39 protein-coding genes and 1 pseudogene (2 of these 40 cut by a window edge) are annotated in these 57,671 nt (G+C 71.4%); 12 read left to right on the top strand and 28 right to left on the bottom strand.

All coding sequences use genetic code 11. From position 1 onward, the window contains the following. The 4 genes from EHO50_RS11710 to EHO50_RS11695 form a co-directional block, all read right to left on the bottom strand. A protein-coding gene (locus tag EHO50_RS11710; RefSeq protein ID WP_128429836.1) for a scabin-related ADP-ribosyltransferase crosses the window boundary here: on the bottom strand, nt 1–10,258 show its beginning. The gene continues 21,899 nt to the left of window position 1, outside the view; only the first 10,258 of its 32,157 coding nucleotides appear in the window; the start codon lies at nt 10,256–10,258; its stop codon lies beyond the left edge, outside the window. Between the two features lie 34 nt (nt 10,259–10,292). After that, complete coding sequence (locus tag EHO50_RS11705; RefSeq protein ID WP_128429835.1) at nt 10,293–10,691, bottom strand: WXG100 family type VII secretion target; 399 nt, start codon at nt 10,689–10,691, stop codon at nt 10,293–10,295. A gap of 81 nt (nt 10,692–10,772) precedes the next feature. Then, nucleotides 10,773–11,231: a YbaB/EbfC family nucleoid-associated protein gene (locus tag EHO50_RS11700; protein WP_128429834.1), complete on the bottom strand. Its 459-nt coding sequence runs from the start codon at nt 11,229–11,231 to the stop codon at nt 10,773–10,775. A gap of 227 nt (nt 11,232–11,458) precedes the next feature. Then, nucleotides 11,459–12,802: a hypothetical protein gene (locus EHO50_RS11695; RefSeq protein ID WP_128429833.1), complete on the bottom strand. Its 1,344-nt coding sequence runs from the start codon at nt 12,800–12,802 to the stop codon at nt 11,459–11,461. 2,518 nt (nt 12,803–15,320) lie between these two features. Between EHO50_RS11695 and EHO50_RS11690 the strand changes: the two genes are divergently transcribed. Together EHO50_RS11690 and EHO50_RS11685 are read left to right on the top strand one after the other, a co-directional pair. After that, nucleotides 15,321–16,394: a hypothetical protein gene (locus tag EHO50_RS11690; RefSeq protein ID WP_128429832.1), complete on the top strand. Its 1,074-nt coding sequence runs from the start codon at nt 15,321–15,323 to the stop codon at nt 16,392–16,394. A gap of 57 nt (nt 16,395–16,451) precedes the next feature. After that, on the top strand, nt 16,452–16,838 hold the full coding sequence (locus EHO50_RS11685; RefSeq protein WP_128429831.1) for a hypothetical protein: 387 nt from the start codon (nt 16,452–16,454) through the stop codon (nt 16,836–16,838). 309 nt (nt 16,839–17,147) lie between these two features. Here the strand turns inward: EHO50_RS11685 and EHO50_RS11680 are convergent, their stop codons facing one another. The 9 genes from EHO50_RS11680 to EHO50_RS11640 form a co-directional block, all read right to left on the bottom strand. Beyond that, entirely contained in the window at nt 17,148–17,681 is a 534-nt protein-coding gene (locus EHO50_RS11680; RefSeq protein WP_128429830.1) for a hypothetical protein, read from the bottom strand. Then, nucleotides 17,681–17,971: a WXG100 family type VII secretion target gene (locus EHO50_RS11675; protein ID WP_128429829.1), complete on the bottom strand. Its 291-nt coding sequence runs from the start codon at nt 17,969–17,971 to the stop codon at nt 17,681–17,683. The genes EHO50_RS11680 and EHO50_RS11675 overlap by 1 nt, the downstream gene beginning before the upstream one ends. 67 nt (nt 17,972–18,038) lie before the next feature. Then, nucleotides 18,039–18,374: a WXG100 family type VII secretion target gene (locus EHO50_RS11670; RefSeq protein WP_164904817.1), complete on the bottom strand. Its 336-nt coding sequence runs from the start codon at nt 18,372–18,374 to the stop codon at nt 18,039–18,041. Between the two features lie 133 nt (nt 18,375–18,507). Further along, nucleotides 18,508–21,858 (bottom strand): right-handed parallel beta-helix repeat-containing protein, encoded by a 3,351-nt coding sequence (locus tag EHO50_RS11665; RefSeq protein WP_128429827.1) that lies wholly within the window; start codon nt 21,856–21,858, stop codon nt 18,508–18,510. Beyond that, a complete protein-coding gene (locus EHO50_RS11660) occupies nt 21,855–25,340 on the bottom strand; it encodes a hypothetical protein (protein ID WP_128429826.1) in 3,486 nt (1,161 codons plus the stop codon). The genes EHO50_RS11665 and EHO50_RS11660 overlap by 4 nt, the downstream gene beginning before the upstream one ends. A gap of 10 nt (nt 25,341–25,350) precedes the next feature. Beyond that, the gene (eccB, locus tag EHO50_RS11655) at nt 25,351–26,685 is read right to left on the bottom strand and encodes a type VII secretion protein EccB (protein WP_128429825.1); all 1,335 of its coding nucleotides are present in this window, start codon (nt 26,683–26,685) and stop codon (nt 25,351–25,353) included. Nucleotides 26,686–26,695: 10 nt separating this feature from the next. After that, nucleotides 26,696–28,102, bottom strand: a complete 1,407-nt coding sequence (gene eccD / locus EHO50_RS11650) for a type VII secretion integral membrane protein EccD (protein ID WP_128429824.1) — start codon at nt 28,100–28,102, stop codon at nt 26,696–26,698. Nucleotides 28,103–28,235: 133 nt separating this feature from the next. Beyond that, complete coding sequence (gene eccCa, locus EHO50_RS11645) at nt 28,236–32,213, bottom strand: type VII secretion protein EccCa (protein WP_128429823.1); 3,978 nt, start codon at nt 32,211–32,213, stop codon at nt 28,236–28,238. A gap of 46 nt (nt 32,214–32,259) precedes the next feature. Beyond that, entirely contained in the window at nt 32,260–32,934 is a 675-nt protein-coding gene (locus EHO50_RS11640; RefSeq protein WP_128429822.1) for a response regulator transcription factor, read from the bottom strand. A 693-nt stretch (nt 32,935–33,627) separates the two neighbouring features. Between EHO50_RS11640 and EHO50_RS11635 the strand changes: the two genes are divergently transcribed. From EHO50_RS11635 to EHO50_RS11625, 3 genes are all read left to right on the top strand, one after another. Beyond that, nucleotides 33,628–33,837 carry a hypothetical protein gene (locus EHO50_RS11635; RefSeq protein ID WP_128429821.1) on the top strand — a complete coding sequence of 70 codons (210 nt, stop codon included), beginning with the start codon at nt 33,628–33,630 and terminating at the stop codon, nt 33,835–33,837. Between the two features lie 408 nt (nt 33,838–34,245). Further along, nucleotides 34,246–36,588, top strand: a complete 2,343-nt coding sequence (locus EHO50_RS11630; protein ID WP_128429820.1) for a molybdopterin cofactor-binding domain-containing protein — start codon at nt 34,246–34,248, stop codon at nt 36,586–36,588. Between the two features lie 8 nt (nt 36,589–36,596). Next, on the top strand, nt 36,597–37,073 hold the full coding sequence (locus tag EHO50_RS11625; protein WP_128429819.1) for a (2Fe-2S)-binding protein: 477 nt from the start codon (nt 36,597–36,599) through the stop codon (nt 37,071–37,073). A gap of 351 nt (nt 37,074–37,424) precedes the next feature. Here EHO50_RS11625 and EHO50_RS11620 read toward each other — a convergent pair whose 3' ends face one another. After that, a complete protein-coding gene (locus EHO50_RS11620; RefSeq protein ID WP_128429818.1) occupies nt 37,425–38,396 on the bottom strand; it encodes a LysR family transcriptional regulator in 972 nt (323 codons plus the stop codon). Between the two features lie 83 nt (nt 38,397–38,479). Here EHO50_RS11620 and EHO50_RS11615 point away from each other — a divergent pair, with 83 nt between their 5' ends. The 4 genes and pseudogenes from EHO50_RS11615 to EHO50_RS11600 form a co-directional block, all read left to right on the top strand. Continuing rightward, complete coding sequence (locus EHO50_RS11615) at nt 38,480–39,175, top strand: type 1 glutamine amidotransferase domain-containing protein (protein WP_128429817.1); 696 nt, start codon at nt 38,480–38,482, stop codon at nt 39,173–39,175. A gap of 80 nt (nt 39,176–39,255) precedes the next feature. After that, nucleotides 39,256–40,758: a purine-cytosine permease family protein gene (locus EHO50_RS11610; RefSeq protein WP_128429816.1), complete on the top strand. Its 1,503-nt coding sequence runs from the start codon at nt 39,256–39,258 to the stop codon at nt 40,756–40,758. Beyond that, nucleotides 40,755–41,303 (top strand): cysteine hydrolase family protein, encoded by a 549-nt coding sequence (locus tag EHO50_RS11605; protein WP_128429815.1) that lies wholly within the window; start codon nt 40,755–40,757, stop codon nt 41,301–41,303. Before EHO50_RS11610 ends, EHO50_RS11605 begins: the two co-directional genes overlap by 4 nt. Then, a pseudogene (locus EHO50_RS11600) lies at nt 41,300–42,001 on the top strand (Type 1 glutamine amidotransferase-like domain-containing protein); the annotation flags it as partial. The gene EHO50_RS11605 and the pseudogene EHO50_RS11600, both read left to right, overlap by 4 nt. 35 nt (nt 42,002–42,036) lie before the next feature. Here the strand turns inward: EHO50_RS11600 and EHO50_RS11595 are convergent. Together EHO50_RS11595 and EHO50_RS11590 are read right to left on the bottom strand one after the other, a co-directional pair. Then, a complete protein-coding gene (locus tag EHO50_RS11595; protein ID WP_128429814.1) occupies nt 42,037–42,951 on the bottom strand; it encodes a peptidoglycan-binding domain-containing protein in 915 nt (304 codons plus the stop codon). Between the two features lie 116 nt (nt 42,952–43,067). Beyond that, nucleotides 43,068–44,390 carry a phosphoribosyltransferase family protein gene (locus EHO50_RS11590; protein WP_128429813.1) on the bottom strand — a complete coding sequence of 441 codons (1,323 nt, stop codon included), beginning with the start codon at nt 44,388–44,390 and terminating at the stop codon, nt 43,068–43,070. Between the two features lie 184 nt (nt 44,391–44,574). On the opposite strand from EHO50_RS11590, the gene EHO50_RS11585 reads away from it, so the two are divergent. Both EHO50_RS11585 and EHO50_RS11580 read left to right on the top strand, forming a co-directional pair. Then, nucleotides 44,575–45,816, top strand: a complete 1,242-nt coding sequence (locus tag EHO50_RS11585; protein WP_128429812.1) for an acyl-CoA dehydrogenase family protein — start codon at nt 44,575–44,577, stop codon at nt 45,814–45,816. 110 nt (nt 45,817–45,926) lie between these two features. Further along, entirely contained in the window at nt 45,927–46,325 is a 399-nt protein-coding gene (locus EHO50_RS11580; protein WP_128429811.1) for an SseB family protein, read from the top strand. An 88-nt stretch (nt 46,326–46,413) separates the two neighbouring features. On the opposite strand, the gene EHO50_RS11575 is transcribed toward EHO50_RS11580, so the two are convergent. The 9 genes from EHO50_RS11575 to EHO50_RS11535 are packed head-to-tail and all read right to left on the bottom strand — an operon-like array spanning nt 46,414 to nt 55,243. Then, a complete protein-coding gene (locus tag EHO50_RS11575) occupies nt 46,414–47,790 on the bottom strand; it encodes an FAD-binding oxidoreductase (protein ID WP_128429810.1) in 1,377 nt (458 codons plus the stop codon). After that, on the bottom strand, nt 47,787–48,893 hold the full coding sequence (locus tag EHO50_RS11570; protein WP_128429809.1) for an acyl-CoA dehydrogenase family protein: 1,107 nt from the start codon (nt 48,891–48,893) through the stop codon (nt 47,787–47,789). The genes EHO50_RS11575 and EHO50_RS11570 overlap by 4 nt, the downstream gene beginning before the upstream one ends. After that, nucleotides 48,890–49,912, bottom strand: a complete 1,023-nt coding sequence (locus EHO50_RS11565; RefSeq protein WP_128429808.1) for an ABC transporter substrate-binding protein — start codon at nt 49,910–49,912, stop codon at nt 48,890–48,892. The genes EHO50_RS11570 and EHO50_RS11565 overlap by 4 nt, the downstream gene beginning before the upstream one ends. A 10-nt stretch (nt 49,913–49,922) precedes the next feature. Then, nucleotides 49,923–51,020: an LLM class flavin-dependent oxidoreductase gene (locus tag EHO50_RS11560; RefSeq protein WP_128429807.1), complete on the bottom strand. Its 1,098-nt coding sequence runs from the start codon at nt 51,018–51,020 to the stop codon at nt 49,923–49,925. A gap of 26 nt (nt 51,021–51,046) precedes the next feature. Next, nucleotides 51,047–52,018, bottom strand: a complete 972-nt coding sequence (locus tag EHO50_RS11555) for an ABC transporter substrate-binding protein (RefSeq protein WP_128429806.1) — start codon at nt 52,016–52,018, stop codon at nt 51,047–51,049. Then, the gene (locus tag EHO50_RS11550; RefSeq protein WP_128429805.1) at nt 52,015–52,785 is read right to left on the bottom strand and encodes an ABC transporter ATP-binding protein; all 771 of its coding nucleotides are present in this window, start codon (nt 52,783–52,785) and stop codon (nt 52,015–52,017) included. The genes EHO50_RS11555 and EHO50_RS11550 overlap by 4 nt, the downstream gene beginning before the upstream one ends. A 2-nt stretch (nt 52,786–52,787) precedes the next feature. Beyond that, the gene (locus tag EHO50_RS11545; RefSeq protein WP_128429804.1) at nt 52,788–53,666 is read right to left on the bottom strand and encodes an ABC transporter permease; all 879 of its coding nucleotides are present in this window, start codon (nt 53,664–53,666) and stop codon (nt 52,788–52,790) included. A 33-nt stretch (nt 53,667–53,699) separates the two neighbouring features. After that, complete coding sequence (locus tag EHO50_RS11540) at nt 53,700–54,542, bottom strand: sulfurtransferase (RefSeq protein ID WP_128429803.1); 843 nt, start codon at nt 54,540–54,542, stop codon at nt 53,700–53,702. Further along, on the bottom strand, nt 54,539–55,243 hold the full coding sequence (locus EHO50_RS11535; RefSeq protein ID WP_128429802.1) for an alpha/beta hydrolase: 705 nt from the start codon (nt 55,241–55,243) through the stop codon (nt 54,539–54,541). The genes EHO50_RS11540 and EHO50_RS11535 overlap by 4 nt, the downstream gene beginning before the upstream one ends. 353 nt (nt 55,244–55,596) lie before the next feature. On the opposite strand from EHO50_RS11535, the gene EHO50_RS11530 reads away from it, so the two are divergent. Next, nucleotides 55,597–56,451 (top strand): LysR family transcriptional regulator, encoded by an 855-nt coding sequence (locus EHO50_RS11530; protein ID WP_128429801.1) that lies wholly within the window; start codon nt 55,597–55,599, stop codon nt 56,449–56,451. Between the two features lie 136 nt (nt 56,452–56,587). Here the strand turns inward: EHO50_RS11530 and EHO50_RS11525 are convergent, their stop codons facing one another. The 3 genes from EHO50_RS11525 to EHO50_RS11515 form a co-directional block, all read right to left on the bottom strand. Further along, the gene (locus EHO50_RS11525; RefSeq protein WP_128429800.1) at nt 56,588–56,977 is read right to left on the bottom strand and encodes a MarR family winged helix-turn-helix transcriptional regulator; all 390 of its coding nucleotides are present in this window, start codon (nt 56,975–56,977) and stop codon (nt 56,588–56,590) included. Nucleotides 56,978–57,060: 83 nt separating this feature from the next. Beyond that, on the bottom strand, nt 57,061–57,411 hold the full coding sequence (locus EHO50_RS11520) for a VOC family protein (protein WP_128429799.1): 351 nt from the start codon (nt 57,409–57,411) through the stop codon (nt 57,061–57,063). 163 nt (nt 57,412–57,574) lie between these two features. After that, nucleotides 57,575–57,671 carry the 3' portion of a LacI family DNA-binding transcriptional regulator gene (locus EHO50_RS11515; protein WP_128429798.1) on the bottom strand. Its footprint extends 935 nt past the window's final position, so 97 of the gene's 1,032 nt are visible here — the last part of the coding sequence; its start codon lies beyond the right edge, outside the window; it ends in the stop codon at nt 57,575–57,577.

The following is a 57,671-nucleotide window of genomic DNA, read 5'->3' as shown; positions in this document are numbered from 1 at the left end:
GCGGGTCGGCCGGGCGGCTTGCCGAGGTGGAGGCGACCGCGGGTGTGGGGGCGAGCACCTCCTCGGACGCGGGCGCCTGCTGCGCCGTGTCGGTCTCCTCGGGCTCGCGGTCTGGGACTTGCTCCGTGATGTGGGTTCGTTTGGGCCCGCGGGTGTCGTCCGGGGCGAGGTCTTCGTCCGTGCGGCCGCGCTTGCGCGCAGGGGCCTCGACCGGGGCGACGGACTCCGCCGTGCCGGCCGGCTGCGGCGTTGCCCTCTCCTCGGGCTCGCGGTCCGGGATTTCCTCCGTGGTGTGGGTTCGTTTGGGCCGGCGGGTGTCGCCCGGGGCGAGGCCCTCGTCCGTGCGGGCGCGCTTGCGGGCACCGACCCCGCCCGGTGCGAGGGGCTCCGCCGTCGTATCGCCCTCGGTACGCACGTCCTGCGCATCGCGTACGTCCCCCGGTGTGCGCGTCGCCTCGGTCGCGCTCGGCTCTTCCGCGGCCCGGACCTGCTCCGCGGCGGCGGAAGGGTGCCCGGAGTCGCGTACCTCCTCGGCCGTACCCGGTTGCGCCACCTCCCGCTGGGGTGAGGTCGCGAGGAGGTCGGCCAGCGTCGGGCTCGGGTGGCTGATGCTGATGACCGCGCGGCGCAGGGCCGCCGGGCCGTCGGCGGGGCTCGTCCCGAGCGGGTACTCGCGGCCACGTGACGTGACGACGACGGGGAAGTCGGCGGCGTGCAGCTCGGGCGGTGCTCCCGCCGCCCGCAGGTGCTCGCGCAGGCGCTCGGTGAAGGCCTCGGCCACCGCCTCCGCCCGCTCCTCGCCCCGCCGGATGGCCCGGCCGTAGTGGGGCCGTCCGAGCGCGGTGCCGTTGCCATGACCGCTGATGGACACGACGGGCAGCCGCTGTCCCCGCTCGAAGGCAGCCACACCCTCCTGCGCGGTGCTCGCCGCGAGTGCGTCGACGGCTCGCCGGGCGTCGGCGGACAGTTGGTGCGAGCCGCCCTCGAAGCGGATGTGCCGGGTGACCGGCTGCGGGGTCCGTATCTGCCGGGCCGCGCGGTCGAAGTGGTACGCCACCTCGGTGTCCGGATCGGTCACCCGGAAGCCACCGGGCCCCACCTCGGCGTGCGACCCCGCCACGGCGTCGCCCTGCGGTAGGAGCCGGGCCGCGCGCAGGGCGCCGTCCGGTGCGAACCGGAGCCGTACGCGCTGACCGGCGAGCGCATTGCCCCGGTACGTGGTCAGCGGCCGTTCCATCGACTCCAGCACCCGGTCGGCGTCGTAGTGCCAGGTCACCGGGCCGTCGGCCAGGCCGTCGGCGTGCACCACCAGCCCGCCGTCCGCCGTCTGCTCGACCCGCAGGTCGATGCCGGACACCGTGGACAGCAGCCGTCCCGACTCCGAGTCGACCCGGATGACGTGGTCGGTGCCGGGCAGCGCGATGTCCTCGTGCTCGGCGACGGGTTCCAGTCGAGAAACGGCACCGCGCGTGATCGTCGGCGCTTCGGGTGCCGCCGTGGCCGGTACCGCTTGACGTGCGTCGGTCCCGGCGGTCTGGGGCCCGGAGGCCTGTGCGGCCGGTGCGGACGCGACGGGGCGGTCTGCCAGGTCCGAGCGGCCGGAGACGGGATCGAGGGCACCCGTCTCCCGCGCCGAGGCCGACCGGATGCGGTCGAGCAAGTCGAGGACCCGTGCCAGCTGCGGACCCTGCTGCCGCGCGCCCAGCGCCTCGGTGATCCGGCCGTGTACGGCGGTGGCGAAGCCGCGGTACTCCTCGTTCTTGGCCGGGGTGGTGGTGAAGTCGCCGATCTTGAACTCGTAGTCGTTGACTATCTCCTCGCGCTTGTCGCGCAGTTCGGTGAGGGCGAGGCGGACCTCGCGCGGCGGGTCCTCCTTCAGCGCGGCATTGACGAGCCCCTTTTTGAGGGCGTCGAAGCCGGAGCGGATCGCGAACCGCTCCTCCATGAGCTCACGGTGGAACCGGCCCAGTTGCCGGTCGGCGGTCCTGCGCTGGCCCCGCAGGGTGGGCTGCGCCCCGGTGAGGCGGTACGCCACCGGCCGGTCCGACGGGTTGCCTTCGCCGAGGTGCTGATACTCGTCGTGGATCGTCTGCGCGATGCGCACCTGGGTGGCCGAGGGGCTGACGTAGTCGCGGACGAACGCGTCGATGGCCTCCCGCTTGTCGGCACGGTCCTCGACACCTGCCTTGAGGTGCTCGGGGGCGTGCCGGTCGAAGAACGCCTCCACCTGCTTCCTCGACAGGTGCTTGTCCCCGCGTTCGCGCAGGCTGGGGTTGTTGTAGTGGGCCGCGACGACTTCTCGGAGCGTCCTCGCCATCTCCTTGTACCTGGCGGGATCGAGGAAGTTGTTGCCCTCGACGAAGACGGGGTAGTCGGGCATGCCCTCGCTCGGGACGCCGAGCCTGCCGCGGAGTTCGCCGAGGGGCCGGACATCGCCCCAGGAATCCGGACGGCCCTGAGTCTCGCCGTCGGTGTACGTGCGCAGCGAATTGGGCAGCGCGGTCTGGCGGAGCAGTTCGAGGGAGCGGGGGTTCCTGATGCCGAACTGGTTGGACGCGTACGGCTTGTCGACGTTGAGGTCGTCCGGGACCTCGCCGTCCTGGTACGCGGAGGCCGCGGCCTGGTGCTCGGTGACCGCGCCACGCGAGATCTCGTTGGCGGTGCGCAGCGGCACGAGGAAGGACCGGATCATCGGCTCGGTCGCCGCGGGGTCGGTCCCGTACTTGTCGATCCACTTGATCTGGCGCAGGGGCTGGCCGATGCTCACCCAGAACACGTTGTCGGTGTCCTTGAGGGCGCCGGTGTGGATCTGGACGATGCCGTTCCCGTCCAGACCGACGTCCTTGAACGGCGGTTTCTCGACGCCCAGTGAGTCGCCGAACACAGCCGTGTAGATGGGCACATACGGTTCGCCCTCGACCACGACGACTTCGGGGATGTCGCGGTGGACGACACCGGCCCCCCTGGGGGCCGTGACACGGCTCGCGCTCACGTACTCCGTGCCGGGGACGGCCATGGCCGGCCGGTCGGTGTCGAAGGCGTTCAGAGCCCGGTGCGCCGCGTTGACCGACTCGTCGGCGTACTGCGTCTCCGGCAGGGTGTCGATCAATCGCCGGGTCTCCCGGACCCAGTCCGCCCGGTGCTGCGGAGCGACACCGTCCAGGAACGTGCCGATGCTCTGCCGCAGTCGCTCGGGATCAGGGTGGGGCCTGACCACCATGCTCTTCAGTTCGTCGCGGAACTGCCCGAACCGCTCGTGCTCCGCGGGGTCCACCGGGGTCTGGCGGGCACTGGTCGCGGTCGTCCTCGCCGCGGTCGCGCCCGTCAGGGGGTGGTCGCGGACGACCGGGCCGGAGTCCACGGTGTTCTCGATGGCCGCCAGGTACTCCGGCGGAACACCCGGGGAGGGTGCCTCGACGACGTCGGCCATGATGCCGCTGCCGCTGGACTTCGCGGCGCTGTTGCGGAAGACCGAGTCCGCCGCGTAGTAGGTGTCCGGCAGACCGGTGAAGTGACCGAACTCGTGCAGGCCCAGCAGGTCGTTGAGCTGCTGCCGCCGCACCAGTTCGTCGGGGCCGAGCTCGGGAGCCTCGCTGTGCATCCGCAGGTGCAGCTGGTCGGAGCGGCCGGGCTCGGGCGACATGCTGAGCTCGATCGCCTCGGGGTGGTCCGGGACATGGCTCAGGTCGAGGTCGATGTGGAGCTGGTCGCCCGAGCGGGGAAGCCGCAGGCCGGTGTTGAAGTGGCCGTCCAGCGCCTGCCGCCAGCGGGCCTCGAACTCCCTGAGCATGTCCTGGTGGAAGCCGTCGCCGAACCGCACCGGCAGATGCAGGCTCAGGTTCCGCACCCAGCGGCCGTCCTCGGCCTGGATCCGGCGCACCCAGGCCCGGATGAGGGTGCTGCTGCCGGGCAGCGTGCCGTCGCCGGCCGGCCGCCCCCGCTCGGGGTCGAAGCGCTCGGTCCGCAGCTCGCTGCCGACCGCGTCGGCCCGGCGGTGCCGCCACTGCTCGGGCCGCACCGGATCCGCCGCCGGAAACACCAGCTGCTGCGACGGGTAACCGACCCCGCTCCGTTCGGCCGATGCCCCGGCCGGCGCCTGCGAGGTCCGTCGATCCCCTGTGCCCAGGAGACCCTCCGCCGTACCGCCCTCGCGCCGGCCCTTCGCCAGCCTCTCGGCCAGCTTCATGCCTTCGTAGTCCCCCCGACCGGGACCGCCGTGCAGGTGGATCTCCTGCGCCACCCGCATGGTGTGCCAGTACTGCTCGGGATCGCGTTTGAGCAGCGTCGGACTGATCAGGCGGTGCCCAGCCACGGAGTTCAGGGGTTCGTCGACCACCAGATCGAACGGGTTGGACCTCCGGGTGACGAAGACGGCGCTGTCCCAGAGCTGGTGAGACTTCCGGAGCGTCATCTCGGCCAACTGCTGGGCGAACCGCCGCAGTTCCTCCGGCACCTCCACCGGCCCCGACACCGGTGTCTCGGCGGCCATGGCGGTCCTGCCCCGCTCCAGGATCTGCTCGACCTCCTGGACGGTCACCGGCCTCGTCACCTCGGTGTTGACGGAGGTCGGGTCGAACCTGGGGTTGGCGGTCCACTTGCCCCTGATGTGCTTGTGCTGCGCGTCCTTGATGTACTGCGCCTGCTTGATGAACTGCGGGCGGATACCACCGGGGAACGCGATCTCGTGCTCTTCGGTGTGCGGGTTCCCGGCCTTCGCGCGTTCCACGTCGGCACCGAAGTCCTCGGGCAGATCGTCGAACCGGTGGTCCTTGAGTGTCTCGTTGACGTCGATGCCGCCCGGAGCGTGGATCTCGTACCTGAACTTCGCGGGGTGGGTGTAGTTGTCGTCCTTCGACGTGCTGACGAACATCGAAGGGCCCCACGCGACGACGTACTTCGCCATGTCGGCGTTCTCGGTGCTCTTGGACGCGAAGCCGTGCTTGAAGACGACCTTGGGCGGCCTCAGGTCGTACCGCCACAAAGGTTCGTAGGAGTCGCGCCAGACGACGCCCTCCGGACGCAGACCCGTGAGGTCCAGCGTGCGGTCGACGGCCGCGGCGAGCCGGTCCGGCACGATCAGCGACTGGCCGCGCGGCGCTCCGTCCTCGCCGAATTCCCAGCGGAGCCGCGTCTCCTCCTGCCCCGGCACCGGGAGGGTCACCGCCATCCCACCGTCCCCCGTGCGCCGGATGTCCGCTCCCGGCACCGGAGAACCGTTCCTGTCGATCAGCCGCGGCGCGTTGACCACACCGGACGGAGTGTCGAACCGCGCGACATGGGGGATCCCCGGTAGCGGCACGTCCCGGTACTTGAAACCGCCGTCCGCCGCGAAATGCAGTTCTTCCCCGGTGCCGGTGCCGGTGCCGGTGCTGGTCACGATGAAGCTTCCGTCCGCGCCGGTCCGTACCGAGCGGTCGGGGAGCGGCAGACCGTCGGGGCCCACGAGCTCCAGCCGATCCGGGGTCGCGGAGGTCGCGTCACCCGGGACCCGCATGATCCGCGCCCCCTGCTCCGACAAGGCCCCGGCCCCGAGCAGGGGCAGCTCCGCCGGCCCCTCGGACGCGCGCGCCTGACCGCCGAGGGTGGCCGCACCCGACGCGTCCGTGGTCGAGCTTTCCCCGGACGACCGGGCCTCGACAGAGGCGCCGCGGACGTCAACTCGCTGTTCCGTGGGCGTTCCGGCCTCGTCGAGCCGGGTCGGGCCGTCGCCCGGGAGCGCCAGATCCACCGTCGGGCGGCCGGAGGCACCACCCCGCAACATCTCCCGTACGACATCGACGCCGCGCTCTGCGGCCAAGCCCTGGGCGACCTCGATGGCCTTCGCGATGCGGTCCGGCGCTCCCTGGTTCTCGTGCAGGTTCTGCGCCACGCGCATGGTGGACCAGAACTGCTGGGGATCACGCTGCTGCATGCCCTCGCCGGGGCGGCCGAAGGCCAACGGGAAGGGGTTGTGCTGCGCGGTGACGCGAGAGGCATCCTCCCAGAGCTGACGGGCCGTCGGCTCGTCCAGCTTGCCGAACTGCTGCTCGGCGAAGCGGCGCAGCGATGCGTCGGGCGCGACGTCGCGGACGTTCTGTTCCGTCTGTTCCGTCGTTCCGCCTTGGACGTCCCGCACGCCCGGCACGTCGGGGGCGTTCTGCCGCAGCTCGGTCGTCGAGGGCTCCTCGGCCTGCGTCGTGGGGCGCACCCCGTCGGCCTGCCGCCGGTCCGGGGAATCGCCGGTCTGCGGACCGGGCTGCGCCGAGGACGGCGTCGCCGAGGTGTCCTGGGCGGGCGTGGGGACGGAGTCCTGGCGCTCGATCTCCGCGAGGGTCCGCTCGAGGTCTTCGATCTGCGGGACACGCGAGGGCATGGTGGCCCGGTCGACGCGTGGACCGGATGTCGGCGCGGCGGGCAACTCCGTTTCGGCCGCGGGACGTGAACGCTGGGCCTGCGTCACGTCGGACCCGGGACGAGGCGCGGAGGGCTCGACACGCTGCGGCTGTGCCTGCCGGGACGTCTCCGGCCGCCCCTGGACGGCCGGGGCATCGCCCGGACGAACCAAGGGACTCACCGGTGCACTGGGCAGCCCCTCGATCTCGGAGGCGATCCGGTCGGCCGCCTCCTCGGACAACGGCACGCGCGGCTCGTCCCCGACGGGGCGCTGCTCGGACGGGACCGTGGCATCGGGCCTGACACCGGTACCCGGCAGGTCCGACAGCGGATCGGGCCGCCCGGCCGTCGACGGCTCCGGCCGGGTGGTCGGTGCGTTCGGCAGGGCGGCGGGCTGGGCGGTGTCGGCGCCCGGCACGGTTTCCGGCCTGGCGTTGGGGGCGCTGGGCAGGTCGTCGAGCTCGTCCAGGGTGAACGAGGTGTGCTCGTCGGGCTCCTGGTGCAGGAACTGCCGCTCCTCCTGCGTACGTGCGAGGTCCTGCTCGGTCTGCCTGGAGATGCCTTCCTGGACCAGTCGGTCCAGCCGGCTTCCGGAGCCCGAGTCGGAACCCGTACCGCCGGAGTCCGTTCCCCCGCCGCGACCGGACCCGGCACCGGGACGGTCCGAGCCCGACGCCGGCCGTTCGATCTCCTGCTGGAGTTCGCGGCGCAGCGCGGCAGTGTTCTCGTCGGGAGTCCGCACCGTGGCCAGGCGCTGCTCCGCCCGCTCCAGTCGCTGCTGCGTCTGCTGTACGACCTCCTCCGGCGCGCCGGTCCGGCGCTGCTGGGTGAGCTGGTCGCGCAGCTGGGTGACTTCCTGCTCGTGGGTGCGGACCTGTTCCAGTCGCTGCTGCTCGCCGACCTGGCGCTGCTGCTCCCGGTCGGCGAGGTGGTCCTTGAGCTGCTGCTCGGCGGACCGCGCCTCCTGCTGGCTGTCCGCGGCCTCCATCCGCCGCATCAGCTCGGCCTCGCGCGGGTCCTGGTGCGACCCGTCGCCGCGCAGCTCCTCGAACCGCCGCATGAGGTCCGCGTTGGCCGCCGCGGCAGCCGACCCCTGGCCGCCACCAGAGGCGGCCTGCTGACGCAGCCGTTCCTCCAAGTGCCGCGTCTGTTCCTCGATCTGACGGTCCGTGTGCTGCTTGAGCTCCTGCTGTGCCTGGCGCGCCTCCTCCGGCGTCCGGGCGTTCTCCACCTGCCGCACCAGATCCGCCCGGTGGGCGTCCGCCTCCGGCGCGCCGCCCGGGTTCAGCACCGTACGCAGCTCGGCCAGCCGCCGCTCCACCGGCGTCCAGCCGTTGAACTTCGCCTGCGCGTCGAGCGCCTGCCTGCGCTCCTGCGGCGTCGTCGCGGCATCGACCCGCTGCTGCAGCACACCCTGCTGATGCACTCCCAGCTCGTGGATGACCTGGGCCCGCTCCTGCGGGCTCGTCGCGGCATCAAGCTGCTGCCGCAGCTCCGCCTCGCGCGCATCCTGCGGCGTACCGGCGTTCAGACCGTCGAGCCGCCGCAGCAGGTCCTCGTCCGCCGCCTGCGCCCGGGCATCCTCCTGCGCGTTCAGCCGCTCGGTGAACGACTGCTGCTGCTCCTCGATCTGACGATCCGTGAACTCCCTGAGCTCCTGCTGCGCCTGGCGCGCCTCCTCCGGAGTCCGCGCGTTCTCCACGTTCTGGACGAGCTGCTCGCGCTGCGGGTCGGTGGCGGGCAGCAGGCCTTCGCGCAGCTCGTTCAACTGCCGCTCCTGCTGCGTCAGTTGGTTGTGCGCGACCAGATCGCGCAGCGCCTGCTCGGTCTCCTGAGGCGTGGCCGCGTCCTGCAGCCGCTGCAGCAGCTCCTGCCCGCGCGCATCCGGCAGTGCCCGTTCGCGCAGCGCGTCCAGCCGTCGCTCCAGGTCGGTCTGGGCCGTGCCCTGGCGCACGTCGTCCAGCTGCCGCTGCATGTCGCGCTGGTTCTGGAAGTCCTGCAGCGTCTGACGGGCCTGGGACACCTCCTCCGGCGACCGCGCCGACTCCTCCTGAGCGATCGTCCGGCGCCGCATGATGTCGGCCTCTGGATCGGACTGCGTCAGGCGGTCCATGCGCTGCTGGACCTGCTGGTGCCACTCCAGGTCCTTCTGCAGCGCCTCCCGCGCGGCCGGGTCGCTGACCGTGGTCAGCTCCCGGCGAAGCTGCTCCACTCCCGAGTCGAAGGATCGCGGGCCGTTCTCCGACACCACTTCGACGGGAAGATGACGCTCTACGAAGTCGGTGTACTCCTTGAGTTGGCTGTCGACCAGGACCGGGTTGCCCGTTTGCTGCGCCTGCTCCACGGCGTCCACCTGGGAACGCCAGGCGTCCTCGTCGACGCCCAGATCGCGCAGCCGGGAGAAGCCGTTCTCGACCTGGGTGTCCACATGAGCGCGAAAGTCCGCGAGCCGCTGGACGAGAACCTGTTGTTCGACCGTCGTCCGGAAGTCCTGCAGACGCCGGCTCGTCTCGGCCCAGTCGCCCGAGCGGGCCGACTCGCGCACCGAGTCGGCCCGAGTCCGCCACTCCGACTCGGGCAGCCCGGCCGACCGCGCGATCCTGCTGAGCTCGTCTACGCGGGTCCGCACCTCCTGTCGCAGGGGAGCCAGGGTCCCGGTCGGCGCGGAGGGGAGGTCGGTGACGAGCGTGCTGGGCGAGGGGTCCGGCAGCTCCGACGGGTCGAACGGCTTGGGCGCGTCCGGCAGATCGAGGTCTTCCTCGCCGGGACGCTGACCGGTCGAGTCCTCCTCTGGCACTCGTCCCGGGGTCTCTTCGGGTACCTGGCCCGAACGCGCGGGTGTCGTGGGTGTCGTTGAGGGGGCGGGTGCCGTGGAGGTCGTGGAAGTCGTGTCGGTCGTGGGAGTCGCGGGAGTGGTATCGGTCGTCGGGGTTGTGGAGGTCGTCGGAGTCGTGGAGGACGTGGGGGCCGTTGGAGTGCCCTCGTGGCCCTCGCTCGGATTCGCGTTCTTCAGCAGGTCGGGCATGGACGGCATGTCGAACTTGGGCACACTGATGTGCTCCGGTGACACCCCGTCTCCCGCGCCGTGCCCGCCACGCCGGCCGCCGCCTTCGAGGGCCCCGCCGATCGCTTCGGAGAGCGTGCCCAGCCCGAGGTTCTGCCCGGGACTGAAGACGTTGGTCACCGCGGTCGTGGTCAGTCCGGTCAGAGCGCCGTGAGTGACATTGCCGAGGAAGGAGTCGGCGAACTTCGGGGCCAGGTGGCGCATGATCTGCCCCAGCCCCCCGCCGAGGGCCCCGCCGATCGCACCCATCTCCGCCGCGCCCTTGGTCTTGCTCAGGTCCCAGTGGGTGCGGTCGCCCTTCAGGAACTGGATGACCTGCACCGCGACATCCATGCCGACCTGCATCACGATGTTCGACAGCACCGCGATGAACAGCTCCCGCAGGATCGCCTGAACCGCGAACCGGCCCGCCGTGACCACGGCCGGAATCGCCGCCGACCCGAACAACGTGGCCGTCAGATACGCGATTTCCGCGGCCATCCACGCCAGATTCAGGATGATCATGTACTTCGCGTACTCGATCTCCAGCGCGATGTTGTCGGCCATCACACCGAGTTGCGCGGCCGACGTCGCCATCACGGGCAGGGTCGAACTCAGGGCCGTGACGAACTGCCCGAACTGTTCCGCCGGAGCCCCGGCCATGCTCTCGAACGTCGCCGCCGTAGCCGGATTGAGTTCCCCGAGGAGCTGGTTGATCTCCTGCGCCGCCGCGTTCCAGACCGCACCGAGTTCGGCGAGCTTGTCCTCGTTCCCCTTCGGGAACTCGTCCCCGACGGCGATCTTGGCGACGAATCCCAATTCCGGTGGCAGCTGGATACTCATGAGCTACGAGGCCTCTCCCACCGGAAACAACACGTCAGCCGCGCGTGGAACCGCGGTGCGAACCACCGGACGTGTGAGTGTCCGGGACGGAAGGCGTGTGGGTGTCGGTGGTACCGCGTTCGAAACTGCGGGCGGTCTTCGTGTTCTGGTCCTCGGTCGCGTTGAAGCCCTTCGCCATGGTCTCCAGTCCGTCAGCCGTGCTGTCCAGCACCTCGACGAGCCCCTTGAGCCCGTCGACCATCTCTTTCCGAGGAGTGAGGTACTGCTCCGCGAAAGCCTTTCCCATGGAGTCGTCGCCCCAGCAGTCGCCGAGCTCGTTGAGGCGAGACTCGAGCCGGGTGACGAGCTGCCTCATCTGGTCCGAATAGGCCCGCACGTTGGGAGCGTTCTTCGCCAGCGCGTCAGGGTCCACCGCGAAGTAATTGGAAGACACCGCGACCTCCTTCTCACATCAGCTCGGGGGGAGAAAACCCCGGACTCCGGGACGTCCGGGATTGTGGGCTCCGGGGTTTCGTCAGGCGACCGGAGGCCGCGCGATACGGGGGCCGGACCCTCGGCCGGGACGGCCGCTGGCGATGTACTCCTGGACCTCGTCCGCCATGGGCGGCGTCTCCGGCAGCAGTCCGCCCAGATCGGCCTTGCCCTGGAGCAGGTCGGCGGCGGACATCCCCGCGGGAAGGTGACCGGAGAGGACCTCGGCGACGTCCGCCATGGCCGTCGCCCGGGCCTTCTGGATGGTCGTGAGGAGCATCTGGGAGAGCTCCACGGGGGCCATGCGCTTGTAGGCGCCGGTGGGGAACTCGATCTCGGTGACCTCGCCCTGCGAGTTCACGGTGACCTTCAGAGCCTGCCGGGGGGCCGTCGCGCTCGCCTTGACCTCACGCATCCTGCGCTGCAGTTCGCCGACCTGGGCCCGCTCCCTGCGATACGCGCCCAGCAGCTCTTCTATGTGCTGGTCGTACGGACTCGACATGGTGCTCCTCTCCCACCCGCTGTGACGCCCCCGCCCAGCGGGGAAGCGCTTCCGCGCCCCGGTCACGCCGAGTCGTCAGGGACAGCAAACATGCCGCCAGGGACTCCGTAAGCCTGATGCGGCAGGTCATGACCCGAAGGACACCGACCTCTGCCCCAACGACCCGGTACGGCGGACACGCCGGAAAATCCCAGCACGTCCGCCGCGCCGTCCGCGGTGCCGGCCGGTCAGCCGATCTCGTCGGCCCGCTGGGGCACAGCCCCCCAGGAGTCGGCGCCCTGCCTCAGCAGGTCGGCGATGCCGCGGCCGCTCTTCGCCTCGTCACCGTCCTCCTCCGGGCCCTCGTCCTCCTCGTCCTCATCCTCGTCATCAGGCACTTCCGCGGTGCTGAGCAGCATCCCGGCGTACCCGGTGACCGGCGGCGGCAGCTCCTCGGCGGCCGCGGCCTGGGACCGGTCGGGCCGCCAGGTGGCCAGGCCCGGGCCGGTGACCGGCTCGGCGGAGGTGTCGTCCGAGGAAGCGGAGGGCTGAGGGAAGCCGAGCCCGGCGGCGAAGACCGTGCCGTCCTCGTCGCTCCACCCCGGCTCCTCCGGCACGGCGGCAGCGCCGTCCTCCTCCTGTGGGCTCTCGGCCTCGTCGCCGCCGACTCCGGCCTCGGACACCGCGCCGTCCTCGTCGCTCCACCCGTCGTCGTCGCCGAGGACGTACTTGGGCTGGAGCTCTTCCTCCTCCTCGTCCTCCGCACGGCGCCCCCCGAGCGCCCACAGCATCGCGGGGTCGCCGGCCCCCCACGCGCTGGTGTCCTCCGCGGCCTCCGCGCTGGGGACCACGGCGACACGGCCTTCGTCGAGTTCGTCCGCCGCCGCGGAATCCGCGCCGGAGAGAGTCGCCCCGCCGGCCGGGGTCCCCTGCGTCTCGCCCGGCAGGTCCCCGACCTCGGGATCGGCCCAGCCGTTCTCCGTGTTCAGCAGCAGCCCCGAAGAGTCCGAACGCTCGTCACTGCCCCTCGGCGCGGCGCCCCCGGGCATCCCGTACGGCGGCATCATGCCGCCTTCCCGCGCGGCCGCTCCCTCGGCCGCAGCCGCCTCGCCGAGAGCGGCCTCCTCGGCGGCAGCCGCAGAGCCCTCGGGGGGCACCGAGACCCCGCCGACGCCCACCCGGGACGCGGTCGGCACGGCCCCCGGCCGCACCGGAGCTACCTCGCCCGCACCGCTTCCGCGGGTCGCCGGCGGAACCGGCTGGACCGACCCCGGCTGCGGGACGGGGACCGGAAACGGAGCGGGAACGGGCACTGCGTCGTGGTCGCGGTGGTCCCGGGCCTCGGCCGGCGCGGGGACATCGGCACCCGTCACACCGCTTCCGATGTTGGCCGGCACGGTGGTACCCGTCGTGCCCTGATGCACCAGTCCAGGCCCACCCGCGGAAGCCCCCGCGGCCGACCCGACCTCGCCCTCCCCGGGCACCTCACCATGCGCATCCGACCACGGCTCGACATCGCCCGACACGAGCCCGGAGGCATCGGACCGCTGCTCGTCCCTCGGCGCTCCACCGGCTCCGGGCGCCATCGGCATGAACGGCATCCCGGCACCAGCACCGCCAGCGGCATGGCTTCCCCCGGGGACCGAGCCGGGGGTCGGGGTGCCGACGCTGGGAATCCGGACTCCACCGGCGGTGCCGTGGTCCAGCGATTCGGACGGCATACGGGACACAGGGCCACTCGGCGCGGAACCCGTCGGCAACGACACGTGCGGCGTGGATCCCGTGGGCAGCGATGCGTGCGGGACGGATCCGTTCGGCACGGACCGACCAGGCACGGATCCGTTCGGCAACGCCCCCCTGGGCAACGGCATCACCGAACCCGGCACTTGCCCAATCGCCCCATCGGCACCTGTGCCGGGCGTCACGAGTCCAGGACCACCAGCAACGGCACCCGTCGTCGGTGAGACTTCACCCGTGGCCGGGGGTTCAACGCCCTGTCCGGACCATGGTTCGACGTTGCGTGATACGAGTCCGGAGGCGTCGGACTGTTGCTCGTCCCTCGGCGCTCCACCGGCTCCGGGTGCCATGGGCATGAACGGCATCCCGGCACCAGCACCGCCAGCGGCATGGCCTCCCTCCGGTACCGAGCCGGGGGTCGGGGCCTCGCCCAGCGACACGCCACCGGCGCCGGTACCGGTACCGGCGCTGGGCACCGTGATACCGCCGGCGGCACCGCGGTTCAGCAGATCAGACGGCATACGGGAGGCAGAGCCTCCGGGCGCGGACCCGTTCGGCAGCGACGCGTTGGGCACGGACCCGTTGGGTACGGAGCGCCCTGGCGCCGATCCGTTCGGCAACGTCCCGTTGGGAAGTGGTGTCACCAGTCCGGCTCCGCCCGCGGCGGCACCTGTCGTCGGTGAGATTTCGCCTGTGCCCGGTGGTTCGGTGCCTTGCCCGTTCCATGGCTCGACGTTGCGTGATACGAGTCCGGAGGCGTCGGAGCGTTGCTCGTCCTTCGGTGCGCCGCCGGCTCCGGGTGCCATCGGCATGAATGGCATTCCCGCGCCACCGACAGGCGCCTTAGCTGACGGCACACCCGAGCCCGCGCCCGCGCCGGGAGTGCCCATCAGCGACACCCCACCGGCACCGGTACCGGTGCCGGGAAACTTCACACCACCAGCGCCACCCTGACCCAACAAGTCGGACGGCACGCGAGACACAGGAGCGGTCGGGACGGACCGGCTCGGCAACGACCCTGACGGGGCCGAGCCGTTCGGCAGCGCTCCGTTGGGCAGTGGTGTCACCAGTCCGGCTCCGCCCGCGGCGGCACCTGTCGTCGGTGAGATTTCGCCTGTGCCAGGTGGTTCGGTGCCCTGTCCGGACCACGGTTCGACGTTGCGTGACACGAGTCCGGAGGCGTCGGAGCGTTGCTCGTCCTTCGGTGCGCCGCCGGCTCCGGGTGCCATCGGCATGAATGGCATTCCCGCGCCACCGACAGGCGCCTTAGCTGACGGCACACCCGAGCCCGCGCCCGCGCCGGGAGTGCCCATCAGCGACACCCCACCGGCACCGGTACCGGTGCCGGGAAACTTCACACCACCAGCGCCACCCTGACCCAACAAGTCGGACGGCACGCGAGACACAGGAGCGGTCGGGACGGACCGGCTCGGCAACGACCCTGACGGGGCCGAGCCGTTCGGCAGCGCTCCGTTGGGCAGTGGTGTCACCAGTCCGGCTCCGCCCGCGGCGGCACCTGTCGTCGGTGAGATTTCGCCTGTGCCAGGTGGTTCGGTGCCCTGTCCGGACCACGGTTCGACGTTGCGTGACACGAGTCCGGAGGCGTCGGAGCGTTGCTCGTCCTTCGGTGCGCCACCGGCTCCAGGTGCCATCGGCATGAAGGGCATCCCCGCACCACCGACAGGCGCCTTAGCTGACGGCCCACCCGAGCCCGAGCCCGCGCCCGCGCCGGGAGTGCCCATCAGCGACACCCCACCGGCACCGGTGCCGGTGCCGGGCAGCCTGAGGCCGCCGGCGCCACCTTGGTTCAGCAGGTCAGACGGCATACGGGAAACAGGGACGGTCGGGGCAGACCCGTTCGGCACAGAGCCATTTGGCAACGACACGTTCGGCACGGAGCGCCCTGGCACCGATCCGTTCGGCAACGCCCCGCTGGGCAGTGGCGTCACCAGTCCAGCCCCGCCCGCGGCAGCACCCGTAGTCGGCGAGATTTCACCTGTACCCGGGGGTTCAACGCCCTGTCCGGACCACGGTTCGACATTGCGTGACACGAGCCCGGAGGCATCGGACCGCTGATCGTCCTTCGGTGCGCCACCGGCTCCGGGGGCCATCGGCATGAATGGCATTCCCGCGCCACCGCCAGGCGCCTTAGCTGACGGCACACCCGAGCCCGAGCCCGCGCCGCCGGGAGTGCCCATCAGCGACACCCCACCGGCGCCGGTACCAGAGCCGGTGCCGGGCAACTTCACACCACCAGCGCCACCCTGACCCAACAAGTCGGACGGCACGCGCGACACAGGAACACTCGGAGTAGACCCGTTCGGCAACGCCGTCTTGCTCGTAGGCGGATTCGACGAGAGGGAGACGGGGTTGATGCCCGTGCGGCCGCCACCGGCGCCGGTCGGCAAGGTCACGCCACCCGCGCCGACCGTTGACGTGTTGGGCGGCGTGGCCCCGTTGCCCCTGCTGTTCAACAAGTCCGACGGCATCGGCGTCGGAGAGCCGAGTTCGGGCGCCGTACCCCCACCGGCAGCGCTCTTGCGCTGGTTCGCCGAGTTGGTCCGCAACGGCAGCACAGGGCTGACGGGGCTGACTGGGCCCGTCGTCGGCGAGGTACCGCCGCCACCGGCGGGAGGGTTGGAGGCGAGAGAAACGGGGTTGATGGTGCTCGTGTCGGGTGGCGTGCTCCCGTTGCCGCCGCTGTTCAGCAAACTCGACGGCATCCGCGACGGAGTACCGACAGTCGGCGGCGCCGTGGAGTTCGGGCTCTTGGCGCTCGGCGCCGTCGGCAACGTGCTGTTGGGCACAGAACCCGGATTGAGGGCCGCGTGCATCGCGGGATTCAGTTTCCCGGGGTTCAGCTGCGTAGGGGCCGGTGTGGATGACCGCGTGGTCGACGGTGTGGTCGACGGCAGTGGTGAGTTCACCGGTGCCGAAGCCAACTTCGTCGGCTTGATCGGCGTGTTGCTCGGCAACGTCATCCGCGTGGGAGTCGGCACGGGCGCGTTTGTCGGGGAGTTCACCCGTGTATTCGCAGGGCCGGTCACCGGTGCCGAAGTGAACTTGGTCGGCGTGACCGGCGCGTTCGTCGGCAAGGTGATCGGCGTAGGGGTCGGCACCGGCACATTCACCGGTGAGTTCGCAGGCAAGTTCCCCTGCGGACTGGGCGTAAGCACCGGCGAGTTCACGGGCGAACTGACCGGAGTCTTCACCGGCGTTGTCACGGGCGGCGTGTTCGGCAGCGTGATGCGCGAGGGCGTGGACGTTCTCTGCGGCCCGGGTCCCAGGGTGATGGGCGTGGTGGAGACGGTGGGGAGGGTGCGCGCCCCGACGGTGCTCGGAGGTGGCGCGGTCTTGGTCTGCGGCGGTTTGCCCGTACCCGGCGGCTTCGGGAGATTCGGGTTGGTACCGCTCAGCGGAGACGTGATGTTCGTCGTGGAGACCTGATTCAGGGTGCGCGTCTCGGCGGAGTACTGCCCGGCGAGCGTGTGCAGCACCTTGCGCATGTCGTCCGTCATCATCTTGACGATCTCCGGGCTCTTGCTGACCGGTATGAGCCCGTTCTTCATCGGCTTGATGCCGATGATCTGCGCCTGCTGCGCGTACCACTGGTCAATCGTGACGATGTTCGCCTGGGCCACCGCGAGGTTGTTACCGGCGTCGACGAGAGTCTGCGCGACCGATGCGCTCATACTCCCCCCGGAGAGCGCATTGGCACTGGAGGCCACCTGCTTGGAGAAGGTCTCCATCATGGTCATGAAGGAATCCGCCGCAGTGCCCTGCCACGGCGAGTCCGTGTTGCCGGCCAGCGCTTTGGCCTGCGCGACGAGGTTCTCCGACACCATCTGCAGGACTTCTTGCACGAACTGGAACGCGTTACCGGCGTCGTAGAGGCTCTGCGGGGTGGCCACGCTGTGCGCCCGGTCCTGCTCCTGACCGGACGCCAGGTTGGAAGCGCCGACGATGACGGCCTCGATCTGCTTCCAGTCCCAGGTGTCGTAGTCGTTCGGCGACCCCATGACGGAGTTGTTGCCGAAGATACCGGCCTTGTTGTCCGCCTGCGTGGTGTTGCCGGAGTTGTAGTCCTTCTTTGTTGCCATGACATCGACGCTCTCGTTCGTGCCTGTATGGGCAAACGCCTAAAGCGGCGTCAGGTCCAGGGACACCTGACGCCGCCACAGGCAGCCGTATAGCTTGTTCTCATCCGCCGGTACCGAGCTTGGTGAAATCGCTCTGAGCGGACTGCATCGCCTTGTTCAGATCCTCGGCCGTCATCTTGGCCTCTTCTTCGGTGGTCTTGTACTTCGCACTCAGCTGGCGCATGCCGGTGCTGATGTCTGCCAGACCCTGACCGAGATCGTGGAGAATCTTGAGGTATGTGTTCTGGAGCCCCGTGTCGCCGTTGGCGCCGCAGGAGACCTGCCGGAGCATATAGGCGTCGTAGAAGGCTCCGGGATTGACCCGCTGGAGCTCCATGAGCTTCTGGTACGCCTGCTTCACCGGATCCGCGAGCTTGTCCATGTTCTCGGCGAAGAGTTCCATGGACGGCGTGTCGACCGAGGTCCTGCGCCCGTTGCCCGAACCACCCGGAACCGGCGGCGGCGTGGGGTCGTGCGTCTCAGGTCCGGACCGTGTGTGCGGCGCGTGGAACGTCGTCGGGTCCCACTCCTTGGGAGGAGGGGGCGGCGGCTTCTTCTCCCTGGGTTCCCAGTTCAGCGAATGTGTATCCGGCATCAGCGGTTCCAGATGTTGACGCCGGACCTCTCGCCATCGGCGTACTGGCCGATGATCTGGGTCAGCGAGTTCTGGGCGTTGGCGGCCTGCACGGTCATGTCGTTGGCGGCCGTGGCCCAGACGCTGCGCTGGCTGTCGAACAGGTCGCGCGCGCCGCTCTCCCACTCAGTGATGGCCTGCATCGTGCCGCTCTGCAGTTCCTCCAGGAAGTCGTTGATCTGCTTGGAAATCCGGCTCATTTCCGTGACCGCGGACTCGAGGCCGTCAAACTGAAGACTGTAATCTGCCATGTTCTTCTCCTGGCTGTGAAAACCGGCTGTGAAAGCTGGCTGTGAGAGCTGACTGAAAGGGGACTTACTAGAATCCGGGGAGCGTCGGGGTGGTGATCCCGGCGGCGGCCTGCTGGGCCTTCTGGATGGTCTCCTCGTTCGTCTGCGTCAGGATGCTGGTGTTCTGGCTCAGGGCGTTCTCCATGCCGTTGAGCACCGTGATCACCTTGTTGAAGTCGACGAGCCAGTTCTGCAGCGCCCGGTCGAATGCCATGAACGCCTGGCCGGTCCACACGGACTGAATGTTGCCGACCGTCGTGGCCATCGCCTTGTACTGGCCGTCGAAGTTGGCGACGCCGTTCGAGAAGACGTTGATGGCCTTCTGAAGTCCAGCAAGGTCGACCTGTGTCATATTGCCCGCCATCGAGGCCTCCAGTTCTTGGTGCGGGTTCCTTCTGAACCGCCTGGTCATACCTTCTCGAATGGCGGGGGCCAAAGGAACCGCATTCGCTCTCCCTTGCCCCGTCCACCAGCGATCGTTGCCCCGACGACTCCCGTCAGGCCCCCGCGCCCGCCTCCGCCAGGGCCGGACTGCCCTCTTCAGGAGGCACCTGACCTGCGCCTGCGCCTGCGTCGGCGGTGCCGGTGCTTGTGTCGGTGTCGGCGTCCGTCCGGGCGGCCGGCCGGATCGCGGGGGAGTCGGCGGCGGCCAGACGTTCGGCGAACCGGTGCGCCCCGTACGCGCCCGCCGGGGGCGGAGACTCGGTGAAGTGCTCGGCGAGCGAGTTGCGCACCGGGGCGTCGACGGTGAATCCACGTGCCGTCAGATAACGCCACGACAGCTCGGCCAGCTCCGCTCCCGAATAGTCGGCGAACGGCAGGTACTCGGCGAAGCAGGAGGCCAGTTCGGAGCCCGGGCGCGCGTTCAGGGCCTCCGCCAGCAGTGCCTCCTCGCCGCACAGCACCAGCGCCACCTCGCCGTTGCCGTCCGCTGCCGCCCGCAGCGCGCTCATCACGGCAGCGCGCTCCGACTCCGGGCGGGTCTGGAAGGCCTGGTCGAGTTCGAGCAGCAGCAGGCCGCCGGCGGCCTCGTCGAAGACGGCGGCGGCGAACGTCTCGGCCTGCTCCCGCCAACCCGCCGGGAACTCGGAGAGGGCCTGCCGGTGCACCGCGCCGGTCTCCAGCAGCCCGTACTCGGCGAGGCACCGCGCGTACAGCCCGGCCACCGCCCCGCGGCCGCTGCCCTCCTTGCCCGCGAACACGAGGTTCATCAGCCCCGCGACCGGCTGACGCTGCCGGCGCAGCTCCGTGAGCCCGGCGAGCCGTTCGAGGAGCGAGGTGCGGACCGCCTCCAGCCCGACCAGGTTCGCGATGCGCCGGCTGCTGCGCGGCTCCTGCGGCTGCCGGTTGTCCCCGCCACCGGAAGCGGCGGGCTCCAACCCGGGCGGCTTCTCCACGTCGTCCGCCGTCAGACGCGTGAACTCCGAGTCCGCGGTGGGCGGATGAGTGGCCAGCCGGGATGCCTGACGGTTGATCATCGACTCGAACAACTGGCGGGCCACCCGGCCGTTGCCGAATGTCGGCCCCTTCGGGGTCCGTTCGAAGTAGGTGGTGAGGGCCTCCAGCGCGGAATCGGTGAGCTCGTAGTAGTGCTTGCCGCACAGGCCCCGGACGATCGTCACCAGCTCGTCCACCGAGTAGTTGGGGAACTCGACGGTGCGGGAGAAACGTGACGCCATGCCGGGGTTGGAGGACAGGAACTGGTCCATCTGCTCGGAGTAGCCCGCGACGATGACCACGATCTCGTCGCGGTGGTCCTCCATGAGCTTCATGAGGGTCTCGACGGCCTCCTGACCGAAGTCGGGGCCGCTTCCCTTGGCCTGGCTGGTCAGGGTGTAGGCCTCGTCGATGAAGAGCACACCGCCGATCGCCTTGGTGACGACCTCCGTGGTCTTGATGGCCGTGGCGCCGATGTACTGCGCGACGAGGTCGGCGCGCGCGACCTCCACGATGTGGCCCTTGCTGAGGATGCCCAGTTCGGCGAGGACCGCGCCGTAGAGCCGGGCCACGGTGGTCTTGCCGGTGCCCGGTGGGCCGGCGAACACCAGGTGCCGGCTCATCGGAGGCATGGGCAGTCCCATCTCCTCCCGGCGCTGGGCCATCTTGTTGAGGTTGATGAGGCTGGTGACCTCGTGCTTGACGCTCTCCAGCCCGACCAGCGCGTCGAGTTCGGCGAGCGGTCCGGTGCCGGTGTGCTGAGCGGTCTCCGACGCTTCGGACCGTTCGGCGCCGTCCTCCTGCCGCTGCCGCCCCTTCGACGCGGCCCGCCCGGACTTGTCCTGCCGGTCGCCGCCGGTCAGGTTGCCGGCCGAGAACTGAGGGTTGTCCCGGAGCTGGTGGACCTGCAGGCCGCCGTTGTCGCGCACTTCGCAGTCACGGACGCTGACCGGCTCCTCGGTGTTGGTGCGTACGCCGTCCCCGGCGTTGTCGAAGATCACGCAGTTGCTGACCTCGGCCCGCGCGGTCGCCTGGATGTTGACGCCGTGCCCGCGGGCGCTGTGCACCCGGCACCCGATGGCCGTGACCGATCCGCCACCGGTCACCCGGATCGCGTCGGTTCCGGAGCCGGCGATCTCGCTGTCCCGCACGGTGAGCGCGGAGTCCTTCCCGACGAGGACCTCGCAGCCCTGGAGCCGGGCGGACACCACCTCAGCCTCGGCCCCGTCGGTCAGCGAGAACCCACAGCCGCCTGCGGTGCGCAGGCGCAGTTCCTGGAACCTGCCGGTGCCCTTCTCGGTCAGCTCCACCGCGTTCGCCCGGTCCGTGGCGATCTCGCTGTCCCGCACCATGACCTTGGCGCCGCCCGCCACCCGCAGCCCGATGCCGGCACCCTCCGCCACCGTCAGCTGTTCCGCCTCGACGGCGGCGCCCTCCGCGACGAGCACGGCCGCCTGGGCCGCCTCGCGTACGGCCAGCTGCTTGAGGGCGACCGTGCTGCCGCCCTCCACGCTCACACCCACCGACGCCCGCGTGATCTCGCAGTTCTCCAGCCGGGGCCGCGACTTCCCGGTGATCCGGACGGCGGTTCCGCCCGGGGCGGAGACGCCGCACCCCTTGAGCAGCGGGGCCGAACCGCCGGCGATGTGCACCGACTCCGCGCCGGCACCGGAGAACCGGCAGCCGGTGAGGGTGATCCGGCCCTTGCCGGTGAGGTACGCGTCCACGCTCGCGCTCTCGGTCACGGTGACGCCCGACACGGTCGCCGCGCCGTTCTGCTCGACGACCAGCGCCGGCTTGCCGCTTGCGGTGATCGCCGTGTCCTTGACCTCCGCGCGCCCGTTGCCGTTGACGCAGATGCCGTTGCCGCCCGCCCGGTCGATGACGCTCTCCCGGACCGCCAGCCGCCCGCCCTCGGCGACCACGATCGCGGACGAGGTGGTCTCCTGCACGACGGTCTTCTCGACCGTGTTGCCACCGGGCGAGGTCACCACGATGCCGGCGCCCTGCGCCTCGTCGATCCGGCAGTCGCGTGCCACCAGCGTTCCCTGATGCCACGCCAGGATCGCCGTCCACCCCGCACCGGTGATCCGGCAGGCGTCGAGTGCGGCCTCGCCGCGCCGGATCTCCACGGCGGCCGTGTCGTCGTCCCCGCCGGAGATCGTCAGACCGGAGAGCTGCACCGCCTCGGCGTCGACGACGACGGCGCTGCCCGAGCCCACATGGATCCGCACGTCGCCCCCGCCGCTCGCGGCGGAGATGGTCACCATGCGCGTGATGACCAGGGGTTCCTCGTACGTCCCCGCGGCCACGGTGATCACCGCGCCGTCCGAAGCGGCGCGCAGTGCCTCGCCTATGGACTGGTAGGCGCCGGGACGGTCTCGGGAGACCAGCAGGACCTGCCTCGTCATGGCGTCGTTCCCTTTCTGGGTGGTGCGGTGCCGGCGCCACGGCCGGTCACGATCAGCCCCGGTGGATTGCGGAGGGAGCCGAGGGCCGTCGCCGGGAGCCGTACGACGGGCTTGGCGTCCCGCCACTCGGTGCCGGCCTGCTCCAGCCCGGCCATCGCGAGGTCGTCCAGCGGGAGCCGCCGGATGTCGACGCTCCCGTCCGCGCCGATCTCAGGGCCCGTCAGCTCCCGCAGCAACAGCACGCGCCGTTCCTCGTCGCGCACCCCGAGCACCTTGAAACTGGTGCCGGGCAGGTAGAGCACACGGTCGGGAACGGTCGGGTCCAGCAGGGCGGTTCGGCGGGCGGTCATCGACCAGATCAGTACGTCGACGTCGCCGGCCATCTCGGGATGCGCGGCGGTCAGCGCGGAGCAGAATGCCCACTCGGTGACAAGCCGGCGCTTGCCGTACCACTGCCACTCCGCCTCGCTCAACGTGGTGCGCAGCAGTGTGGCTCCGCGATAGGACGGCAGTCGGCGCAGCCCCGAGGCCACGCAGCGGGCCAGCGGCACATGGGGGCCGACGGTCGCGCCGCGCACCGCGCTGTCGATCCGGTCGGTTCCTCCCGCCAGATACAGCCGGACCGCGACCAGGTCGGTGACCACGTCATCGGCCGACTGCTTGGAACCACCGCGCAGCCCGGGGGACTCGGACAGCACCCGCGCCACGTGGTTCGCGGCGGAGTCGTACTGCTCCTTCAACGTCCGCCGCAGCCAGGTGCGTTCCTGCTCGATGCCGCGCTCCGGGGGTACGGCGCAGGCATCGGGTGCGGGCACGGGCTGCATGCGTACGGCCGGACGCTGAGCCCTGGGTCGCGCCGCGGGCGTGGGGGTCGGCGCGGGAGCAGGCGTTCCCGGGGGAGCGGGGGCCGCTGCCGGGCCCGGAGGCGGGGTCGAAGTCCGGGCCGACGTGGGGGCGGCCGCCGGAGGAGGCGCCGGGGAGGGCGTGGCCGCCGGCTGCGGAGCCGGGTCTGCCACGGGCCCCGGATCCACGGTGCCGGCACCGGCGGGCGCGGCCTCGGCCGATTCGGCGGACGCGGCCCCAGGAGGCGGGGCCGACTCCAGCCGAAGCGACCGCGGGCGTAGGGGAGCGGGCGCGGGCATGGACGCCTGCGCCTGCCGCCCGCCGGACGCGGCCGGACCGACGGGAGCCGCAGCATCGGGAGCCACGACTGCGGAGGTGGCAGGCGCGGCCCCGGACTCGCCGACACCGGGCACCGGCGTGGCCTCCAACACCTCGGCCGCAGAACCGGATCGGCCCACCGCAGGCTCCGGCGCCGAGCCCTCTGACCCTGACGCACCGACGACAGGCGCCGGGCCGGGACCGGGCACGCCACTTGCGGTGCTGGGCACTCCGCCTTCGGTTCCGGGCACGCTGGCGTCGGCTCCAGGCACGCCACTTGCGGTCCTGGACACTCCGCCTTCGGCCCCCGGCACACCGCCGTCGGCTCCAGGCACGCCTCCTTGGGTTCCGGGCACTCCGCTTTCCGCCCCGGGCATCACGCCATTGGCCCCGGGCACACCACCGGTTGCGGGGCCGCGAACATCGACACCTGCGGGCGTGGACACTCCGTTACCGGCCCCGGGCGCACCGCTCGCGGTCCCAGGCATCTCAGCTGACAGCCCAGGGACGTCACTTGCGGGCGTGGACGCCCCACCATCGGCGCCGGGCACGCCACTTGTCGTCCCAGGTATCCCGGTTGCCGGACCTGGCACGGCACCAGCAGGCCCGGACACCCCACCTTCAGCCCCAGGAAACCCACCGGCAGGACCGATCCGGCCCGACGTAGAAGCCACTGCCTCGGCAGCAGACCCGTGCTCGCCCACCACAGCCCCCGGTGCCTGCGCCGCGGGCCCGGTCCGGTCCGCCGCAGGCCGCGACGCCGTCTCCTGAACTCCGCTCGCACCTCCGCGTTCGCCCGCCGCAGGCCGCGCCGCACCCGGCACCTCGGTCGCAGGCCCAGGTTCACCAACCCCAGATGCCGACGCGTCCGACACCCCGCTTCCAGGCACAGGTGCACGCACGCCGGCCACCTGCGCAGGCTCGCCGGCCAAGGACACCGGCCCCGGCCCCGCCACCCCAGCCGCAACCCCGGGCGCGCCCGCCCCACCCCTGGGGGAGGGCGCCGCGCCGGAGTTCTTCTCGGCTGTGTGCTGCGGGGCGGGCAGTACTCGGCAGGTTTCGGCGAGTGTCGGATCGAGCTTCCGCCGGACCTCCTCGGCCAGCGTCCGCATCCGCTCCGCGGACTCCGGCGTGCCCGCGTCGAAGTGGATGACCGTCACGCCCGGGTCGGCCGGGACGCGGTGCACCGCCGGGGCGTCGGACGCAGCCGCAGGCGGCCGTAGCCACAGTCCGCTCTGGGTGACCTCCAGCACGGCGTCGGGCGCGTACTCGTACACGCCCGAGGAGACCTCCGGCAAGCCGTCCGCCGGGCGGCGGCGGCCGCGCAGCTCGGGCGGCGGCGCCGCGGAGCCGGGGGCGACCGCGGGCCGGTAGACCAGCTCGCGGACGAAGGCGGGCGGGCCGGGCGTACCGTCGGTGGTCAGTACGCGGATCTGCGCACCGTCGGTGCCCGGCTCGCCGACCGTCGGCAGCCCGGCGTAGACGGTGACCTGCTGGCCGAACCGGTCGGCCAGTACCTGACCGAGCGCGCTGCCCTTCGGCACGGCCACCGGCCCGTAGGCGGTGAAGCGCACCAGCGGACGGGCGGCCGGTGTGACGCGTCCCCAGAACCGCTCGATGTCCTCCAGCGAAAGGTTCGCGCCACCGGGGCAGCCGAGCACCACGACGAGCCGGTCTGACTGGCAGAGCAGGGAGGCCGCCAGCCGGCGGCGATGGACGTCCTGCTCGCTTGCGGGCTGGTCCGTCCGCCTGACCCAGACGCCGCCGGGCACGGGTTCGGCCGTACCGTTGGCGCTGGTCGCGAAGGAGCCCTCCGGCACGGCGTGATCCCACTTCGGCACGGGGAACCGGCGCGACACCTGGAGGGTGTGCTTGGGCCGCCCGAGCCGAGCCCAGGTGGACGAGCGACGCGGCTGGAAGCCCAGCCAGCCCGAACCGGCGGCCTCCGGCACGAACAGCACGCCCCCGGCGGCGGGGAGCACCCAGCCGTCCGGGGTGAGCACGGTCCGTTCGAGCCGGTCGGCCAGGAGCTGACCGGCCGTCATGGCGGTCTCGCGGCTCGGCCGGCCGATGATCACCCGGAAGGAACGCCCTCGGCGCTTGAGCAGACTGGCCACCGACTCCCAGTCCTCGGCCGGCGGATCCTCCGGGAGGTCGACGACGACGAGCGTGTGTTCCGGGTCGTGGGCCAGTCCGCCGGCGAAGGCGTGCAGCTGAGGGTTGATCTTCCCCGCGGGATGGACCAGCAGCGCACCGCCGATGCTCCGGCACTCCAGAGCGGCACGGCTTGAGCCGCGCGAACCGCGATCGAGTTGCACCATGTCCCGCCCCCTAACCGGCACGTGCCGAGACGGCGGTCTTGGCTGTGGTGGTGTCCAGCGTCGGACCGGTGGGTGCCAGATCGAGCAGTTGGCGGGGCAGCGTCCGCACCTTGGCCTGGCCGTATCCGAGCGCCGCGAGCGCGTCGGTGTTGGCGAACGGGTACTTCTTGCCGCTGTCGGTGATCAGGTAGAGCCGCGATGTGGCGTCGGGCGCCTGCGCGGACTCCGCCGCGACGAGCAGGCCCTTGGCCGGCGGCACGAACAGACCGGAGGGTCGCGGCCCGGCGGCGATGGGCTCGGTCACGACCGTGCCGCCCTTGGAGCTGCCGGCCTTCTGCAGCACGCACAGCGCCGAGCCGGCAGGGTTGAACGCCGGGCCGGAGAGCAGGTCCGGCACCGCGGTCAGCAGGGAGCGGTCCTGTGAGGCGGGGGCGGCCGCGATGTCGGCCGTGGTCACCTGCCTCGGCGCGGAGGCACCGGGTACGGCGCTGAGCAGGGCGAACTCGGTGCGGTTGATCGGGGCCAGGCCGTCGGCACGCAGGACGTACATCTCGCGTGAGCCGGCGGCTGTCGTCTCGAACAACTGCCCCACCTTCGCGGACTCGCCGGCCACCGAGGAGCCCGCGGAGCCCGCCTCCGGGATGCGCGGCGCGGTCAGCTTCCCGCCGGACGGCAGCTGGGCCAGCCAGGCCGAGGAGACCCGGACGGTCTCCTGGGCCACCATGCCGAGCGCGACCAGTTCGGCGCGGGACAGCTTGTACGCCCGGCTGTTCCACACGAGGTACGTGGTGCGGTCCGGCCCGGAGAGCAGGATCCGCTGGTTGCGCGGGACGGGGGTGGAGCGGCCCGCGGGGTCGAGGTCCACCAGCGTCTTCGCGCTGCCCGGTGGCAGGCACACCGCGCGGTCTCCGGAGAGCAGGTCGGTGGCAGGAGGCACGTCATCGGGCGCGCCGACGATGCCGAGCTGCGGGCCGCGCCGCACCTCCGCCAGGGTGTCGCGTGCGACGGAGACGGTCTTGGCACGGGCTCCGGCGACCAGCAGCGCGGAGGCGTAGTTGGCCATGGGGTACAGCTGCTGGTCGAGGAGGAGGTACCGGTTGCCGGTCTCCTCCTCCACGATGATCGACCCCGGATTGCGCCATGCCGTGCTCTCCTTGGGGCTGATCAGGCCGTAGACCCCGAAGCCCGCGGCGAGCAGGACGGCGACCAGCGCGCCGAACTGCATGCCGAGGTTTCCCCGCCGCATGGGGACCTCGACGGGGCCCGGATCACCGGCCAGCAAGGCCGACACAAGCCGGCCGACGGCGAACCGGTGGGCCTGGACGTGATCGCGTCGGTTCTGCACCGCAGCCCCCTCAGCCGGCCAGCGAGCGGAAGTACGCGTACACGTTGAGGACCTGCAGCAGCAGCGGGATGAGGGCGAGCGCCGTGAGGCCCTCGAAGATCTCCCCGAGGCGTCCCCAGATGGGCCGCAGCCGCGCCCCGGGCAGTCGCCAGGCGCCGGTCAGCAGCAGAGCGGCGACGGCGAACAGCCCGATCATGGTTCCGGCCTGCACGACCGGGCCGGCGTGGAGGGTGAGGGACAGCACGACCAGGATCGCGCCGAGCGCGCCGGCGATCACCAGGGCGATGCGCTGCGAGGCGTTGCCCACCGCGCGGGCACGCAGCAGCACCGCCGGGCTGAATACCGCGGCGAAGACCCAGCCCGACCAGTTCGGGGCCTGGACCAGCAGGGCGGAGGCCACGATGAAGACCGCGGCGGAGGAGAGGAAGAAGACGCTGAGGTAGCCGTCCGCAGCCGCGGCCCGGCGGTTGACCAGGGGTTCGGGCAGCGGGTCGATGCCCTGCTGCAGTTCCTCGGCGTTGTGCGGGAGTTCCACGACGCGCAGCCTCGCCGCGAACAGCGCCAGGCGCGGAAGGATTGGGGAGAGCGCGAACAGGGTCGCCGCGAGCACCGCGGCGACCCGGGTGGCGTCCCACCCGAGGACGATCGACAGGAACGAGCCGACCTCCACCGTGCCCGCCAGCATCAGCAGAGTGCCGAAGACCGGGATCGGCACCCTGCCCGTGGCCAGGACCGCGGCGGCCGCCACTCCGGTGAACGTGGCGGTGAGCAGCCCGTCCAGCCGGCCGGGCGCGAACAGCCCGGCGGGTCCGGCCACCGCGGACAGCCCGGCCAGCGCGGCGAACAGGCACGCGCCCAGGCCGGTGATGGTCCCCATGGCCCGGTCTTCCAGGTTCTTGGTGACCAGGCCGCAGCCGACGATCAGGCCCACGGCGAGCAGACCGCAGGTGAGCGTGGTCAGCAGCTGGGGTCCGGTGGCGACGACCATGGCGGCGAGGGACGCCAGCGCCAGGCAGGCCAGGACGAGGCAGAGCCGACGGGTCAACTCCGGCCGCCAGCGGTCGCGTTGGGCGTTGAGCGCGGTGGACACCCCGTCGGCCACGTCGTCGAACCGCAGCTCCGACAGGAGGTCGTCCTTCGGCCGCAGATACAGCACGTCACCGTCGCGCAGGCCGAGGGTCTCCGGGGTGCCGTCCAGGTCTAGCGGGGCCTCGCCGAGGCGCTGCAGCGCCCATCTGCCGCCGAGGTCCTCCTCGTTCACGGACGGTTTCACTACGACGGGCAGGAGTGAGGCCACCGTGGCGGTGACGGGCACCGCGAGATCGGTGCGGCCTTTGGCCGCGCTGACGGTCAGTCGGCAGACGTCGGCGGTCCCCCCGTGCCCGGTACGGGATGGGGACGACGCGGCGGTGCTCATGGTTCTCCTGCGGTGCAAAGACGGGGAAAACGGGGCGGGTTCGATGCGCTGGGGACGGCCGGTGCGGCGCGTGGGCGCCGGACGCCAGGTGTACGGCGCCCAGCGGAGGGCCGGCTCACGGCGGAGGGCCGGCTCACGGTGGAGCCGCCAGTCCGGTCTGGAGCAGTCCGACACCGCGCCGGGTGACGAACTGCGCACGGCCCGGGGGCAGGGTGCGCGGCTTGGCCTCACCGATGAACTTGCCCTCCTCCTTGGGGTAGGAGAGGAGCAGTGCCGGACTGCCCAGTTCCCACATGCGGCGCAGCAGCGGGTCCATCATGGCGCGCATCGCTCCGGAGGTGCTGCGCGCGACGACGATGTGCAGCCCGATGTTGGCCGCCTGGGCCAGCAGCGGCACCATGGGCGTCATCGGGTTGTCCATGGCGCTGCCGGTGGCGAACAGGTCGTAGTCGTCGATGAGCATGAACAGGCGTGGTCCCGTCCACCAGTCGCGCTGCGGCAGCCGCTCGGGGGCGATGTCGGGGCCGGGCACCCGGCCGCTCACCGACACGGCGGCGCTGGCCGCGAGTTCCGCCAGTGCCTCGGTGCCCACGGCGTAGCCGACGCGGTACTCCTCCGGGACGTCCCGCAGGAGCTGCCGGCTGGGGTCGGCGAGCAGGATGCGCGCCTCGTCGGGGGTGTAGCGGGCGGTGATCGCCCTGGCGACCAGGCGCAGCGCGTTGGTCTTCCCGGTGGCGTCGTCGCCGAAGGTCATCAGGTGCGGCACCTTCGCGAAGTCGTGCCAGACAGGCTGCAGGCGCTTCTCGTCCCAGCCCAGGCAGGCCCGCATGTCGCCCTCCGGCGGCGGCAGCTGGTCCACCGGCAGGTTGCTGGGCAGCAGCCGTACGCCGGGTGCCGACCGGCCGGGCCAGAACGTCTCGATCTCCGCGGCCGCGGCCTTGGTCGCGCTGGTCAGGTCCTCGATGTCCGACGAGCCGTCGAGCCGGGGCAGTGCCGACAGGAAGTGGTGGCTCGAACTGGTGAGACCGCGCCCGGGGCGCGAGGGCACTCCGGCAGCCTGACGGGTTCCGACCTCCGACTCCATGCTGTCGCCGAGCCGGAGCTCCAGCTTGGTGCCCATCAGGTCACGCTGCTTGGGGCGGATCTCCGACCAGCGGACCGCCGAGGCCACCACGTGCACGCCGAAGGAGAGGCCGCGGGAGGCCAGTTCGGCGACGCGGTCCTCCAGTTCCTCGAAGTCCTGCCGGAGGGTGGCCCACCCGTCCACCACGAAGAAGACGTCGCCGTACGGGTCGTCGATCTGCCCGCTCCTGCGCAGCGCGCGGTAGGCGGCCATCGACTCCAGGCCCAGGCTGGTGAAGCGCTCCTCGCGCGTCTCCAGCACCTGGGTCATCTCCTCGACGGTGCGCAGCACCCGGTCGCGCTCCAGCCGGGTGGCCACCGAGCCGACGTGCGGCAGACCCGCGACGGAGACGATGCCGCCGCCGCCGAAGTCCAGGCAGTAGAACTGGACCTCCTCCGGTGTGTGGGTCAGGGCGAGCGAGAGGATCAGGCTGCGGAGCAGGGTGGACTTGCCGGTCTGCGGTGCTCCCGCGATGCCGACGTGTCCGTCGGCCCCGGAGAGGTCGGCGACCAGGAGTTCGCGTATCTGCTCGTAGGGCCGGTCCACCATGCCGAGCGGCACCTTCAGGGCGCCGAGCGCCGGGTAGTCGCTCGCGCTCATCCCGCGCAGCGGGTCGGGCACGATGCCCGGCAGCAGCTGGTCGAGGCTCGGCGACTCGTCCAGCGGCGGCAGCCACACCTGGCGGGCGGGCGGGCCGGCGTCGCCCAGCCGGTCGATCAGCACGTCGAGCAGGCTCTCGGAGCTCTCGGACTGCTCCTCGTCGTCCGACGGCTCGTCCGAATCCCGTGAGTCATCCGGGTCGGCGGACCCCAGGTCGGCCGGCAGCGGCGCCCGTTGCTCCAGACCGAAGGGGACGATCTCGGCGGCCGGCCCGCTCGGGTCGTCGCCCGCAGCGGCGCGGATCTGCGGTTCCGGACAGGGCCCGGAGACGTAGGCGGCCTTGAAACGGACCAGGTTGGTCGTGTCGATCTTCAGATAGCCGTGGCCCGGAGCCGAGGGCAGCTCGTAGGCGCCCGTGACGCCGATGACGCTGCGCGACTCCATGGAGGAGAAGGTGCGCAGGGCGATCCGGTACGAGAGGTGGCCGGCGACCTTGTGGATGCTGCCTTCGTCGAGTCGCTGCGAGGCGAGCAGCAGGTGCACGCCGAGGCTTCGCCCGACGCGTCCGATCATCACGAACAGCTCGATGAACTCCGGCTTGCTGGAGAGCAGTTCGGAGAACTCGTCGACGATGAGGAGCAGCGAGGGCAGCGGGGCCAGCCGGGCGCCGCCCAGCCTGGCCTTCTCGTACTCGAAGAGGGAGGGGTATCCGGCCTCGCGGAGTAGTTCCTGACGACGGATCACCTCACCCTGGAGCGAGTCGCGCATCCGGTCGACCAGCGGCAGCTCGTCGGCCAGGTTGGTGATCACCGCGGAGGTGTGCGGCAGCTTCTCCATGTTGAGGAAGGTGGCGCCGCCCTTGAAGTCGACCAGGACCAGGTTGAGGATCTCGGAGGAGTGGGTCGCGCACAGGCCGATGACCAGGGTGCGCAAGAGTTCGCTCTTGCCGGAGCCGGTGGCACCGATCAGCAGACCGTGCGGCCCCATGCCGCTCTGGGCGGACTCCTTGAAGTCCAGCTCGACGATCTCGCCGTCCTCGGTCACACCGACGGGCACCCGCAGGCGGGAGTGCTGCGGGGTGCGCGATCGCCACTGGGCGGACACGTCGAACGCCCGCGGATCGCGGATGCCGAGCAGGGCGGTCAGGTCGAAGTCGTTCTCGAACGGTTCGTCGACCAGGTCCACGATCCCGCTGGTGCGCATCGGCGCGAGGTACCGGGCCAGGCTCTCGGCCGCGGCGAGGCTCAGCGCGTCGGCTCGCGCGGACGCCGTCGAGTCGCCGGACGGGAAGGTCACCTGTCCCTTCTCGGTGGTCAGACGCAGCACCTTCGAGCCGCCGGTCATGGCGCCGGTCAGGTCGAGCAGGACGACGTTGCGCAGTCCGGCGCCGAGCAGCCGGGAGCCGGTCGGTATCTGCGTGCCGGCGGCGACGATCACCACGAACGGCTCGGAGGTGCTCGGCGCCTCCGACTTGTCGTGGTCGGGTCGGTCGCTGACGTCCTGGCCCAGGAGATCCATGAGGGCGTCGTGGTCGGTGGCGACGAGCCGCAGCGCACCGGCCGCGTCGTGCTCGCGCGGATGGGCGTTGTGCGGCAGCCACTTCACCCAGTCCCAGTCCGCCCGGCCCCGCTCGTCGGCGAGTACGGCGATGCGCAGCTCGTCCGGCGAGTGGAAGACGGCCAGCTGGCAGAGCATCGACCGGACCAGGGCGTACGCGTAGGTGCCGTCCCCGGCGAACTCGACGCTGCTGAAGTTGCGCAGCGAGACGGGGACGGCCATGCCCTCGACCGTCTGGTGGGCCTTGATGAACCGGCGCAGCGAGATCGCCGAGAGGGGTTCGAGGTCCTCGACGGGCTTGGTCTCCGGCGGGATGAAGTGCAGCGCGGCCCGCCGTGAGCCGAGCCCGGCCCGGACCCGGGCGAAGTCGTCGTGGCTGGCGCGGCGCTCCCACAGCCGGGGGCTCATGGCCAGCGACCACAGGTCCTCGGGCTCGGGATGGTCCCAGGAGACGGCGGCCCGCTGCTCGCCTGCGGCGTCCCTGGCCTGCTTGCGCAGTTGGGCGAGGTAGCGCAAGTAGTCCCGGCGCTCGGCCCGCATCCGGCGCTTGCGTTCGCGTCCCGCCTGCCCGAGCTGGGTCAGGCTCATCGCGATCATGGAGACGCCCATCATCCCGGACATCATGTACGTGGTCGGCGAGCCGTTGCCCATGGAGAGGCCCACCGCCATCGCGGCCGAGCCCAGCCCCATGGGGAGGAAGGCCAGCGCCGACCCGAACTCCACGCTCGCCGGCTCACCGAGCACCGGTGGTTCGGCCAGCTCGATCTCGCCCTCGGGCATCTCGGGAGCGGTAGCGCGCGAGCCGCGCTTCACCGGCACCGTGTTCGTCATCCGCGTCCTTCCTCCATGGACATCGAGTGGAAGCGCTCCCAGAGGTTCACAGTGCTCCGCAGCGCATCGCGTAGGCGACCGCGTGCGAGCGGTTACGCAGGTTCAGCCGGGTCAGCATGCCGCTGACGATGTTCTTGATGGTCCGCTCCGAGTAGTTGAGCTGCTGCGCTATCTCCACGGTGTCCAGGCCGTCGGCGAGCAGCCTCAGCACCTCGACCTCCCGCTCCTGCAGACCGCCGACGGTCAGGCCGTTGGGCACCAGCACGGTGCGCTGGATCGTGCGGACCTGTTCGAGCAGCCAGCCGACCATCTGCTCGGGGACGAGGGCGCGCTCTCGCCCGCTGTCCCGGATGGTCTTCACCACACGGTCCCGGTCGGCTTCCTCGCGCGGCAGGAAGGCCACCAGCCCGCTGGTGACCGCGCGCATCAGGTGGTGTTCGGAGATGGTCTCGGCGAGGAGCACGATGCGCATGTCGGGGTTGGTCGACTCGGTGGCGGCGCGTTCCATCCAGCAGACCATCTCCTCGGTGGTCTGGTGGACCGTGACCAGCAGGACGTCGGCTTCGCGCCTGCGGTCGGGCGGGAGCAGCGTGATCCCCGGGACGGAGCGCAGACAGGCGACGGCACCCTCGCCGCTCACCGGGTCACCGGCGTGCACGGCCACGCTGACCACCGCGCCCCGTTCGCCGACGACCGGCGCCTCTACCGAGCGGGCGGCCATACCGACCAGCCTGCGTCGACCGGGTGGCGCGCATCAGTGGCGGCGCGCACCGCGAGAGATCGGACACTGGCCATAGACGCTCCAATACTGAGTGGTGCTAACCCCACGCGCTCGCGGGTCCTTTCCCTTCCGGCGGCCGGTTCGGCCACCGCACAAACCCTGATTTGACGTGTACCTCACAAGCTGAATGGGTGTGGCGGGGCCGTGTCGGGTCCCCGGGGTCACGGGAGCGCAATGTGCGCGTTGTCGGCGCATGCGCAAAAGTTGCTTTACTTCTAAAGTGCCGGGATGGGCTGGTCAAGCAAAGATTTGGTAATTCGGCAGGTCGACAAGGTGCCTGTGCCTCCGGTTGGGGTCGGAGGCTAGAGATTCCATGGGTTATGCGGTGTGTGAGGGCTGTAGATGTGGCGAAGGTAATACGCCCGCAGGGTCGCGGAGTTCATCAAATGTTCACCGGTTGCCCACGCCACCCCCGCGGAATTGCAGCGAACCGCTGAACATATTTCAATTTCCTGCCGGCCCTCCGCTGCCCGAATTTGGGCGACACGGCTTCGCATACTTACCGGCCGGTAATTTGAATTTCCTCGCGCGTGGCGCATTTCGCGACCCGGGCGGCCTCGGCGGTGCTCTGATGCGGCGGCGGCGCTGGTGGTGACGGCCGGTCCGGAAGGGGCCGCCGTCGGGGAGGCGGAGATGCCGGTCGGGGTAACGGAGTTGTCGGTCGGGGTAACGGAGTTGTCGGGCGGCGTCGTACTCGGCGATGACATCGGGCTCTTTGACGACGGTGCGGAGGTGGCCACCCGGGACGGATCCACGGACGCGGCGCCGGCCTGGGACGCCCCCTCCGGCACGCGCGCCCGCACGCCCTCCGGCGGGGAACCGTCCCGCGAGGGGCTGTCGTAGGCGAACAGCCCGCCGAGGAAGGCGCCCGTCAGCAGTCGTCCATGTCCGCCAAGTCCTTTGGAGGCTGCGGGAAACTTCGGCGCCAGCCCGGTCCCGCTCCGCGGAGTCGTCACCCAGCTCCACGAACAGCCCTGTCCGCACAGGATCGAAGTCCTCCGCGGCCGCCGCGTGCGTGCGCGCGTCGCGACGGGCAAGACCACCGCCCTCGGGCCGGCCACGCCGATGCCGCGTGAGGGTTCTCCGGGTGCCGGCCCGCCGCAGCCTGGCCCGCCTGGAGGCGCACAGGTGAGGCGTGTTGTGGGTGTTGCGTGATGAAGTGCGGCAGGGATCTTCCGCAACGCGTACGGACCGTGCACAGTCAGGATCCGCCATGCATCGGCGCATGGCGCGTCGCCGGGAGGACAGTCGATGGCAGCTCACCACCGTCCCCAGCGGCCGGAGATCCCATCCGCCGCCGCCCCGGACGGCATCGGCCGGCGCAGATTCCTGGGGTACGTGGTCGCCGCCTCGACGCTGACCGTGGCCGCCCCGCTCGGCGAGGCGGCCCTCGCGCCCACCGAGGCGGCCGCGGCCGTCCCTTCCGTACCGGGCCCGGCCGAGATCTACGACCTCAACGACATGCTCACCCACGCCGCGCTCCCCACGGCGAACCTGATCACCATCCGCCTCGACTCCGACGGCACGGCCTCCTTCGCCCTGCCGCGCGCCGAGGTCGGCCAGGGCATCACCACCTCCAGCGCCATGCTCATCGCCGAGGAGCTCGACCTGCCGCTGGAGAAGATCCGCGTGACCCTCGCCGACGCACGGCCCGAGCTGTTGTTCAACCAGGTCACCGGCGGCTCCAACACCACCATCTCCACCTACACCCCGATCCGCGTCGCGGCCGCCGTGGCCCGGGGCCGCCTGCTGAAGGCCGCCGCGCTGGAACTGGGCGAGGTCGTCGACACCCTGACCGCGAAGGCGGGGGTCATCACCTCGACCGTGACCGGCAAGAGCCTCTCCTACGGCGAACTCGCCGAGAAGGCCGCCTCGGTGGCCACCGGCCAGGTCTCCGTCACCCTGAAGGAGTCCGCCGACTTCAAGGTCATCGGCACCGCGCGGCGGCGTATCGACGCACTCGAGGCGGTCACCGGCCGCAAGAAGTTCGCCATGGACGTGCATGTGCCGGACGCGCTGCCGACCATGGTGTGCCGGCCGCCGACGATCAACGGCACCGTCGGCTCGGTGAGCAACCTGGACGAGGTGCGGGCCATGCCCGGCATCACCGACGCCGTACGGATTTCCACCGGCGTCGCCGTGCGCGGCCGCACCTTCGGCCAGTGCATCGACGCGGTACGCGCGCTGGAGGTCACCTGGCAGCCGGGAACGGCGGAGGACGCCTCCGACGACTCCATCCGCTCCGAGCTCCGCAAGGCCGAACTCCCCCTCCCCGCCCTCGACTTGCTGACCAAGTCCGTCGACGCCCGCTTCACCTTCCACTTCGCCAGCAACAGCGCACTGGAGACCAACTGCGCCATCGCCGACGTACGCGAGGACTCGGCCGAGATCTGGGCGAGCCTGAAGACCCCGATCGTCGCCCAGGAGGAGATCGCGCTGAAACTCGGTCTCCCGGTGAGCGCGGTGAAGGTCCATGTGACGGAGGGCGGCGGCTCGTTCGGCCGCAAGCTTTTCCACGACGCCGCCGCCGAGGCCGCCGAGATCTCGAAGGCGATGGGCAAGCCCGTCAAGCTGATGTGGCACCGCACCGACGACTTCCGCCAAGGCCGCACCCATCCCATGTCCACCTCCCGGGTGCGCGCCACCTACGCACTCGGCCAGGTCCTCACCTACGACCAACGCCACACCTCTGTAGCCACCGACTTCGGCCACGGCGTCGGCGAGATCATCACGGCCGAGGCCGCGCGCCTGCCCGTCGGCGACCTCACCTTCTCCGAGACGATCTTCACGCTCACCCAGCAGACTCCGTACAACTTCGGCGTCGTCACCCAGCTCCTCGGCGAGACCGACAAGCGCTTCCACACCGGCTCCATGCGCAACATCTACTCGCCCAACGTGCGGTGCGCGCAGGAGCTGGTCGTGGACGAGCTGGCCAAGCGCATGGGCAAGGACCCCTACCGGTTCCGCCGCGCCTTCCTCAAGGACGAGCGGGCACGGGCCGTCCTCGACAAGGTCGCCGAGGTGGGGGAGTGGGGCCGCGGCATGCCGGCGGGGACGGCGCAGGGCATCGCGATCCACCCCGAGTACCACGCGTACGTCGCCGTCCTCGCCGAGATCGACTGCCGCCCGGAGACCACCGGACGGGAGATCCCCGACGCGTACACCGGGCCGCGCGTCACCAAGGTCGTCTGCGCCGTGGACGTGGGGCTGGCCGTCAACCCGCGCGGCCTGCAGGCCCAGATGATGGGCGGCATCATGGACGGCATCGCGATCACGCTCAGCTCCGGGCTGCACCTCGCGGGCGGGCACTTCCTGGAAGGCAGTTGGGACAACTACTTCTACACCCGCCAGTGGAACACCCCACCGGAGCTGGAGATCGTCGTCATGCCGCCGACCACCGAAACCCCCGGCGGAGCGGGCGAGTTGGCCGTGGCGGGCGCGATGGCGGCCGTGGCCTGCGCCTATGGTCGCGCGACGGGCAGGATGCCGACGACGTTCCCCCTCAACCACGGCGAACCGCTCGGCTTCGAGCCGCTGCCCACCACCCCGCCGATCCCCGCGTCCCCGACCGACGGCCTGAGCCGCGCCTTCTAGGAGCCACCGTGCCCGAACACACCTTCATCCTCAACGGCGAGTCCGTCACCGTGGACATCGAGGACGACGTACGGCTGCTGTGGGTGCTACGGGACGTCCTGGGCGTCACCGGACCGAAGTACGGATGCGGCCTCGGAGTGTGCCAGGCGTGCACGAGCCACATCAACGGCAAGGCGTTCAACCCCTGTTCGGTCCCGGTGAAGGACCTCCGTCCCTCCGACGAGGTCACCACCATCGAGGGCCTGCCCGCCACGGTCGGCAAGGAGCTCCACCCCATGCAGGAGGCCTGGCTGGAGTACGACGTCGCCCAGTGCGGCTACTGCCAGCCCGGCCAGATCATGACCGCTGTCGCCAAGGTCCGCCAGGCCCGCGAGGAGGGGCGCGACATCACCGAGGCCGACCTCGACGAGATCCGCAACGTCTGCCGCTGCGGGACCTACCACCGCATCCGCGAGGCGATCGTGGCGGGCGCGAAGAAGTACTGAACGCGCCCGCGGGTGACGTGCGGGGCGGCGTCGAGGTAGGCCGAGGGGTACGGGGTGGCGACCTCGTCGTACCACGTGGCAATCACCGTGCAGGTGAAGTCCGGGTCGGTCTCGCCACCCGGCGCGCCTTGCAGGCCGCCCCGAGGAGCGCGGTGCCCCCGGGATCGCGGCGGCGAGCAGGTCGAGGCCCAAGAACGTGGTGCCGTGGTTGGGCGGGCTGAGGCGACGAGTTTGTCGACGCCCCGGATCAGGTGCAGGTCCGCCAGTTCGTCGTCGGGACAGCCCCGCCTCGTTGGCCCAGGCGCTGCGCACCCATGCGCTGCGACCCAACGCCCGCTGATTCTCGGGGAGTCACCAGTCCCGAAAGGTCGCCAGCAGGTGGTCGCGGACCAGGGCGACATGCGGGTTGCCGGACGAGCCCGGGCGCTGGACGAGGAAGCCGGTGTTGATGGGCGGATCGTCCGGGTCGTGCAGCAGGACCAGTACGCCCGAGGCCAGCTCGGCGGCGCACAGGTAGCGGGGGAGCACGCTGAACCCCGTACCGCCCGCCACCGCGGCCTTGACCGCGTTCAGGTCGGGCATGGTGACCGCGGGGTGGCGCACCAGACGCTTGCCGAAGACATGACGCCAGTAACGGCGCACGATCGGAACGTCCTCGGCGTAGGCGACCAGCGGCACGCCGTGCAGCGCGGCGGGCCCGTCGGCAGCGATCCGTGCCGGCCCGCCGATGCGCTCCGCCCAGGCGGGAGCCGTGACCAGTACGAACTCCTCGTCCGTCATCGGCACCGAGGCCAGGGTGCGCCCGCGCGGCCGGTAGGTCGAGACCACCAGGTCGTAGCGGCCCGCCCGCAGCTCCTCCAGAAGCGGTTCGGTCAGGCCTGGGGTGATGCGCAGCCGTACGCCCTTGTCGACCAGTGGCGCGAGGGTCGGCATGACGCGGTGGGTGAGCAGCTCGGCCGGACCGGCGAGATGCACCGGCTCCGGCTGCTGGACCTCCAGGGAGCCGCCCGGCCCTGTGACGGTGGCGAGGGCGTCCAGCGGCTCGACGATCCGGGAGGCGAGCTCGTCCGCGTAGGGAGCCGGGGTGACGCCGCGCGCCAGACGCTGGAACAGCTCCCGGTCCAGCTGGCGCTCCAGTGTGCGGATCTGTGTGGTGACCGTCGGCTGGGACAGGCCCAGCAGACGGGCGGCGGCGGTGAAGGAGCCGGTGCGGTACACGGCCAGGAAGGTGCGCAACAGGTTCAGGTCCACTTGCGCCGCACCGCTGGGCTGGACGCTCTCCGCCTCCCCCCTGGCCTCCCCATTGGAATCCTTATGTCTCATATGCATGAGCCTATTGGATTCCAATGGCAGGGCGTGCGTACGGTCGGTGCGACGACGTACTGAGCCTCTCGAAAGAGCACCCCATGTCGAAGATCCTTTTCGTGATGACCGGCGCCGACCACTGGACGCTGGCCGACGGCACCAAGCACCCCACCGGCTTCTGGGCGGAGGAGGCGGTCGCCCCCTACGAGGCGTTCAAGGCCGCCGGTCACGAGGTCGTCGTGGCCACGCCGGGCGGCGTCGTGCCGCCCGTCGACCAGGGCAGCCTCGCGGCCGAGGTCAACGGCGGTCAGGAGAACGCCGACCGGGTTGCCGCCGTGCTCGCCGCGATGACGGAGCTGCGGGAGCCGGCCCGTCTGGAGGACGTGAACCTCGACGACTACGCGGCCGTGTTCTACCCCGGCGGTCACGGACCGATGGAGGACCTGGTCGTGAACGCCGACTCCGGCAGGCTGTTGACCCTCGCCCTGGAGTCCGGCAAGCCGCTGGGCGTCGTCTGCCATGCGCCCGCCGCACTGCTCGCCGCCACCGAGGCCGACGGCACCAACACCTTCGCCGACTACCGGGTGGCCGCGTTCACCAATGCCGAGGAGATCCAGGGCGGCCTCGCCGACAAGGCCAAGTGGCTGCTGCAGGACCGGCTCACCGAGGCCGGCGTGCAGGTCCAGGTGGGCGAGCCGTGGGTCCCGAACGTCGTCGTCGACCGCAACCTGGTCACCGGCCAGAACCCCGCCTCCTCCGCCCCGCTCGCCGTCGAACTGCTGAAGAAGCTGGGCTGAACCATGGGCGCCGCCCGGCCCGGCGAGCGCTGATCGGCCTCCGTCTTCCCCGGCGGAGTGAGCGGTGCGACGATGCCGGGATGATCACACCCCCGGACCCATTCGACGACCGACCCCCGGGCCGAAAGCTCCAGGTGGAGACCCACGGCCTCGACGTGATCGCCGACGCCGAACGCAAAGGCACTCCCCGCACCCTGTTCTGGCCGTGGTTCGGCGCCAACGTGTCGATCCTGGGCCTGAGTTACGGTGCCTTCGCGCTCGGCTTCGGGATCTCCTTCTGGCAGGCGCTGGTCGCGGGAGTCGTCGGCATCGTCTTCTCCTTCCTGCTGTGCGGATTCGTCGCCGTGGCCGGAAAGCGCGGGTCCGCGCCGACGATGGTGCTCGCTCGCGCCGCGTACGGAGTGCGCGGCAACCGCCTGCCGTCGGTGATCTCCTGGGTCCTCACCGTCGGCTGGGAGACCGTGCTGTGCGCCCTGGCCACCATGGCCACCGCGACCGTGTTCGGCCGGCTCGGCTGGGGCGGCGGCACCGAGACCAAGGTGGTCGCCCTTGTCCTGGTCGGGGCGTTGACCGTCGTCGTCGGTGTCATGGGCTTCGACCTGATCATGCGGCTGCAGACCGTGATCACCGTGGTCACGGGCGTGCTCACCGTCGTCTACGTCGCCCTCGTCGCCGACCACATCCACTGGTCCGCCGTCAGCGCCGTACCGGCGGGCTCCGCCCAGGAGTTCATCGGCGCCCTCGTCTTCATGATGACCGGCTTCGGCCTCGGATGGGTCAACGCGGCCGCCGACTACTCCCGCTATCTGCCGCGCACCGCATCGAGCCGGGGCGTGATCGGCTGGACCGCCTTCGGCGCCTCACTGGCGCCCCTGCTCCTGCTGGTCTTCGGACTCCTGCTGGCCGGTTCGTCCGGCAAGCTCAGCGCCGCCGTCGCCGCCGACCCGATCGGCGCACTGACGACGATCCTGCCGACCTGGTTCCTGGTCCCGTTCGCCGTCGTCGCCGTCCTCGGCCTCGTCGGCGGCGCGGTCCTGGACATCTACTCCTCCGGCCTGGCCCTGCTCTCGGCGGGCCTGCGCATGCCCCGCTACGTGGCCGCACTGGTCGACGGCGTGCTGATGATCGTGGGCTCGGTCTACATCGTGTTCGTCGCCGACGACTTCCTCGGCCCGTTCATGGGCTTCCTCACCACCCTCGGCGTGCCCATCGCCGCATGGTGCGGCATCATGCTCGCCGACCTGACCCTGCGCCGCGGCGCCTACGACGAGCCCGACCTCTACCGCCCGACCGGCCGCTACGGCGACGTACCGCTCACGCCACTGCTCCTGACCCTCGGCGCCACCGCCCTCGGCTGGGGCCTGGTCACCAACTCGGCGGCGGGCTGGCTGGACTGGCAGGGCTATCTGCTCGGCCCCCTGGGCCTCGGCGGCAGGTCCGGCGGCTGGGCCTACGCCAACCTCGGCGTCCTCGCGGCCCTCGCCCTCGGCTTCGTCGGCACACTGGTGCTGCGGCGCGGACGCGTCCGCGAACAGGAGGCACAGGCACCGAGCCCGACGGCGGACGAGGGGGCCACCGTATGACCACCGGGTGGCTCGCCGTCATCGACATGCAGCGCGTCTTCGCCGACCCCGACAGCCCCTGGGCCTCCCCAAGATTCGCCGAAGCGGCGGCAGGCGTACGGCGCCTGCTGCCGGCCTTCGGGGACCGGGTCACGTTCACCCGTTTCGTGGCACCCGGCGAACCGGAAGGCGCATGGCGGGCGTATTACAAGCAGAACCCCTTCGCCCTGCAACCTCCGCAGGCCCAACTCTGGCAGCTGACGGACGAGTTCGCCGCCCATGCACGCCACGTCCTGGACGCCACCACCTTCGGTAAGTGGACTCCGGAACTGGCCCGATGCACCACCTCGGAGGGCCGCCTGGTCCTGGCCGGCGTCAGCACCGACTGCTGCGTCCTGTCGACGGCCCTGGCGGCGGCCGACGCGGGCGTCGAGGTGCTGGTCGTCGCCGATGCCTGCGCGGGTGCGGACGACGACTCGCACGCCAAGGCGCTGCAAGTGATGGACCTGTACCGGCCGTTGATCCGCGTGACGACCGTGGCAGAGCTGCTGGAGGAGACGATGTGAGCCACCCGCATCGCCTGGCCCTCCTCGGCGGAGGTTTCTCCACCGACGACGACGGCCTGTTGGACGACTGGGTGCTGGGGCATGCGCGCACGCCTCGCCCAAAGGTCTGCTTCCTGCCCACGGCCGGCGGCGACGCCCCCGCGTACATCGAGAAGTTCCTCGTCGCCTTCCGTGACCGGCCGGACTGCGAGCCCTCCGTCCTGCGCCTGTTCGAGAGGAAGCTCGACGACGAGGCGCTGCGCGCGTTCGTGCTCGCTCAGGACGTCGTCTACGTCGGCGGCGGCAACACCGCGAACCTCCTCGCCGTGTGGCACGTGCACGGCGTGGACCGCCTGCTGCGCGAGGCCTACGACCAGGGAACCCTGCTGTGCGGCATCAGCGCGGGTGCCAACTGCTGGGCCGAGAGCTCGCACACCGACTCCTTCGGCCCGCTCACCTTCCTGCCGGACGGCCTGGGCCTGCTGCCGGGTTCGGTGTGCCCGCACTACGACAGCGAACCCGGGCGCCGCCCGTCCTACCGGGCCGCCGTGGCGACGGGCGTCCTGCCCGCCGGATGGGCCCTCGACGACGGCACCGGCGCCCTCTTCACGGACGGCCGGCTCACGGAGACCGTGTCCCGGGTTCCGGGCGCGTCCGTGTACCGGGTGACGGAGGGGGCCGGTGAGGCCGACGAGCGGGTGCTTCCGTGCCGGATCCTGTCTCGAATCTCGGCTCGGAAACCACGGCTCGGAAATTACGGCTCAGAGGTCTCGGATTCGAGCGACTTGCGGGTCTCCCTGCCGTACACGCCGGACTCGTCGCCGAGGATGACGCGGGTGAGCTGGTACGTGCGTACCGCGCCTTCGACCTCGCGGTCGTAGTCGCCGTCGACGTTTCCGCCGTAGTGGCCGATCTGGCGCAGGCGGAGCTGGAGTTCGGTGACTTCCGGTCCCTGGTCGCCGAGTCGGAGGACCGGAGCTGCGTCCTGCGGGGCGCTCGGCGCGGGGGTGGGGGAAGCACTCGTGGTGGTGCCGGGGCCGGACGGGGTGCCGGTCGGCGTGGGGGAGGTGCTCGGATTGTCCGAGCCGCCCGTAGAGGGCGTACTCGACGACCCGGTCGGACTCACGGGCGCCGCCGCGGAGGAGGTGCCGTTCGACTGCTCCCCAGGGGAGTTGTCCTCCGGGGCCGAACCGTCGGGCAGGGGCGCCCGCACACCGTCGGGCAGCGACCCGTCCCGCGAGGGGCTGTCGTACGTGAAGAGGCCGCTGACGAAGGCTCCCGTCAGCAGGACGGCCAGCGCGGCGCCCGCCCCGGTGATCACGAGGGTGCGGCGTCCGCGCCGGGTGCCCGCCGGGGTCTGCGCGTCCGCCGGCTGCCGTTCGTCTCCGCCGAGTTGGGGTACGTCGGAGAGGCCGCGGTCGACGGCAGGCGTTGCCGTCGAGGAAATGATGGGCGGGTCGTCCGGATCTCCGCCCTCCCCCGAGCCGTCACCGAGCTCCACAAACGGCCGTATCCGCACCGGATCGAAGTCCTCCGCGGCCGCCGCCTCAGCCGTGCGCGTCTCGCGATGGGCGTCGGACGCGAGGCGGCCGCACGAGCAGGCCGATGTGCCGTCCGTCGCCAGAGGGGTGCCGCACTCGGGGCAGACAGGGCCGTTCGGTTCGCTCACGTGCAGGTCCCTCTCCGTGCAGATGGTGGAAATTTAAACAGACGTTCTCCACGCAATCTCCATGAGCCCGGGATTTGGCGGAACCAGCCCCTCCGGGCGGCCGAGAACCAGCGGCCCTAGGCGGAACGACGGGGCGTCCGCGCGGTGGGCCGGTCGAGATGCGTGGTGAACCAGTCGCGGGCCAGTTCGGCGACGGTGGTGAGGGTTCCGGGTTCCTCGAAGAGGTGGGTGGCGCCGGGGACGACGGCGATCCGGTGCTCGCAGTGCATCCGGTCGGCGGCAAGGCGGTTGAGGCTGAGCACCTGGGTGTCGCGACTGCCGACGATGAGCAGGGTCGGTGCCCGAAGACGGGTCAGCGCCGCCGGAGTCGCCAGGTCCGGGCGGCCGCCGCGGGAGACGACCGAGCGGATCTCGGAGCCGGACAGCGCGGCCGCCTCCAGCGCGGCGGCGGCTCCGGTGCTGGCCCCGAAGTAGGCGACGGGCAGGCCGCTTTCCCGGTGCAGCCACACGGATGCGGCGTGCAGGCGCCGGGCGAGCAGGAGGATGTCGAAGACGTTGTGCCGGTCTTGGGCCTCGTCGTCGGTGAGGAGGTCGAGCAGCAGGGTGGCCAGGCCCGCCCGGTTCAGGGCGGTGGCCACGTACCGGTTGCGTGGGCTGTGCCGGCCGCTGCCACTGCCGTGCGCGAACGCCACGGCGGCCGGCGCACCCTCCGGCACGACCAGGCGGGCGCCTAGCTGAGCTCCGGCGGCCGGGATCAGCACCTCACGGTTCGGGGGCGTGGCCGCGGCGGGGGAGCCGGGCATCGACCGGGCGGCCTGCGCGAGCAGGGACGTGACCTCGGCGTCCGAGACCTGGGCGAAATCCCGGTACCAGGCACCCACCGAGCCGAGGACCTCGTGGGTCTGCGGGCAGACGACCTCGTCGGCCACCTGCCGCAGCCGGGCGACGCTGTGGTCAGGGCCGACGGGCACGGCGAGCACGACCCGGGCCGCGCCCTGACCTCGTACGACCCGGCAGGCGGCCTCGGCCGTGGCCCCGGTGGCGAGCCCGTCGTCCACCACGACGGCCGTACGCCCGGCGACCGGCAGCGCTTCGCGCCCTCGGCGGTAACTGCGCACGCGCCGCTCCAGCTCGGCCCGCTCGACCGCCTCGACGGCCTCCTGCTCGGCGGAATCCAGCCCAGCCTCGCCGATCACGTTCCGGTTGAGGACACGGACCCCGTGCTCGCCGATCGCCCCGAAGCCCCACTCCGGCTGCTCGGGCACGCCCAGCTTGCGCACCACCAGCACATCCAGCGGGGCGCCGAGACACCGGGCCACCTCGGCCGCCACGGGCACCCCACCCCGCGGCAGCCCGAGCACCACCACATCCTGGCCGTGCAGCTCCTGAAGCCCCTCGGCCAGCAGCAGCCCGGCTGCCCTGCGGTCGTCGTATCGCATCGCCGCCTCCCGCGCCCACGAGGGCGGGAGCCTGTCCTTACCTCTTCAGGCTACGACTGTTCGCCCGCGGCCCGGCACTTGGCGATATCCGGTCGGTGCCGCCCTGGCGGTTGCCGTGTTCAATCACTCGTATCGCGTCACGCATCACGGCACGAACGGACGGCCCCACACGTCAGGAGGCATCGTGATCGCCGCTCCCGAGCCCGGTCTGACCGAACGCGACATCGTCGAACGCGCCGTGCACCTGCGGCCCGTGCTGCTCGAACGCCAGCCGGAAACAGAACGGCTGACGCACTACCCCAAGGACACCCACGACGACTTCCTGCGGGCCGGCTTCTACCGGATCCTCCAGCCGCGCCGCTACGGCGGCTACGAGTTCGGCCTGCCCACCTTCTACCGCGTCGTCACCGAGATCGCCCGCGGCTGCCCCTCCACCGGCTGGGCCCTGTCGCTCACCGCCGCCCACGTCCTGCAGGTCGCCACACTCTTCGGGGAGAAGGCGCAGGACGAGATCTTCGGCGCCGACGGCGACTTCCGTGCCGCGTCCTCGGTGGCGCCCATCGGCGTCGCCCAGCCGGCCGGCGACGGCCATGTCGTCCTCGACGGCACCTGGCCCTACTCCTCGGGAGCCCCCTACTCCACCCACTACGTCGGCCAGACCCTGCGCGCCCCCGACCGCCCCGGCGCCCCGCCCGGACCGCCGGTACTGTTCGTCGCCCCGCGCTCGGTGTGGACCGTGCTCGACGACTGGCACGGTGTCCTCGGCCTGCGCGGCAGCGGCTCCAACAGCATCCACATGGAGCAGGCCCGCATCCCCGCCCACCTCACCCGCGAGGCGAGCCTGCTCGACCTGCCCGTCGAGGGCGGCAGCGTCGGCTCCGAGCTGCACGGCAACCCCATGTACGCCGGCCGGGCGCCGAGCTTCTTCCACGGCGAACTGGCCGCCATCATGATCGGCACCGCGTACGCCGCAGCCGACGAGTACGCCCGGGCCGTCGCCGACCGCCCCCTCACCCTGGAACCCGACCGCACCCGAGCCGAGCTCCACGACTACCAGCGGCACCTCGGCGAGGCCCTCGGTGTGATCCACACGGCCGAGGCGGCACTGCAGCGCACCGCGGAGGAATGGATGGAGACCTGCCGGCGCAACACCACCGGCAACGCCCCCTTCACCGTCGCCGAGGACAACCGCCTCGCGCTGATGTTCCTGAACGCGGGCCGCATGACCTGGGACGTCCTCCAGGGCACCCTCTTCCGTACGGCCGGTTCCCGGCACGCGCGCGACGGCGAGCGGATGCAGCGCTACTTCCGGGACGCGGCCACGTACTGGACCCACGTCGGCCCCGGCATGGCAGAGCCCCTCGCCCGCCGGGTCGGCTGTGACCGCCTGGGGCTTCCCTCCGAACACATTCCGTTGATCCCCTGAGGACGTTCTTCTGCCGACCCCGTCGATCCCCTGGTCAGTCACAGGAATGCTCCGGTCCGGATCGGGTACGCGAGCAGGACCGCCCAACCGCCGCTACCAGGGGATCTGCCATGGAAACACCCGCGAACGACAACACCGCCACTCCGGCCCGGCAGGCGCTGGACGCGCTGGCCGACAACACCGAGGACGCGGCAGCGATGGACACGCTGGCGAGCAGCGAGGTCCTCGTCCCCGTGCCCGACGACGCCGAGCAGGACGCCACCGACCCGGGCGCCGTGGCGCTGCCGGTCATCGAGAGGGCAGGCGGTGAGCCGGTCGTCCCCGTGTTCACCTCCGAGCCCGCGATGGCCGAGCTGCTGCCCTTCGTCTCCCGCTACCGCCTGGTACCGCTGGGCGCACTGGCCTCCCAGTGGCCGGCCGACGACCTGGCCCTGACCATAGACGCCGGCTCCGCACACCCCCTGACCCTGACGTCGGAGGGGGTACGGACCCTACTGGCGCGGCCTTAGCGCCGGACCACGACGCCAAGGGGATGAGCGGCACGGACGCCGCTCATCCCCTTCGTGTCATCCCCCTCGTGTCATCCCCTGTGTGCGCTCACAGCGCCTTTCCGGGATTGAGGATCCCCCGCGGGTCGAACGCCTCCTTCAGCCGCCGCTGCACGGCATGCGCCGCGGGCCCGAGCTCCTCGGCCACCCACTGCCGCTTCAGCACACCCACCCCGTGCTCCCCGGTCAGCGTCCCGCCGAGACGCAGCGCCAGCGCGAAGATCTCGCCCGCCGCCTCCCACGCCGCGTCGGGCAGCCGGTCCAGGGACGGGTCCACGACGATGATCGGGTGCAGGTTCCCGTCCGCCGCGTGCGCGATCGTGAAGACGGGCACGTCATGGCGTACGGAAATCGCTGCGATCTCCCGCACCGCCTCCGCCAGACGGGACCGCGGAACCGCGATGTCCTCGATCAGCGGCCGCCCCAGCCGCTCCAGCGCCGGCAGGGCGAGCCTCCGGGCGGCGAGCAGGGCCTCCGCCTCCGCCGGATCGTCGGTGGTCTCGACGGATGTGGCCAGGGGGGCCAGCAGCCGCGCGACCACCGCGGCCTCGGCCGCCGCGCCCGTACCGTCGCACTGCACGACCAGCAGCGCCGCCCCACGCTCCCGCAGCGCCGGATCGATGGCACCCAGCACCGGGCCGTCCACCAGCTCCGCCAGCGCGGGCTCGACACCGGCCCGGCCGATCGCGTACGAGGCCGCGGCGGCCGCCTCGAAGGAAGGGAAGTACGCCGCGACGGTGGCCGTCGCCACCGGCACCGGACGCAGCCGCAGAGTCGCCGACGTGATCACCGCGAGGGTGCCCTCCGAGCCGGTGAGCAGGGCGGTGAGGTCGTAGCCGGTGACGCCCTTGACGGTCCGGCGGCCGGTCCTGAGCACCGTCCCGTCGGCGAGCACCGCCTCCAGGCCCAGCACACTGTCCCGGGTCACTCCGTACTTCGCGCACCGCAGCCCGCCCGCGTTGGTCGCGATGTTCCCGCCGATCGTGGACAGGGCCGCGCTCGCCGGGTCGGGCGCGTAGCGCAACCCGTGCTCGCCCGCCGCCCGGTCCAGGTCGGCGGTGATCACACCGGGTTCGACGACGGCGAGCTGATCGTCCGCCGACAGTTCCAGGATCCGGTTCATCCCGGACAGGTCCAGGACGAGCGAGCCCTCCGGCGCCGAAGCCCCGCCGGACAGGCCGGTGCCCGCACCGCGCGGCACCACCGGCACCCGCAGCTCGTGCGCGTGCCGCAGCGTCACCGTCACGTCCTGCGTGCGCCGGGCGTGCACGACGGCCAACGGCTCGCCGCTCGGCCGGGTGCCGGAGCGGTCGGTGGCGTGCGCCACGAGGGCGGCCGGGTCAGTGGTCAGCCGGTCGGGCGGCAGATCCCGGGCCAACAGGCCCAGGAATCGGGCGGACACGGTCGTCTCGGGTGCGGCCGTCATGGGGTGAGTGCCTTCGTTCCGATCGCGAGCAGGGAGACGTCCTCCTGGGGCGCGTGCACCGGCGCGCACTGGATGTCGCGGAAGTGCCGCTCCAGCGGGTTGCCGCGGGACAGCCCGGGATTGCCCAGCAGCCGTACGGCCAGCTCCACGGCCCGTACGCCGTGCCGGTCGGCCAGCACGCGCGCGCCGAGGGCCTGTTCCGGGGTGTACGAGGCGTCGCCGGTGTCGAGCTTCGCGGCACCGTCGAACACCAGCTGCTCGGCGGTCGCGAGCAGCATCTCGATCTCGCCGGCCGTGCGCCGGAAGCGTTCCGTACGGGCCACCGGATGGCCGAGGTTGGCGGGCACGCGCGCGTGGGCGAAGGTGTGGAAGTACGCCTGTGCGGCACGGGCCACGCCCAAGTAGAGGGCGGCGAGCGGCACATGGAGGGCCGCGCCCGCCCGGTTGTCCTGCTCGGCGGCCGCACCGTACGGGCCGATCCCGATGACGTGCTCGTACGGGACCGCCACCTCGTGGAACGTCACGTCGTGGCTGCCGCTGGCCCGCAGCCCCAACTGGTCCCAGCGCCCTGTGATCTCGATGCCCGGCGAGCCGCCGGGCACCAGGAAGGTGCCCACGCGCGGCTCCGGTTCGTCGGTGTGCGCCCACACCAGGAACCAGTCCAGCCCCTCGGCGCCCGTCACGAACCGCTTGGTGCCGCTCACCGCCCAGCCGTCGGCGGTGCGACGGGCTCGGGTGGCAGGCAAACCGCCTCGAGCCGGCGAGCCCAGGTCGGGCTCCACGCGCGCGTGGTTGATCAGGACCGGGCGCGCGAACGACTCCTTGGCCACGCGCGCGTACAGCTCCTGCGGCCAGTGCGGCTGGGCGGCCTGCCGGGCATGCGTGTTCAACGTCATCGCCGTGATCAGCGCGACGGACGGGTCGAGCCGCCCCAGGGAGTGCAGGATCCGAGCCGTCTCCTCGACGCCCCCGCCCCGGCCGCCGTACCGCTCGCCGATCGTCGCGGTGAGCAGGCCCGACTCGTGCGCGATCCGGAGGGACTCGGCGGGGAAGGCGGCCGAACGGTCGTACTCGGCGGCCAGTTCGGCGATGCGCTCGGTCACTTGGCCTTCTTCACGTCGGTGTTCAGGTCGGAGTCGAGGTCGGCGTTCAGACCGGTGGTCCAGAACGATTTCACGTCCAAGTGTTCCTTCAGCGCCCCGAGTTCGGTGAACACGTCGGCGACCTTCTGCTGCGAGGCGATGGCGTCGTCGCCGACCGTGCGGGCCTGGGTCGGGCGTTGCGCCTGGGCGTCGACGAGGTCCTTCTCGGCCTGGGCGAGGGGTTGGTGGGTGGCGTCGGCGGTGATCTTGGCGAAGCCGTCGAGGTGGCCGTCGCGGACGTACGCGTACGCCTTCGTGATCCGGGCGATCAGATCGGCGGCTGCCGCCTTCTGCTTCGGGTTCTTCAGCACGCTGTCCCGCGCCGACCAGAGGAAGTTGCCGGACAGGATGTCCTTGCCCGAGCCGACCGTGGTCGCGCCCTGCTGATGGGCGGTGATGATCGACGTGCCGTACGAGGCGAAGGCGTCGATGCCGCCGCCGTTGAGGGCGGCGAGCCCGTCGTTCGGCAGGAGCGGCTTGGCGTCGATGTCGGACCACTTCAGGCCCGCCTGCTTCAGCAGCTCGTAGAGGAAGTAGTGGGCGGTGGTGTTCTGGACGTAGCCGACCTTCTTGCCCTTCAGGCCGACGATGTCGGTGACCTTGGAGCCCTTGGGGACGACCACCTCCTGGTTGAGGGTGGCCCCGCGCTGCACCGCGACGACCTTGAAGTTCGGGTCACCGTCGGCGGCGGCGAAGACCGGCGGGATCTCGCTGGATGACGCGAGGTCCAGCGCCCCGGCCCGGATCGCCTGGAGCTGCTGGTCACCGCCCTGGAACTGGCTCCACTTCACCTGGTACGGCGTGTCGTCGAGGCCGGCGTACTTCAGCACCGCCTCCTCGACCTTCCAGCCGGTGGCGCCGACTCTCAAGGTGACCGAGGACGAGGACTCCGCCTCGGCCTCGGTGCCGCAGGCCGCCGCGAACGGCAGGAGCAGGGCGAGCGCGGCGGCGGACGAGCGCAGGGTGCGGGGGAACAACACGGGATCTCCATCAGGCGGCATGGGTGCTGGCGCGGTGGGCGAGCTCCTGCCGCACCAGCGGCAGGACGTGACGGGCGTAGTCGATCGCGTCGCCCAGCGGGTCGTAGCCCCGGATCGACAGCAGGTCGCAGCCGATGTCGACGTAGTCGAGCAGGGCCTTCGCCACCGTCTCGGGGGAACCGACCAGCGCGGTCGAGGCGCCGGCGGCGTTGGTGGCGACCGCGGGCGCGGTCCACAGGCAGCGGTCGTGGACCTCACCCCGGTCGGCGATGTCCAGCAGCCGCTGCGAGCCGACGTTGGCCGGGCGCCCCGTGGTGCGGTAGTGGCGCAGCAACTCGGTGTTCCTCGCCTGGTCCTTGAGCACGCCCAGCGTGCGGTGCGCCTTCTCCCAGGCCAGTTCGTCGGTGGGCGCGATGATCGGACGGAACGACACCCAGATACGGGGACGGGGGCGCCCGGCGGCATCCGCGACCGCGTTCACGGCGGCGATCTGCTCGGCCGTCTCCTTCAGCGGCTCGCCCCACAGCCCGAAGATGTCGCCCTGCTGACCGCCGACCCGGTACGCGTCCTGGGAGGAGCCGCCCACCGAGACCGGGATCAGCCCGTTCACCGGCTTCACATCCGAGTAGTAGCCCTCGAACCTGAAGTGCTTCCCCTCGTGCGAGACGGGCCCGTCGGCCTGCCACACCTTCCTGAGGATCTGGATGTATTCGTCCGAACGCTCGTACCGCTCCGCCTTGCCCAGGTAGTCGCCCTCCCGGCGCTGCTCCTCGTCACTGCCGCCGGAGATGATGTGCACGGTCAGCCGGCCGTCGCTGATCCGGTCCAGCGTGGCGAGGGCGCGGGCGGCATGGGTGGGGAAGACGACGCCCGGCCGGTGGGCGAGAATCGGGCGGATCCGCTCGGTGTGCGTGGCGACGAACTGGGCGATCTGGAAGGCGTCCGGCGAGGCCGAGTGGTACGCGACCAGGGTGTGGTCGAAGCCGCCGTCGTCCAGGGCGCGGGCGTACCTGCGCAGATGGTCGACGTCGAGACCGGTGCGGCTCGCGGCGGCCGGGCCCGACGCGCCCGCGTCCGTGTGGACGGCGCTGATGAACTCGACAGGCATGGTGCTCAACTCCCTTGCTGGCACGGCTACTTGAGGAGGGACGTGTCGGCCGACTCCGCCACGTCGACGTTCGGGTCCAGCACGCCGATCCCGTTCATCAGGTCGGCGACGCCCTGCACCGTCCGGTTGACTTCCGGCGTGACCGGCAGGACCTCGCTGTACGCGGCGGAGGCCAGGGTCTTGGCCACGGAGGCGTCGGCCCCGTTGCGCTGCTCGATGGCCTCGGCGTAGGCGTCCCGGTGGGTGCTCGTCCACTGCAGGGCCGTACCGAGGCGCCGCAGGAAGTCGGCGAGCGCGTCCTTCTTCGACGAGTCGGCGAGTGCCGTCTCGGAAGCGTTGATGAAGCCGATGCCGCTGACCCGACCGTCCCCGCCGTCGACCAGGAGCTTGCCGCCCTGCTCCAGACCGACGGCCTGGTAGACGCCGAAGGTCGCCCAGGCCTTGATCTTGCCGGAGGCGAACGCGGCCTGTGCGTCGGTCGGCAGCAGGTACTGGACCTGAACGTCGTCGTAGCCGAGCCCGTTCTGCTTCAGCACGTTGGCCAGCAGATACTCCGAGACGCTGCCCTTGGCCGAGGACACCACGACCTTCTGGCCCTTGAGGTCCTTCACGCTGTCGATGCCGGAGTCCTTGCGGACGACGATGCCGACGTGCGTGCCGTCGTTCTTGAGGGCGGCGACGTTCTTGACCTTCACTCCGCCGCTGAGCGCCTGCAGCGCCGGCAGGTCGGCGGAGTAGCCGGTGTCGGCGGCGCCCGCCTGTACGGCCTGGTACAGCGGGGCCGCGCCCTCGAACTCGGCCCATTTCACCTTGTACTTGGCGCCGTTGAGGGCGTCGGACGCGGCGACGATCGTCTGGAGCGTCTTGGCCTGGTCGCCGATGGTGAGCGTGACCTGGCCGCCCTTGCCGGCGGCGTCCGCCGAGGAGTCCGCGCCGCAGGCCGTCAGCGCCAGCAGGGCGGTGAGGCTCAGCGCGGCGGTGGCGAGTCTGCGTATCACGAGGGGGTTCCTTCCAGAGTGCGGGTGACGCCGAGCCAGTCGAGGAGACGGGCGCGCAGGGTGACGAAGTCGGGGGTGGTGAGGTCGCGGGGTCGGGGCAGGTCGACGGTGAGCTCGTGGGCGATACGGCCCCCGTCCATCACCAGGACCCGGTCGGCGAGCAGCAGCGCCTCCTCCACGTCATGGGTGACCAGGAGGATCGCGCAGCCGTGCCGCTGCCACAGCTCGGCGACCAGCTGCTGCACCCTGCCCCGGGTCAGCGCGTCGAGGGCGCCGAACGGCTCGTCCAGGAGCAGCAGTTCCGGCTCGCGGACCAGCGCCCTGGCCAGGGAGACGCGCTGGGCCTGGCCACCGGAGAGCGTCTTCGGCCAGACGGTGGCGCGCTCCGCGATGCCGACCTCGTCGAGAGCCTTCTCCGCGAGCGCCCGGTCGGGCCGGCCCGGCAGCCCGAGTACGACATTGCGCCACACCTTCAGCCAGGGCAGCAGCCGCGGCGACTGGAAGGCGGCACTGCGGCGCGCGGGCACCGTCACCTCGCCGCCGATCTCGTCGTCGAGCCCGGCGAGGATCCGCAGCAGCGTCGACTTGCCGCAACCGCTGTGCCCGAGGAGGGCCACGAACTCGCCCTCGCGGATGTCGAGATCGAGGTCGTGCAGGACGGTGTGGCCGTCGAAGGCCCGCGAAAGGCCCCGTATTTCAACGCTGTTGAGCGCCACCGTGCTGTTGGGCGACTCTGTGCCGTTGAGCACATCAGTGCTGTTGGTCATCTCTATACCTCGCCCTCGAAGTTGGCCCGCCAGGTCAGCAGCCGCCGCGACAGGATCCGTACGGCGAAGTCGCAGGCCAGGCCGAGTAGCGCGTACACGGCGAGGCAGAGCACGATGACGTCCGTGCGGAAGTACTGCTGGGCGTTGCTCATCAGGTAGCCGAGTCCCGCGTCGGCGTTGATCTGCTCGGCGAAGACGAGCGCCAGCCAGGCGGTGGACAGCGCGTACCGGAGCCCCACGAGGGCACCGGGCAGTGCGCTCGGCAGGATCACGTACTTGATCAGACCGAGCCTGCCGAGCCCCATCATCCGTGCGGCTTCGACGAGTTGGGCGTCGGTGGAGCGGATGCCGCCGTAGATGTTGAAGTACAGCGGATATGTCACACCGAGCGCGACCAGCGCGATCTTCGGCGTCTCCTCGATGCCGAACCAGACGATGAACAGCGGGATCAGGCCCACCCAGGGGATCGCCCGGAACATGCCCATCGAGGAGTCGATGACGTCCTCGCCGAGCCGGAATAGGCCGGCCAGCAGGGACAGGCTCAGGGCGACGGACGCGCCGATCAGGAAGCCGATGGCGGCACGGCGGCCGGAGGCGGCGATGGCGCCGGGGAGCTCGCCGTTCTCGGTGAGCTCGACGGCCTGCTTCACGACGTCCACGGGGGAGGCCAGCACGGACTCGGGGAGGACGCCGGTGGCCGAGGTCAGGAACCACAGCAGGACGAGGCCGACGGGGCCCGCGGAACGGCGTACGGAACGGGGGACGGTGAGGCGGCGACCGGTCTTCACGGTGCCGCGCAGGGTGACACGGGCGGGGGCGGGCGACTCGGGGGCGGCGGTCTGCGGCGGCAGCACCGCCGTGGCCGGCGATTTCGTCGTCATGGCGGGGGTTCCTTCATGGCGGGGTTTCCTTCGTCAGGACGGCAGCGGGCCGGTCGCGGCCGGGCGGGCGGGATCGGCCGACCAGGCGGACCAGGAGCCGGGAAAGAGCACCGCCTCGAAGCCGGCGATCTCCAGGGCGGCGATCTGGTGGGCGGCGGTGACTCCCGAGCCGCAGTACACCCCGATCCGTGAGGCCCCGGCCGCCCCTTTGTCCTCGAACCGCTTGCGCAGTTCCTCGGGCGGCAGGAAGGTCCCGTCGGCCGCGAGGTTCTCGCCGGTGGGAGCGGAGAGCGCACCGGGGATGTGCCCGGCCCGTGGGTCCACCGGCTCCACCTCGCCGCGGTACCGCTCAGCGGCCCGCGCGTCCAACAGCAGCCCGGACACGGCGAGTTCGGCGGCACCATCCGCGTCGACGGTCGGCAGCGCGCCCTCGTCCAGTACGACGTCGCCGTGCGGCGGGTCGGCCGGGACGCCGGACTCCAGGGGCAGCCCGGCGGATCTCCAGGCGCCGAGCGCTCCGTCGAGGAGCGTCACCCGGGTCAGTCCCGCGTGGCGCAGCAGCCACCAGGCGCGGGCCGCCGCCGTGTTGCCCAAGTCGTCGTGGACCACGACCCGTTGGCCCTGCCGGATGCCCCACCTGCGGGCCGCTTCCTGCAGGTCCTCCGCCCGCGGCAGCGGATGACGTCCGCCTTCCGGGCTCGGCGGCGCGGCCAGCTCCGTGTCGAGATCGACGTAGACCGCACCCGGGATGTGCCCCTCGGCGTAGTGGTCGCGGCCGTGCGGATCGCCCAGCGCCCAGCGGACGTCGAGTACGACCGGGGGCTCGTCGGAGGCGAGCAGCGTACGCAGCTCGGTGACCGTTGTCGTCACGCTCATGCCAGGCCCTCCGCGATCGCGGGCAGCTCGGGGGACAGCCGCAGCCGCTCCAGGAAGAGCACGACGGTCGCGGCGACCGTGCGGTGCAGCGCGTCGTTGAGGACGTCGTGCCGTCCGCCGTCGAACGTCACCGTCCGGACGCCCGCGTGCCCCGCGTACGCCTCCAGCGCCTGCTCGACGGGGCTCACCGGGTCGTCCTTGCCGTGCAGGGCGAGTACGGGAACGCGCACGCGGTCCAGGTGCAGTTCGGGGAGGTCCGGGTTCCCGTCGAGGGCGCCGCGCCGGAAACCGGCGTCGTCGGTGAGGCGCCCCTGGTGGGTGGGGCAGGCGGTGCGGGCCTCGACCTCGGCCTCCCAACTCCCCGCTGACCAGCGGGCGGTGGGCAGACCGGCCAGGATCAGGGCGTCGAGGCTCGCTTCCCGCTCGGCGGCGAGATGGGCGGCGTACCGCGCACCCGTGTCCGAACCGACCAGCACCTTCGGGCCGGGCAGCGACTCGTCGGCGAGCAGTTTCGCCGCCTGTTCGAGCACGGACGGTTCGGTGGTCGGGTCGCCGAGGGCGCGAACCCGGTAGGCGTCGAAAGCGAGGCGACGGCCGAACCGCTCGTACACACCGCCGTGTTCACCTCGTCCGGCCAGCACGATCAACGTGCCGCGCGCGGCGAGGCCTTCGGGTTCGTCCCAGGAGAAGGATGAGGACATGAGGGGGCAGCTCCCGTTTCAGGGCAGGGGACATCCGGGGGAGGGGAGGGGAGAAGAGCAGCCGAAGAGCGCGCCCCGAGGGCGACCGTCACGTGTCAGTGCGGAGACGACAGGAGAGGGGACGACGTGAGCGACTCGGACTACAGGGGGAGACGGCTGGACGTCAGCAACAGCGCGCGCTGCACGCCACGCCGAAGTCGATGACTCGGCGCTGCGTCAGAAGGGCAGCGGAAGCGGTTGCGTGCAGCATGCGCTCATCATGACCGGACGCGGCGGACCACGTCCAACGACGATTCCGCATCGAAACCGATCAGCGATCGCGATCGATCGCCGTGCCGGGCTACTGTCACGGCATGCCCCAACCCGTCCTCGACATCGTGGCCCTGCGCAGCCTGACCGCGATAGCCGACTGCGGCGGCTTCCACCGCGCCGCCCAGACGCTCTCCCTGAGCCAGTCCGCAGTCAGCCAGCATGTGCGCAGACTGGAGAAGACCCTGGGGCGTCCGGTGGTCGAACGCGAGGGCCGTGGCACCCGGTTCACCCCCGAAGGGCGCCTGCTGCTGGAACAGGCTCGCCGGATCCTCGCCGTGCACGACGAGGCCGTACGCACACTGCTCGACGCCGAGGGCGACACCGTCACCGTCGGCTCCACCGAACACGCCGCCGACCAGTTCCTGCCCCGGCTCACCGCCGCGGTCCAGCAGGTACGCCCCGGCTGCCGGGTGCGATTCAGGATCGACCGCTCCGCCCGGCTGGTGGAGGCCGTGGAACGCGGCAGCGTCGATGTCGCGGTCTACGTCACCGAGGCCGCCGCCACCGAGGGCACCCCCGTCGGCGGCCTCCCGCTCACCTGGCACGCCGTCCCCGGCTGGGCACCCCCGCCCGCACCCGCCCCGGTACCGCTGGTCGCCGTCGAGGAACCGTGCGCGATCCGCCGCCGGGCCATCGCCACCCTCGCCAGACACGCAGTGCCCGCCGCGATCGTCGGCGACGCCGGCTACCTCGCGGGCGTCCTCGACATCGCCCGCACCGGCCAGGGCGTGGCCCTGCTCGCCTCGGTCGGTGCCGCGCCGGACGGACTCACCCCGTACGAGGGCCTGCCACCCGTCACTCCGATCCCGATGAGCGCCCTCGCCCGCCCCGGCGCGGACGCGGCGACGACCGAGGCCGCCTTCAGCGCCGTACGGGAACTGCTGCGGCAGGAATGACGGCGGTGGATGGTCCTGCTCGGCACCGCCACCGGAGGCGGCTTCCCATGCCGACGGCAAACTGCCCTCCCGCACCCTGACCCGCCACCCACGGGCCCGGCGGATCCACGCGAGTTCGTGCTCCAGCTGCCCGAGGTCAGCTGCTCAGCATCCGGGCCAGTACGTCGCGCTGCAGCGGTAGGACCTCCGCGTGCAGATCGCGGCCCTTACGGGTGAGGGTGACGAACACACCGCGCCGGTCCTCCGCGCAGACGGAACGCTCCACCAGACCGTCCTTCTCCAGCCGCCCGATGAGCCGGGACAGCGCGCTCTGGCTGAGATGGACCCGTCCGACCAGGTTCTGCACCCGGCACTGCTCGCCCTCCTCGGGCGCCGCGGACGCGAGCATGTCGAGCACCTCGAAGTCGCTCGCGCCCAGGCCGTGCGGGTGCAGCACGCGGTCGATCTCGCACATGGTGCGGGCGTGCACCGACAGGATGTCCCGCCACCGTTCCTCGAGCCCTGCGTCGGCCGTCTTCACTGCCATACCGGCACGGTAGCACCGATCCAGCCAATTGTTGAGCGTGCAATTAGTGCACGCGCAAGCGAAGTGCGACCGACGGCGGGCGATCAGCCGGTCGGGTCCTGGAGGATGCCGACGAGATTGCCGTCGGCGTCCTTCACCGAGGCGATCAGCCTGCCGCCACCGACGTCATGGACGTCCTGGAGCGTCTCGGCGCCCGCTTCCAGCAGGGCCGCCAGGGTCGTCCTGATGTCGTCGACGTGCCAGTAGGGGACCGGACCGGTCATGCCCTTCGCGTGCCCGTTGGGGTCGAGGCCGACGTCCTGTCCGGCGTCCTTGAAGCCGACGTAGTACGGCTCGTCCGCATACGGTTCCGTGCCCAGCAGGGCCCTGAACAGGGCCTTCGTCCCGTCGAGGTCCTTGACGGGGTAGATGATCGTGTTGACTCCGGCAGTCATGGCCTACTCCTGACGTGAAGTGTGCGCCGACGGTTTTCGTCGGTGGTTTCACGCTAGGGCGGGGGAGCGGTGGGCGGCTTCTCGATTCCTGACCGGTCGCACACCGAGGGCGCGCCCACGGCTGGATCGCCGTGCGGCGTGCCCTCGAGGCCCGCTCACGCCGTTACGTCGACTCCCGCTTCACCAGCTCCGTCGGCAGGATCACCGCCGCCGGGTCCTCACCGCCGATCTGCGCGAGCAGCAACCGCACCATCTCGGCG

It is taken from the genome of Streptomyces cyaneus (genome assembly GCF_004028635.1).
Taxonomy (GTDB): Bacteria; Actinomycetota; Actinomycetes; order Streptomycetales; family Streptomycetaceae; genus Streptomyces; species Streptomyces cyaneus.
Note: the sequence above shows the minus strand (reverse complement) of the source record. Positions and strands in the feature narration are given on the sequence as shown.

Coding starts and splice junctions, on each gene's coding strand:
- EHO50_RS11700 (WP_128429834.1), bottom strand. CDS start 11,231: ATGTCGAGTCCGTACGACCAGCACATAGAAGAGCTGCTGGGCGCGTAT.
- EHO50_RS11695 (WP_128429833.1), bottom strand. CDS start 12,802: ATGCCGATGGCGCCCGGAGCCGGTGGAGCGCCGAGGGACGAGCAGCGG.
- EHO50_RS11690 (WP_128429832.1), top strand. CDS start 15,321: ATGCCCGTGCGGCCGCCACCGGCGCCGGTCGGCAAGGTCACGCCACCC.
- EHO50_RS11685 (WP_128429831.1), top strand. CDS start 16,452: ATGTCGTCCGTCATCATCTTGACGATCTCCGGGCTCTTGCTGACCGGT.
- EHO50_RS11680 (WP_128429830.1), bottom strand. CDS start 17,681: ATGCCGGATACACATTCGCTGAACTGGGAACCCAGGGAGAAGAAGCCG.
- EHO50_RS11675 (WP_128429829.1), bottom strand. CDS start 17,971: ATGGCAGATTACAGTCTTCAGTTTGACGGCCTCGAGTCCGCGGTCACG.
- EHO50_RS11670 (WP_164904817.1), bottom strand. CDS start 18,374: ATGGCGGGCAATATGACACAGGTCGACCTTGCTGGACTTCAGAAGGCC.
- EHO50_RS11665 (WP_128429827.1), bottom strand. CDS start 21,858: ATGACGAGGCAGGTCCTGCTGGTCTCCCGAGACCGTCCCGGCGCCTAC.
- EHO50_RS11660 (WP_128429826.1), bottom strand. CDS start 25,340: ATGGTGCAACTCGATCGCGGTTCGCGCGGCTCAAGCCGTGCCGCTCTG.
- eccD (WP_128429824.1), bottom strand. CDS start 28,102: ATGAGCACCGCCGCGTCGTCCCCATCCCGTACCGGGCACGGGGGGACC.
- eccCa (WP_128429823.1), bottom strand. CDS start 32,213: ATGACGAACACGGTGCCGGTGAAGCGCGGCTCGCGCGCTACCGCTCCC.
- EHO50_RS11640 (WP_128429822.1), bottom strand. CDS start 32,934: ATGGCCGCCCGCTCGGTAGAGGCGCCGGTCGTCGGCGAACGGGGCGCG.
- EHO50_RS11635 (WP_128429821.1), top strand. CDS start 33,628: ATGCCGGTCGGGGTAACGGAGTTGTCGGTCGGGGTAACGGAGTTGTCG.
- EHO50_RS11630 (WP_128429820.1), top strand. CDS start 34,246: ATGGCAGCTCACCACCGTCCCCAGCGGCCGGAGATCCCATCCGCCGCC.
- EHO50_RS11620 (WP_128429818.1), bottom strand. CDS start 38,396: ATGAGACATAAGGATTCCAATGGGGAGGCCAGGGGGGAGGCGGAGAGC.
- EHO50_RS11615 (WP_128429817.1), top strand. CDS start 38,480: ATGTCGAAGATCCTTTTCGTGATGACCGGCGCCGACCACTGGACGCTG.
- EHO50_RS11610 (WP_128429816.1), top strand. CDS start 39,256: ATGATCACACCCCCGGACCCATTCGACGACCGACCCCCGGGCCGAAAG.
- EHO50_RS11605 (WP_128429815.1), top strand. CDS start 40,755: ATGACCACCGGGTGGCTCGCCGTCATCGACATGCAGCGCGTCTTCGCC.
- EHO50_RS11590 (WP_128429813.1), bottom strand. CDS start 44,390: ATGCGATACGACGACCGCAGGGCAGCCGGGCTGCTGCTGGCCGAGGGG.
- EHO50_RS11580 (WP_128429811.1), top strand. CDS start 45,927: ATGGAAACACCCGCGAACGACAACACCGCCACTCCGGCCCGGCAGGCG.
- EHO50_RS11575 (WP_128429810.1), bottom strand. CDS start 47,790: ATGACGGCCGCACCCGAGACGACCGTGTCCGCCCGATTCCTGGGCCTG.
- EHO50_RS11560 (WP_128429807.1), bottom strand. CDS start 51,020: ATGCCTGTCGAGTTCATCAGCGCCGTCCACACGGACGCGGGCGCGTCG.
- EHO50_RS11550 (WP_128429805.1), bottom strand. CDS start 52,785: ATGACCAACAGCACTGATGTGCTCAACGGCACAGAGTCGCCCAACAGC.
- EHO50_RS11545 (WP_128429804.1), bottom strand. CDS start 53,666: ATGACGACGAAATCGCCGGCCACGGCGGTGCTGCCGCCGCAGACCGCC.
- EHO50_RS11540 (WP_128429803.1), bottom strand. CDS start 54,542: ATGAGCGTGACGACAACGGTCACCGAGCTGCGTACGCTGCTCGCCTCC.
- EHO50_RS11535 (WP_128429802.1), bottom strand. CDS start 55,243: ATGTCCTCATCCTTCTCCTGGGACGAACCCGAAGGCCTCGCCGCGCGC.
- EHO50_RS11530 (WP_128429801.1), top strand. CDS start 55,597: ATGCCCCAACCCGTCCTCGACATCGTGGCCCTGCGCAGCCTGACCGCG.
- EHO50_RS11525 (WP_128429800.1), bottom strand. CDS start 56,977: ATGGCAGTGAAGACGGCCGACGCAGGGCTCGAGGAACGGTGGCGGGAC.
- EHO50_RS11520 (WP_128429799.1), bottom strand. CDS start 57,411: ATGACTGCCGGAGTCAACACGATCATCTACCCCGTCAAGGACCTCGAC.